54 protein-coding genes (2 of these 54 running past the window's edge) are annotated in these 54,817 nt (G+C 71.6%); 26 read left to right on the top strand and 28 right to left on the bottom strand.

Annotation, left to right across the window (positions count from 1 at the left end):
• The 5 genes from MKK53_RS17880 to MKK53_RS17860 all read left to right on the top strand — a co-directional run.
• Positions 1–946: the 3' portion of an MFS transporter gene (locus tag MKK53_RS17880; protein ID WP_243930061.1), read on the top strand. It extends 221 nt beyond the left edge of the window; the window shows 946 of its 1,167 coding nt (coding positions 222–1,167); the start codon falls outside the window, past its left edge; its stop codon occupies positions 944–946.
• Between the two features lie 199 nt (positions 947–1,145).
• Positions 1,146–2,222 carry an ABC transporter permease gene (locus MKK53_RS17875; protein ID WP_243930082.1) on the top strand — a complete coding sequence of 359 codons (1,077 nt, stop codon included), beginning with the start codon at positions 1,146–1,148 and terminating at the stop codon, positions 2,220–2,222.
• 138 nt (positions 2,223–2,360) lie between these two features.
• Positions 2,361–3,185, top strand: a complete 825-nt coding sequence (locus tag MKK53_RS17870) for an ABC transporter ATP-binding protein (protein WP_409564357.1) — start codon at positions 2,361–2,363, stop codon at positions 3,183–3,185.
• Positions 3,186–3,189: 4 nt separating this feature from the next.
• Complete coding sequence (locus MKK53_RS17865; RefSeq protein WP_243930059.1) at positions 3,190–4,272, top strand: MlaD family protein; 1,083 nt, start codon at positions 3,190–3,192, stop codon at positions 4,270–4,272.
• Positions 4,273–4,392: 120 nt separating this feature from the next.
• Positions 4,393–4,971, top strand: coding sequence for an ABC-type transport auxiliary lipoprotein family protein (locus MKK53_RS17860; protein ID WP_243930058.1), 579 nt, complete (start codon positions 4,393–4,395; stop codon positions 4,969–4,971).
• Between the two features lie 133 nt (positions 4,972–5,104).
• Here MKK53_RS17860 and MKK53_RS17855 read toward each other — a convergent pair whose 3' ends face one another.
• From MKK53_RS17855 to thiE, 3 genes are all read right to left on the bottom strand, one after another.
• Complete coding sequence (locus MKK53_RS17855; protein WP_243930057.1) at positions 5,105–5,734, bottom strand: helix-turn-helix domain-containing protein; 630 nt, start codon at positions 5,732–5,734, stop codon at positions 5,105–5,107.
• Positions 5,735–5,914: 180 nt separating this feature from the next.
• Positions 5,915–6,721, bottom strand: coding sequence for a bifunctional hydroxymethylpyrimidine kinase/phosphomethylpyrimidine kinase (thiD, locus tag MKK53_RS17850; RefSeq protein WP_243930056.1), 807 nt, complete (start codon positions 6,719–6,721; stop codon positions 5,915–5,917).
• Positions 6,718–7,434 (bottom strand): thiamine phosphate synthase, encoded by a 717-nt coding sequence (gene thiE / locus MKK53_RS17845; protein WP_243930055.1) that lies wholly within the window; start codon positions 7,432–7,434, stop codon positions 6,718–6,720. Before thiE ends, thiD begins: the two co-directional genes overlap by 4 nt.
• 172 nt (positions 7,435–7,606) lie before the next feature.
• On the opposite strand from thiE, the gene MKK53_RS17840 reads away from it, so the two are divergent.
• Complete coding sequence (locus MKK53_RS17840; protein WP_243930054.1) at positions 7,607–7,903, top strand: succinate dehydrogenase assembly factor 2; 297 nt, start codon at positions 7,607–7,609, stop codon at positions 7,901–7,903.
• Between the two features lie 13 nt (positions 7,904–7,916).
• A complete protein-coding gene (locus MKK53_RS17835; RefSeq protein WP_243930053.1) occupies positions 7,917–8,162 on the top strand; it encodes a hypothetical protein in 246 nt (81 codons plus the stop codon).
• 25 nt (positions 8,163–8,187) lie between these two features.
• On the opposite strand, the gene MKK53_RS17830 is transcribed toward MKK53_RS17835, so the two are convergent.
• The gene (locus MKK53_RS17830; RefSeq protein WP_243930052.1) at positions 8,188–8,535 is read right to left on the bottom strand and encodes a BrnA antitoxin family protein; all 348 of its coding nucleotides are present in this window, start codon (positions 8,533–8,535) and stop codon (positions 8,188–8,190) included.
• A 290-nt stretch (positions 8,536–8,825) separates the two neighbouring features.
• Here MKK53_RS17830 and mfd point away from each other — a divergent pair, with 290 nt between their 5' ends.
• From mfd to MKK53_RS17775, 11 genes are all read left to right on the top strand, one after another.
• Positions 8,826–12,422 (top strand): transcription-repair coupling factor, encoded by a 3,597-nt coding sequence (mfd, locus tag MKK53_RS17825; RefSeq protein ID WP_243930051.1) that lies wholly within the window; start codon positions 8,826–8,828, stop codon positions 12,420–12,422.
• 397 nt (positions 12,423–12,819) lie between these two features.
• Positions 12,820–13,674, top strand: a complete 855-nt coding sequence (locus MKK53_RS17820) for a manganese catalase family protein (protein ID WP_243930050.1) — start codon at positions 12,820–12,822, stop codon at positions 13,672–13,674.
• 101 nt (positions 13,675–13,775) lie between these two features.
• Positions 13,776–14,114, top strand: a complete 339-nt coding sequence (locus MKK53_RS17815) for a metal-sensitive transcriptional regulator (protein WP_409564355.1) — start codon at positions 13,776–13,778, stop codon at positions 14,112–14,114.
• 62 nt (positions 14,115–14,176) lie between these two features.
• Positions 14,177–15,511, top strand: coding sequence for an AmpG family muropeptide MFS transporter (locus MKK53_RS17810; protein ID WP_243930049.1), 1,335 nt, complete (start codon positions 14,177–14,179; stop codon positions 15,509–15,511).
• 143 nt (positions 15,512–15,654) lie between these two features.
• Positions 15,655–16,758 carry a DUF2778 domain-containing protein gene (locus tag MKK53_RS17805; protein ID WP_243930048.1) on the top strand — a complete coding sequence of 368 codons (1,104 nt, stop codon included), beginning with the start codon at positions 15,655–15,657 and terminating at the stop codon, positions 16,756–16,758.
• 184 nt (positions 16,759–16,942) lie between these two features.
• Positions 16,943–17,440, top strand: a complete 498-nt coding sequence (locus MKK53_RS17800; RefSeq protein WP_243930047.1) for a cupin domain-containing protein — start codon at positions 16,943–16,945, stop codon at positions 17,438–17,440.
• Positions 17,441–17,727: 287 nt separating this feature from the next.
• The gene (gene yajC / locus MKK53_RS17795) at positions 17,728–18,063 is read left to right on the top strand and encodes a preprotein translocase subunit YajC (RefSeq protein ID WP_243930046.1); all 336 of its coding nucleotides are present in this window, start codon (positions 17,728–17,730) and stop codon (positions 18,061–18,063) included.
• A gap of 82 nt (positions 18,064–18,145) precedes the next feature.
• A complete protein-coding gene (gene secD, locus MKK53_RS17790; RefSeq protein WP_243930045.1) occupies positions 18,146–19,750 on the top strand; it encodes a protein translocase subunit SecD in 1,605 nt (534 codons plus the stop codon).
• A gap of 231 nt (positions 19,751–19,981) precedes the next feature.
• The gene (gene secF / locus MKK53_RS17785) at positions 19,982–20,923 is read left to right on the top strand and encodes a protein translocase subunit SecF (protein ID WP_243930044.1); all 942 of its coding nucleotides are present in this window, start codon (positions 19,982–19,984) and stop codon (positions 20,921–20,923) included.
• 12 nt (positions 20,924–20,935) lie between these two features.
• Positions 20,936–21,334: an Mth938-like domain-containing protein gene (locus tag MKK53_RS17780; protein WP_243930043.1), complete on the top strand. Its 399-nt coding sequence runs from the start codon at positions 20,936–20,938 to the stop codon at positions 21,332–21,334.
• On the top strand, positions 21,334–22,221 hold the full coding sequence (locus MKK53_RS17775; RefSeq protein WP_243930042.1) for a phytoene/squalene synthase family protein: 888 nt from the start codon (positions 21,334–21,336) through the stop codon (positions 22,219–22,221). Before MKK53_RS17780 ends, MKK53_RS17775 begins: the two co-directional genes overlap by 1 nt.
• On the opposite strand, the gene MKK53_RS17770 is transcribed toward MKK53_RS17775, so the two are convergent.
• The 4 genes from MKK53_RS17770 to serS all read right to left on the bottom strand — a co-directional run bounded on the left by MKK53_RS17770 (position 22,218) and on the right by serS (position 25,375).
• Positions 22,218–22,550: a DUF4926 domain-containing protein gene (locus tag MKK53_RS17770; protein WP_243930041.1), complete on the bottom strand. Its 333-nt coding sequence runs from the start codon at positions 22,548–22,550 to the stop codon at positions 22,218–22,220. The two genes, MKK53_RS17775 and MKK53_RS17770, sit on opposite strands and share 4 nt — an antisense overlap.
• A gap of 84 nt (positions 22,551–22,634) precedes the next feature.
• Entirely contained in the window at positions 22,635–23,279 is a 645-nt protein-coding gene (locus tag MKK53_RS17765) for a protein-L-isoaspartate O-methyltransferase family protein (RefSeq protein ID WP_243930040.1), read from the bottom strand.
• Positions 23,276–24,040: a 5'/3'-nucleotidase SurE gene (gene surE, locus MKK53_RS17760; RefSeq protein WP_243930039.1), complete on the bottom strand. Its 765-nt coding sequence runs from the start codon at positions 24,038–24,040 to the stop codon at positions 23,276–23,278. Before surE ends, MKK53_RS17765 begins: the two co-directional genes overlap by 4 nt.
• Positions 24,041–25,375 carry a serine--tRNA ligase gene (gene serS, locus MKK53_RS17755; protein WP_243930038.1) on the bottom strand — a complete coding sequence of 445 codons (1,335 nt, stop codon included), beginning with the start codon at positions 25,373–25,375 and terminating at the stop codon, positions 24,041–24,043. It abuts the gene before it with no gap.
• 322 nt (positions 25,376–25,697) lie between these two features.
• On the opposite strand from serS, the gene MKK53_RS17750 reads away from it, so the two are divergent.
• Positions 25,698–26,573 carry an ATP-binding protein gene (locus MKK53_RS17750; protein WP_243930037.1) on the top strand — a complete coding sequence of 292 codons (876 nt, stop codon included), beginning with the start codon at positions 25,698–25,700 and terminating at the stop codon, positions 26,571–26,573.
• A gap of 54 nt (positions 26,574–26,627) precedes the next feature.
• Here MKK53_RS17750 and MKK53_RS17745 read toward each other — a convergent pair whose 3' ends face one another.
• The 3 genes from MKK53_RS17745 to MKK53_RS17735 all read right to left on the bottom strand — a co-directional run bounded on the left by MKK53_RS17745 (position 26,628) and on the right by MKK53_RS17735 (position 30,549).
• Positions 26,628–28,817 (bottom strand): TonB-dependent receptor, encoded by a 2,190-nt coding sequence (locus MKK53_RS17745; RefSeq protein ID WP_243930036.1) that lies wholly within the window; start codon positions 28,815–28,817, stop codon positions 26,628–26,630.
• A gap of 378 nt (positions 28,818–29,195) precedes the next feature.
• Positions 29,196–29,663, bottom strand: a complete 468-nt coding sequence (gene dut / locus MKK53_RS17740; RefSeq protein ID WP_243930035.1) for a dUTP diphosphatase — start codon at positions 29,661–29,663, stop codon at positions 29,196–29,198.
• Between the two features lie 4 nt (positions 29,664–29,667).
• Entirely contained in the window at positions 29,668–30,549 is an 882-nt protein-coding gene (locus tag MKK53_RS17735; RefSeq protein WP_243930034.1) for an HpcH/HpaI aldolase/citrate lyase family protein, read from the bottom strand.
• 196 nt (positions 30,550–30,745) lie between these two features.
• Between MKK53_RS17735 and MKK53_RS17730 the strand changes: the two genes are divergently transcribed.
• Together MKK53_RS17730 and MKK53_RS17725 are read left to right on the top strand one after the other, a co-directional pair.
• Positions 30,746–31,249 (top strand): NUDIX hydrolase, encoded by a 504-nt coding sequence (locus MKK53_RS17730; protein ID WP_243930033.1) that lies wholly within the window; start codon positions 30,746–30,748, stop codon positions 31,247–31,249.
• A gap of 43 nt (positions 31,250–31,292) precedes the next feature.
• Positions 31,293–31,958, top strand: a complete 666-nt coding sequence (locus MKK53_RS17725; protein ID WP_243930032.1) for a carbonic anhydrase — start codon at positions 31,293–31,295, stop codon at positions 31,956–31,958.
• 89 nt (positions 31,959–32,047) lie between these two features.
• Here the strand turns inward: MKK53_RS17725 and MKK53_RS17720 are convergent, their stop codons facing one another.
• Positions 32,048–32,752: a DUF4142 domain-containing protein gene (locus MKK53_RS17720; RefSeq protein ID WP_243930031.1), complete on the bottom strand. Its 705-nt coding sequence runs from the start codon at positions 32,750–32,752 to the stop codon at positions 32,048–32,050.
• 203 nt (positions 32,753–32,955) lie between these two features.
• Between MKK53_RS17720 and MKK53_RS17715 the strand changes: the two genes are divergently transcribed.
• The 5 genes from MKK53_RS17715 to nudC all read left to right on the top strand — a co-directional run bounded on the left by MKK53_RS17715 (position 32,956) and on the right by nudC (position 37,047).
• The gene (locus tag MKK53_RS17715) at positions 32,956–34,095 is read left to right on the top strand and encodes an acyltransferase family protein (RefSeq protein ID WP_243930030.1); all 1,140 of its coding nucleotides are present in this window, start codon (positions 32,956–32,958) and stop codon (positions 34,093–34,095) included.
• Between the two features lie 45 nt (positions 34,096–34,140).
• Positions 34,141–35,004, top strand: a complete 864-nt coding sequence (locus MKK53_RS17710; protein WP_243930029.1) for a universal stress protein — start codon at positions 34,141–34,143, stop codon at positions 35,002–35,004.
• 74 nt (positions 35,005–35,078) lie between these two features.
• A complete protein-coding gene (locus MKK53_RS17705; RefSeq protein ID WP_243930028.1) occupies positions 35,079–35,678 on the top strand; it encodes a hypothetical protein in 600 nt (199 codons plus the stop codon).
• Between the two features lie 42 nt (positions 35,679–35,720).
• Positions 35,721–36,140, top strand: a complete 420-nt coding sequence (locus tag MKK53_RS17700) for an HIT domain-containing protein (RefSeq protein WP_243930027.1) — start codon at positions 35,721–35,723, stop codon at positions 36,138–36,140.
• 4 nt (positions 36,141–36,144) lie between these two features.
• Positions 36,145–37,047, top strand: coding sequence for an NAD(+) diphosphatase (nudC, locus tag MKK53_RS17695; protein ID WP_243930026.1), 903 nt, complete (start codon positions 36,145–36,147; stop codon positions 37,045–37,047).
• A gap of 28 nt (positions 37,048–37,075) precedes the next feature.
• Here nudC and MKK53_RS17690 read toward each other — a convergent pair whose 3' ends face one another.
• The 16 genes from MKK53_RS17690 to MKK53_RS17615 all read right to left on the bottom strand — a co-directional run.
• Positions 37,076–38,299, bottom strand: coding sequence for a sugar MFS transporter (locus MKK53_RS17690; RefSeq protein WP_243930025.1), 1,224 nt, complete (start codon positions 38,297–38,299; stop codon positions 37,076–37,078).
• 188 nt (positions 38,300–38,487) lie between these two features.
• Complete coding sequence (locus MKK53_RS17685; RefSeq protein WP_243930024.1) at positions 38,488–38,823, bottom strand: DUF1467 family protein; 336 nt, start codon at positions 38,821–38,823, stop codon at positions 38,488–38,490.
• A gap of 64 nt (positions 38,824–38,887) precedes the next feature.
• On the bottom strand, positions 38,888–39,292 hold the full coding sequence (gene mce / locus MKK53_RS17680) for a methylmalonyl-CoA epimerase (RefSeq protein ID WP_243930023.1): 405 nt from the start codon (positions 39,290–39,292) through the stop codon (positions 38,888–38,890).
• A 206-nt stretch (positions 39,293–39,498) separates the two neighbouring features.
• A complete protein-coding gene (locus MKK53_RS17675; protein WP_243930022.1) occupies positions 39,499–41,172 on the bottom strand; it encodes a ribonuclease J in 1,674 nt (557 codons plus the stop codon).
• Positions 41,173–41,188: 16 nt separating this feature from the next.
• Positions 41,189–41,992 carry a biotin--[acetyl-CoA-carboxylase] ligase gene (locus MKK53_RS17670; RefSeq protein ID WP_243930021.1) on the bottom strand — a complete coding sequence of 268 codons (804 nt, stop codon included), beginning with the start codon at positions 41,990–41,992 and terminating at the stop codon, positions 41,189–41,191.
• A 2-nt stretch (positions 41,993–41,994) separates the two neighbouring features.
• Entirely contained in the window at positions 41,995–43,440 is a 1,446-nt protein-coding gene (gene nuoN, locus MKK53_RS17665; RefSeq protein ID WP_243930020.1) for an NADH-quinone oxidoreductase subunit NuoN, read from the bottom strand.
• Between the two features lie 10 nt (positions 43,441–43,450).
• Positions 43,451–44,971, bottom strand: a complete 1,521-nt coding sequence (locus tag MKK53_RS17660) for an NADH-quinone oxidoreductase subunit M (protein ID WP_243930019.1) — start codon at positions 44,969–44,971, stop codon at positions 43,451–43,453.
• A 211-nt stretch (positions 44,972–45,182) separates the two neighbouring features.
• Positions 45,183–47,285, bottom strand: coding sequence for an NADH-quinone oxidoreductase subunit L (gene nuoL, locus MKK53_RS17655; protein ID WP_243930018.1), 2,103 nt, complete (start codon positions 47,283–47,285; stop codon positions 45,183–45,185).
• A gap of 61 nt (positions 47,286–47,346) precedes the next feature.
• A complete protein-coding gene (nuoK, locus tag MKK53_RS17650; protein ID WP_010686008.1) occupies positions 47,347–47,652 on the bottom strand; it encodes an NADH-quinone oxidoreductase subunit NuoK in 306 nt (101 codons plus the stop codon).
• Between the two features lie 22 nt (positions 47,653–47,674).
• Positions 47,675–48,295 carry an NADH-quinone oxidoreductase subunit J gene (locus MKK53_RS17645; RefSeq protein ID WP_243930017.1) on the bottom strand — a complete coding sequence of 207 codons (621 nt, stop codon included), beginning with the start codon at positions 48,293–48,295 and terminating at the stop codon, positions 47,675–47,677.
• Between the two features lie 142 nt (positions 48,296–48,437).
• Positions 48,438–48,926: an NADH-quinone oxidoreductase subunit NuoI gene (nuoI, locus tag MKK53_RS17640; RefSeq protein WP_243930016.1), complete on the bottom strand. Its 489-nt coding sequence runs from the start codon at positions 48,924–48,926 to the stop codon at positions 48,438–48,440.
• 25 nt (positions 48,927–48,951) lie between these two features.
• On the bottom strand, positions 48,952–49,974 hold the full coding sequence (gene nuoH / locus MKK53_RS17635) for an NADH-quinone oxidoreductase subunit NuoH (protein WP_243930015.1): 1,023 nt from the start codon (positions 49,972–49,974) through the stop codon (positions 48,952–48,954).
• A 9-nt stretch (positions 49,975–49,983) separates the two neighbouring features.
• Positions 49,984–52,065, bottom strand: coding sequence for an NADH-quinone oxidoreductase subunit NuoG (nuoG, locus tag MKK53_RS17630; protein WP_243930014.1), 2,082 nt, complete (start codon positions 52,063–52,065; stop codon positions 49,984–49,986).
• 220 nt (positions 52,066–52,285) lie between these two features.
• Positions 52,286–53,587, bottom strand: a complete 1,302-nt coding sequence (gene nuoF, locus MKK53_RS17625; RefSeq protein WP_243930013.1) for an NADH-quinone oxidoreductase subunit NuoF — start codon at positions 53,585–53,587, stop codon at positions 52,286–52,288.
• Positions 53,588–53,596: 9 nt separating this feature from the next.
• Positions 53,597–54,649, bottom strand: a complete 1,053-nt coding sequence (gene nuoE, locus MKK53_RS17620; RefSeq protein WP_243930012.1) for an NADH-quinone oxidoreductase subunit NuoE — start codon at positions 54,647–54,649, stop codon at positions 53,597–53,599.
• 13 nt (positions 54,650–54,662) lie between these two features.
• Positions 54,663–54,817 carry the 3' end of an NADH-quinone oxidoreductase subunit D gene (locus MKK53_RS17615; RefSeq protein WP_243930011.1) on the bottom strand. The gene runs 1,036 nt beyond the window's last position, so only the last 155 of its 1,191 coding nucleotides appear in the window; its start codon lies beyond the right edge, outside the window — the gene reads right to left on this strand; the stop codon is at positions 54,663–54,665.

Here is a 54,817-nt window from a genome sequence, read left to right as displayed (position 1 = left end):
CGTGGCCGGCAGCGCCTGCGTGGCCGCCACCTACGCCGCCATGGCCCCCGCCTCCGCCCTCGGCTGGCCGGCGCTGGCCGTGCTCACCGTGCTGAACGCGGTGGCCGCCGCGCCCCTCGTCCCCTCCATCGACTACCTGACCCTCGCCGCCGTGCGCCGGGAGCCGCGCCTCTCCTATGCGCGCATCCGCCTGGCGGGCTCGGTGGCCTTCCTCGCCGCCAACCTCGTGGGCGGGGCGCTGCTCGCCGCCCTCGGCGGGCGGCTGGCGGTGCCGATCCTGCTCACCGGCCTCGCCCTCGTCGCCTGCCTCACGGCGAGCCTCGACCGCACGCAGGCCGAGCCGCGGCGGCCCCCCGCCCCCGGCCCCGCCCCGCGCCTGCCCCGGCGGCTCTGGCTGTGCATCGCCGCGGGCGCGGCGATCCAGGCGAGCCACGCGGCGATCTACGGCTTCGGCAGCATCCACTGGACCGCCCACGGCATCGGGCCGGCGGCCGTCGGCGCCCTGTGGGCGACGGGGGTGCTGGCCGAGATCGCCCTGTTCGCGGCGGCCCCCCTCCTCCCGGCGGCGTGGCGCGGGCCGGTGCCCCTGTTGGCCGTGGGGGCGACGGCGGGGATCGTGCGGGCGGCCGGGCTGTTCCTGGTGGGCGACCGGCTGGAGACCCTGGTGCCCCTGCAGGCCCTGCACGGCCTGACCTTCGGCGCGACGCAGCTCGGGACGATGGAGGCGGTCTCCTCCCTCTCGCCGGAGGGCGCGAGGGGGCGGGCGCAGGGCACCCTCTCGGCGGTGAATGCGGGCGTGTCGGTGACGGCGACCCTGGCGAGCGGGCTGATCTACCGGGAGGCGGGGGCCGCCGTGTTCCTCGCCATGGCGCCGCTGGCCGCCTGCGGGCTCGCCCTCGCCCTGGCGGCGGGACGATGGGGCCGAGAGAGGAATCCTCAACCCTAATCTCGTCATATCCCTGGCGCACCATGCACCGTGACCGCGGCGTGTCCGCCCGCACGGACGGCGTGCGGCAAGCTCTGCCCTACGGTCCGCTCCCGATGCCCGGCGCGGCGGACGCGCGTGTAATGAAGGAGATCCGCTCGTGCTGACCGATGGGCTCGCGCCCGGCACGGCATCGCTGACGGAGGCGGCTGACGGGCGGATGCGCCTCGGCGGACGCTGGACCGCCGACCAAGCGCCGGCCGTGGAGGCCGCGGCCGCCCGGATCGCGGCGGGCGGGCATGCGCGCCTGGTCGTCGACCTCGGCGGGATCGAACGCCTGGACACCCTCGGCGCCTGGGTGCTGGAGCGGACCCGCGCCGAGGTCGAGGCCGCGGGCGGCGCGCTGGGCTATCTCGGCACGCGCCCCGAGCACCGGACCCTGCTCGGCGAGGTGGCGATCCGCGGGGAGGCCCCCGTGCCCCCCAAGCCGCTCGGGTTCGCCCTCGGCCTCCTCGACGGCCTCGGCCGGCAGGTGGCGAGCGGCGGGCGGCAGATGGTCGTCGGGACCGGCTTCCTCGGGGAGGTGATGGCCGCCTGCGGCCGGGTCGCCCTGCGGCCCCGGAGCTTCCGCGGGACGGCCCTGGTCAACCAGCTGCAGCAGATGGCGCTGAACGGCGCGCCGATCATCATCCTGATCTCGTTCCTCGTGGGCGGGATCATCGCGCAGCAGGGCATCTTCCAGCTCCAGCGGTTCGGCGCGCAGACCTTCGTCGTCAACCTGATCGGCCTCCTGATCCTGCGCGAGATGGGCGTGCTGCTCACGGCGATCATGGTGGCGGGCCGCTCCGGCTCGGCGATCACCGCCGAGATCGGCTCCATGCGGATGCGCGAGGAGGTGGATGCCCTGCGGGTGATGGGGCTCGACGCCACCGAGATCCTGATCGTCCCGCGCATCCTCGCGCTGATGGTCAGCCTGCCGATGCTGACGCTGATCGGCGACCTCGCGGCGCTGGCCGGCGGCGGGCTGACGGCGATGGTCTACGGCGGCCTCACCCTGGACCAGTTCCTGGCCCGCCTCCAGGCGGCGGTGGGGGTGCACCACGTCACGGTGGGGCTGATCAAGGCGCCGTTCATGGCGCTCACCATCGGCCTCATCGCCACCATCGAGGGCTTCGCCGTGGAGGGCTCGGCGGAATCGCTCGGGCGCCACGTCACGGCCTCGGTGGTGAAGTCCATCTTCATGGTCATCGTCCTCGATGGCCTGTTCGCGGTGTTCTTCGCCGCCATCGACTTCTGAGACCGCCTCGTATGACCTCACCCGCACCGTCATTGCGAGCGCCGCGAAGCGCTCCAGCGGCGCCACGCCAGGCGATGGCCCGCTGCCCTGGATCGCTTCGCGACGCTCGCGATGACGGGTGGCGCAGGGGGGCGGCCGGTGAGTGAGTCCCAGGACCCCATCATCCGCGTGCGCGACCTCGTCGTCGGCTTTCGCGACAAGACCATCCTCAAGGGCCTGAACCTCGACATCCGCCGGGGCGAGATCCTGGGGTTCGTCGGCCCGTCGGGGCAGGGCAAGTCGGTGCTGACCCGCACCATCCTCGGCCTCGTGCCCAAGCGCTCCGGCACCATCGAGGTGTTCGGCCGGGATGTGGACGGGCTGAGCTACGCCGAGCGGCGGCGGATGGAGACCCGCTGGGGCGTGCTGTTCCAGCAGGGCGCCCTGTTCTCCTCGCTGACCGTGAAGCAGAACATCCAGGTGCCGATGCGCGAGCACCTGAAGCTCTCCGGCCGGCTGCTCGACGAGTTCGCCCGCCTCAAGATCGAGATGGTCGGCCTGAAGCCGGACGCCGCCGACAAGCTGCCCTCCGAACTCTCCGGCGGCATGATCAAGCGCGCGGCGCTGGCGCGCTCCCTGGCGCTCGACCCCGAGATCCTGTTCCTCGACGAGCCGACCTCGGGCCTCGACCCGATCGGCGCCGGGGAGTTCGACGACCTCGTCTCCACCCTCAAGGAGACGCTGGGGCTGACCGTATTCATGGTCACCCACGACCTCGACAGCCTGTACACCGCCTGCGACCGCATCGCGGCGCTGGGCGACGGCCAGATCATCGCCGCCGGCACGGTGGAGGAGATGCTGGAAAACCCCCATCCCTGGCTGCGCTCGTACTTCCACGGCAAGCGGGCCCGCGCCGTCGCGGGCGGCCCCTCCGCCCTGAAGGCGCAAAGCCAGGATCCCCTCGCCGCAGCGACCGGAGGCTGACCTCATGGAAACCCGCGCGAACTACGCCCTCATCGGCGCCTTCACCCTGGCCGTCATCCTGGCGGGCTTCGGCTTCACCCTCTGGCTGGCGGGGGGCTCGTCCCGGCAGGTCAGCGAGAGCGTCCGGATCGTCTTCTCCGGCTCGGTCGGCGGCCTGTCGCGGGGCTCGGGGGTGACCTTCAACGGCATCAAGGTCGGCGAGGTCACCGACATCCACCTCGCCCCGCAGGATCCGCGGCGGGTGCTGGCCATGGTCAAGGTCGAGCCCTCGACGCCCCTGAAGGCGGACACCCGCGCCCGGCTCGATTCGGCGATGCTGACCGGCGTCTCGGTGATCGCGCTGACCGGCGGCGACGCGGACGCGCCGCCCCTCAAGCCCGGCGCCAACGGCGAGCCGGCGACGATCTTCGCCCAGACCTCCGACATCCAGGACATGATGGCGCTCGCCCGCCAGGTCGCCCAGCGGGCCGACGAGATGCTCTCCCGCCTCGACCGGGTGGTGGCCGGCAACGAGGGCGCCATCAACCGCTCCCTCTCCAACGTCGAGACCTTCTCGAAGACCCTCGCCGACGCCGCTCCCTCCATGGCGGCCCTGGTGAAGGCGGTGGACGGCAACCGCCTCGGCCGGGTGGTCGAGAACGCCGACAAGTTCTCCTCGGCCCTGGCCGGCGCCGGCCCCGACATCCAGGCGGGCGTGCACGACGCCCGCTCCCTGGCGGCCAAGCTCGACGCCTCCGCCGACAGGATCGACGCGGTGCTGAAGGGCGCCGAGGGCTTCCTCGGCTCCGCCTCCGGCAAGGAGGGGGCGAGCACCTTCACCGAGATCCGCGAGGCGGCGATCTCCGTGCGCGACGCGGGCCGCGCCTTCCGCACCATGTCGGAGAACCTCGACAAGCGCACCGCCAGCATCACCACGAGCGTCGGCCGCCTCTCCGGCAGCGGACGGCGCGAGGTGGAGGCCCTGTCCGGCGACGGGCAGCGCACCCTCGGCACCCTCAACCGCACCGTGCGCAGCCTGGAGCGGGATCCGTCGCAGGTCATCTTCGGGGGCAAGCCGTCGTTGCCCGAATACAACGGTGGCCGCTGAATCCGGCCGTCGTCGGGTGATTGTGCCGGGGCGCACTGCAGCGATTCCGCGACGGCATAGTTTCGCCTGCATAGCTTTGGTGTCCTGCCGGCCTGCGGCAGGATCTGACAGGTTGTGCGTATGACCCGACCGCGACTCCTGCCGGCGACCCTGCTGCTCGCCGCCGCCCTCGGCGGCTGCGGCGGCGCGGCGCCGCTGACCTTCGACCTCGCCGCCCTGCCCGTGGGCGGGCGCCCCACCGCGGCGGGACGGGCGATCGTGGTCTCGGAACCGGTCGGCATCCAGCCCTTCGAGGCGGACCGGATCATCGTGCGCGAGGGCGGCGGCTCGCTCTCCTTCCTCGGCGGCGGCCAGTGGGCCGACCGGCTCCCCCGCCTGATCCAGACCCGGATCATCCAGAGCCTGGAGAATTCCGGACGCCTGCGCTCGGTGAGCCGGCCGGGCGACAAGGTGGCGGCGGACTACCAGCTGATCAGCGAGATCCGGGCCTTCGACATCCAGACCGCCACGGGCGAGGCGGTGGTGGACCTGTCGCTCAAGCTCGTGGCCGACGGCACCGGCCGGGTGGCGGCGGCGCGGATCTTCACGGCGCGCGTGCCCGTGGCCTCGGTGGATGCCGGCTCCGGCGCCCGCGCCCTCGACCAAGCCCTCGTCACCGTGCTCGGCGACATCGTGCGCTGGGTGAACACCGGGCGGTAGGTCCCCGCCACCACGCGTCTTTGCGAGCGTAGCGAAGCAACCCAGGGATGCGGGCCGCCTCCGAACGTGGCGCTGCCCCCGGGTTGCTTCGCTTCGCTCGCAATGACGGTGGGGGTGGGAGGAGGGTTACCCCTCACTCCATCACGGCGGCCTTCATGATGACCACCATGGTGGCCCGGCCCGGCCCTTCGGCGCAGCGCACGAGGTGGGGCCGGTCGCAGCGGTAGCGCAGGGTCTCGCCGGGCCGGGCCCGCTGGAGCGCGCCGCCGACCTCGACCTCGAACACCCCCTCCGTCACCGACAGGGATTCCACCGAGCCGCGCTGGTGCGGATCGGAATCGAGCACCCCGCCGGGGTCGGCGCTGACCTCGTACCATTGCAGCCACTCGACGGTCTTGATCCAGCCGACGATGGCGAGCCGCACCTTGCCATCGTCGGAGACGAGGATCGGCGTGTCGGCGCGGGAGGTCTTCTCGATGAACGGCTCCTCGTCCCCCGCCGCCAGGACGCGCTCGATCGAGACGTCCAGGGCCTGGGACAGGCGCCAGATCGTGGCGAGCGTCGGGTTGGTCTCGTTGCGCTCGATCTGGCTGATGATCGACTTGGCGACGCCGGATTGCTCGGCGAGGTCCGACAATGACAGGTTGTAGGCCTTGCGCAGGCGCTGGATCGTCTTGCCGAGCTGCCCCGACAGGACCTGCGCCCCCGTCAGCAGGTCCCGCGTCCTGCCGGGCCGCTCCGTCCGCTCCGCCTGATCCCGCATGGCCCTTCGATCCGCCCGGCCCGTTCCGTTCATCGAACGATCGTACGCTTCTTCAAACGCAAACGGATGACGGGCGCAAGGTTTCGCGGGGTGCCTCCGTGCTACGGCCGCGCCCTCTTTCCCCCTCTGCGCAGCGGGGGGAGGGAAACCCGCCCCGCCTTCGCGAGGCGCGGCAGCCGCTTACGGGCCTTCGCTCCACCAGGCATGGAAGTGGTGCACCGGCCCGTGGCCGCCGCCGATGGCGAGCCGGTCGGCGGCGGCGAGGGCGGCGGTGAGGTAGTCCTTGGCAGCGGGGACCGCCTCCGGCAGGGGCATCCCCCGGGCGAGGAAGGCGGCGATGGCGGCCGAGAGGGTGCAGCCGGTGCCGTGGGTGTTGCGGGTCGCCACCCGGGGGGCGGCCAGGCGCAGGGTGAACCCGTCCCCCATGGCGAGGTGATCGACGCTCTCGGGGCCGGTGCCGTGGCCGCCCTTCACCAGCGCCGCCCGGGCGCCGAGCGCCAGGAGGCGGCTTGCCTGCCCGGCGCCGTCGTCCCCGTCCGGCTCGTCCAGCAGCACCGCCGCCTCGGGCCTGTTGGGGGTGATGAGGTCCACCCGCGGCAGCAGCCGCGCCCGCAGCACCGCCACCGCCTCCCCGGCGATGAGCCGGTCGCCGCTGGTGGCGACCATCACGGGGTCGAGCACCACCGGGATGCCCCCCGCGTGCCGGGCGAGCCCGTCGGCCACGGCGGCGATGACGTCGGGCCGGGACAGCATCCCGATCTTCACCGCGCCGACCGTCAGGTCGGAGAACACGCTGTCGATCTGGCGGGCGACGAACTCGGCCGGCACGTCGTGGATGCCCTGGACGCCACGGGTGTTCTGCGCCGTCAGCGCGGTGATCACGCTGGCGCCGTAGACGCCGAGCGCCGAGAAGGTCTTGAGGTCGGCCTGGATCCCCGCGCCGCCGCCGGAATCCGAGCCGGCGATGGTGACCGCGATCGGCGTCATCGCCCCGCCCCCCGCTGCGCCAGGGCGGCGTCGATCCGGGCGCGCAGCGCGCGGGCTCTCTCGCGCACGGGCTCGGCCCCGAACAGGGCCGAGATCACCGCCACCCCGTCCGCCCCGGCGGCGATGACCTCGCCCGCGTTGTCGAGGCCGATCCCGGCGATGGCCCCCACCGGCAGGCCCGGCCCCCGCGCCAGCCGCGCCCGGAACAGGATGCGCGACAGCCCGTCGAGGCCCACCGGCGGGTCCGGGTTGTCCTTGCTCGTGGTGGCGAAGACCCCGCCGATGCAGGCGTAGTCGATGGGCAGCCGGTACAGCTCGTCCGCCTGGGCCGCCGACTTCACGGTGAGGCCGATGATCGCCCCCGGCCCGAGCAGCCGGCGGGCATCGGCGGGGTGCATGTCCGACTGGCCGAGGTGCACGCCGTCTGCCCCCGCCGCCAGGGCGAGGTCGACCCGGTCGTTGACGAGGAGTGGCACGCGCCCGCCCAGCGCCGCCCCGATCGCCCGCAGGCGCTCCAGGGTGGCGCGGGCGTCGGCGATGTCCTTCTCCCGGTACTGGAGCAGGGTGCAGCCCCCCGCCGCCGCCTCGGCGCCGAGGCGGCCCAGGGCCTCGCCGTCGCCGCCGCACACGCCGGTATCGAGCAGGCCGTAGAGTCGCAGGTCCACCGCCCGCGCCCCCGCCTCCGCCCTGTCGGCCATCGCACCCGCCGCCATCGTCGCCCTCCGGCCCGGACACGCCCGCCCCTGCCGGCGCCGTCCGCGATGGCTATTGTTTGGGTGGCGCGGGCCGGGTTGGCAAGCGACGGGCACCGCGGGCGCCCCTGGATACGGGCCCCCGGCAGGCGTATCTCACCCTCATCCCCCCGACGGAAAGGCTCGGAGAGCAATGTCCGGAACGACCCGTTCGAGCGCCGACCTCGACCCCCGCCGCCGCCGCACCCTGTTCCGGGCCTGGCACCGGGGCATCCGCGAGATGGACCTGATCATGGGCCGCTTCGCCGACGCGCAGATCGGCACCCTGTCCGATGCGGAGCTCGACCTGTTCGAGGCGCTGATCGAGGTGCCCGACCGCGACCTGTTCAAGTGGCTGACCGGCGAGGCCGAGACGCCCTCGAACTACGACACCCCCGTGTGGCGCCGCCTGCGCGACTTCCACCGGCACGACGCACCGATCCATTCCTGACGAGGACCCACCCATGAGCGAGCCGGATTCCGCCGACGCGCGACCGCCCTACGACCACCCGGCCCGCTCCATCGCCACCGAACTGGTGGTCCGGGTGATGCTCGAGATGCTGGAGCGCGCCGACCCGACGCTGCGCGCCGAGATCCTCCGGCAGGCGGGCGAGCGCGCCGCCGCCATGACCGCGGGCATGCCCAACGCGGAGTTCTTCCGCGGCCGGGTGGAGACGGCGCTGGACGAGATCGTCGGGGCCAAGGGCTGAGGGGGGACTGAGGAGGGGCGAGCGGTCAGCCCGTCTTGTCGCTCGCCTGCATGTAATGACGCAGGATCGCGTTGATGCGGGTCTGGTAGCCGCGCCCGTCCTTGCGGAAGAACTGCAGCACGTCGCTGTCGAGCTTGATCGAGATCGCTTCCTTGGCGGGGGGCGCGGCGGGCACGCCCTCCCAGAACGCGTCGTCGAGGCCGGGATGGTCCGGGTCGGTGGCCGCCAGGGTCTCGATGTCCGCCTCGGTGAGCGCGGCGAGCTTGGCCCGGTCGCTCTGCGAGGCGACGGGCCGGTAGGAGCCGTCCGGCTGGCGGCCGAGCAAAGTCCCGTCCGACAGGCGGGTGAAGACGATCTCAGAGGCGTTCGCCATAGCGGGCCCGCTCCTTCCGGTTCGCCGGCCAGGCCGTGACAAGCGACGTCACGGGGCCGCGCAGGGTGTAGACGACCGTAAAGACGCTCCCCGCGCGGCGCCGACGGTGACGCGCCGGACCTCTCCATAGTCCCACCGGGCGTCGATGACATCGAGACCGGCGCCAGTCCGCGAGCGATGCGGGGTTGCGGCGCAGCGGGAACCCTGGATCGCCGCGGCGCGATGGGCTAACGCCCGGTCCATCCGTGGACGCCGCCCCCGGCGGACGAACATCCCGCGAACGAGCCCCGATGGCCAAGCCTCAACCGAAGCCCCAGCCGGCTGCCCCCAAACCGCAGACCGCCCGCTTCGCCCTGCCGAAGTCCTCCGCCCTCGCCAAGGCGATGGACGCCCTCAGGCGCGGCGACAGCCCCATCCTCGCGGGGGTGCCGGAGGGGTTCGACGCGGTGGTGGCCGCCGACCTCGCCCGGGCCCTGGCCCCCGAGGCCAAGGGCCCGGCGGTGCTGGTCCACGTGGCGCGCGATTCGGGGCGTTCGGCCTCGTTCCAGGCGGCGCTCGGCTTCGCCGCCCCCGAGCTCGACATCATGTCCCTGCCGGCCTGGGACTGCCAGCCCTACGACCGGGTCTCGCCCACCACCGCGGTGGCCGCCCAGCGGGTGACGGCGCTGGCCCGCCTCGCCCGGACGCGCTCGTCGGAGGAGCGCCCGCGCATCCTCTGCACCACCATCAACGCCCTGGTGCAGCGGGTGCCGCCGAAGGCGCACATCGCCCGGGAGACCTTCTCGGCCGCCATCGGCAACGTCGTGAAGATGGACGACATCGTCGCCTGGGTGGAGGCCAACGGCTTCCTGCGCACCGGCACCGTGCGCGACACCGGGGAGTACGCCGTCCGCGGCGGCATCCTCGACCTGTCGCCCCCGGGGCTGGCCGCGCCGATCCGCCTCGACTTCTTCGGCGACACCCTCGAATCGATCCGCGCCTTCGACCCCGAGACCCAGCGCACCACCGGGCAGCTGCGCTCCCTCGACCTCGTGCCGATGAGCGAGGTGCAGCTCACCACCGAGACGATCCGGCGCTTCCGCCAGGGCTACGTCCAGAGCTTCGGCGCCCCGACCCGGGACGACCGCCTCTACGAGACGGTGAGCGAGGGCCGGCGCTATGCCGGCCTCGAACACTGGATGCCCCTGTTCCACGGCGAGCTCGACACCCTGTTCGACTACCTCGCGGGGGTGCCCCTGCTGTTCGACCCGCAGGTGGAGGAGGCGGCGGGCGAGCGCCTCGCCCTGGTGCAGGACTATTTCCACGCCCGCGAGACCGCCCTCAAGGCCCCGCAGGCGGGGGTGGCGCCCTACAGGCCGCTGCCGCCCCGGGCGCTCTACCTCACCCAGAACGAGGTGAAGGAGCGCATCGCCACGGTGACGGTCGCCCGGCTGACCCCCTTCGACCAGCCGGAGACGGCCGAGCGCGCCGTCATCGATTGCGGCGCCAAGCCCGGCCGCACCTTCGCCGCCGAGCGGGCGGACGAGCAGGCCAGCGTGTTCGACGCGGCGGTGGCCCATATCCGCGACCTCATGGGATCCGGTCATCACGTGATCCTGGGATCCTGGTCCGACGGGTCCCGGGACCGGCTCTGCGGCGTGCTGGCCGACCACGGCCTGAAGAAGCCGGTGGCGATCACCCGGCTGTCGGACGTCTACGCCCTCAAGCGCGGCGCCGACGCGGCGGTGGCGGTGTGGGGGCTGGAGGCCGGCTTCACCGTCGGCGAGCTGGCGGTGGTGTCGGAGGGGGACATCCTGGGCGACCGGCTGGTGCGCCAGAAGCGCAAGGCCAAGCGCCCGCAGGACGTGATCCTGGAGGTCCAGGCCCTCCAGCCCGGGGATCTCGTGGTCCATGCCGACCACGGCATCGGCCGGTTCATCGGCCTCAGGACGATCCACGCGGCGGGCGCCCCGCACGATTGCCTCGAGCTGCAGTACAACGGCGGCCAACTGCTGCTGCCGGTGGAGAACATCGAGCTGCTCACCCGCTACGGCTCGGAGGATTCCGAGGTCGCCCTGGACCGGCTCGGCGGCGGCGCGTGGCAGGCCCGCAAGGCCAAGATGAAGCGCCGCATCCTCGAGATGGCGGGGGAGCTCATCAAGATCGCCGCCCAGCGCTTCGTGAAGAAGGCCCCCGCCCTCAAGGCGCCGGACGGGCTCTACGGCGAGTTCGCCGCCCGCTTCCCCTTCGAGGAGACCGAGGACCAGGCCGGCGCCATCGACGCGGTGCTGGACGACCTCAATGCCGGCCGCCCCATGGACCGGCTGGTCTGCGGCGATGTCGGCTTCGGCAAGACCGAGGTGGCGCTGCGCGGCGCCTTCGCGGCGGCGATCTCGGGCAAGCAGGTGGCGGTGATCGTGCCCACCACCCTGCTGGCCCGCCAGCACTACCGGACCTTCGCCGAGCGCTTCAAGGGGCTGCCGATCCAGGTGGCGCAGCTCTCGCGCTTCGTCTCGGCGGCGGACATGAAGCAGACCCGGGCTGGGCTCGCGGCGGGCACCGTCGACATCGTGGTCGGCACCCACGCCCTGCTCGCCAAGAACATCGCGTTCAAGGATCTCGGCCTGCTGATCGTGGACGAGGAGCAGCATTTCGGCGTCTCCCACAAGGAGCGGCTGAAGGCGCTCCAGGCGGACGTGCACGTCCTCACCCTCTCCGCGACGCCGATCCCGCGCACCCTGCAGCTCGCCATGACCGGGGTGCGGGAACTGTCGATCATCGCCACGCCCCCGGTGGACCGGCTGGTGGTGCGGACCTTCATCACGCCCTTCGACCCGCTCACCATCCGCGAGGCGCTGCTGCGCGAGCGCTACCGCGGCGGCCAGTCGTTCTACGTGGTGCCGCGCATCGAGGACCTCGCGGAGGTCAAGAAATTCCTCGATGCGGAGATGCCGGAGATCAAGGTCGCGGTGGCCCACGGCCAGATGGCGGCGGGGCAGCTGGAAGACGTGATGACCGCCTTCTACGAGGGCAAGTTCGACGTGCTGCTCTCGACCACGATCGTGGAATCGGGCCTCGACATCCCCACCGCCAACACCCTCATCGTCCACCGGGCGGACATGTTCGGGCTGGCGCAGCTCTACCAGCTGCGCGGCCGGGTCGGCCGCTCGAAGGCCCGGGCCTACGCCCTGTTCACCACCCCGGCCGGGCGCCAGCTCACCCCGCAGGCCGAGCAGCGGCTCAAGGTGCTCCAGGGGCTCGACACCCTGGGCGCGGGCTTCCAGCTCGCCTCCCACGACCTCGACATCCGCGGCGCCGGCAACCTGCTCGGCGACGCCCAGTCCGGCCACATCAAGGAGGTCGGCTACGAGCTCTACCAGCAGATGCTGGAGGATGCGGTCACCGCCCTCAAGGCCGGCATCGAGGACGTGCCGGAGGAGGCGTGGTCCCCCACCATCGCGCTCGGCGCCCCCGTCACCATCCCGGAGGAGTATGTGGAGGACCTGGGCGTGCGCCTCGCCCTCTACCGGCGGCTGGCCACCATCCAGGACGACGCCGAGATGGAGAGCTTCGGCGCCGAGATGATCGACCGCTTCGGGCCGCTGCCGCCGGAGGTGGAGCAGCTCCTGAAGATCGGCACGATCAAGATCCTGTGCCTGCGGGCCAACATCGAGAAGGTCGAGGCCGGGCCGAAGGGCGTGGTCGTCCACTTCCGCGACCGGTCCTACGCCAACCCGACGGGCCTCGTGGCCTTCGTCGCGGAGCAGGCCTCCTTCGCGAAGGTGCGCCCGGACATGAGCGTGGTGTTCGTGCGCGAGCTGCCCTCCATCCCGGCGCGGCTCAAGACCGCCACCGACGTGCTCAGGAGCCTCGTGAAGATCGCCGAGCGGGGGAAGAAGGCGGCCTAGGGGACAGGCGACGCGACGTTGCCCTCCCCCCACCCATTCCCCTCATCCTGAGAGTCTGGCCGGAAAGGCGAAGACCACCCCCCCGTCTTTGCGAGCGCAGCGAAGCAATCCAGGGTTCCGCCACCGTCTTGAGGCGTCCCGCTGCCCTGGATTGCTTCGCTGACGCTCGCAAAGACGAGGCGGGAGGGAGGGGCCGCTCAAGCTTCTCGGCCAGACACCGAGGCGCTGCGCAACAGTCTCAGGGGGCCGGGATGAGGGAAGCATAAGACGATCCGACCGCTTTTCTGCCCGGCGCGACCGAACCTTCCCGGATTCGCGAGGTTCAACCCCTGAGACCGGCAGATACTCCACCTGAGTATCAATCGGGTCCGCTGCGCTTCCGCAGGGAGGAACCTCCATGTTCTACGTCGACAAGCGCCTTCAGTATCCCGTCAAGGTCGAGAACCCCGATCCGATCTACGCCCGCATGCTCCAGCAGGCGATCGGCGGCATCGAGGGCGAGATCCGGGTCTGCATGCAGTACTTCTTCCAGGGCTGGGGCGCCCGGGGGCCGACGACGAAGTACCGCGACATGCTCCTCAACACCGCCACCGAGGAGATGGGCCATATCGAGATGCTGGCCACGGCGGTGGCGCTGAACCTCGAGAAGGCCCCGACCACCCTTCAGGAGGAGGGCGCGGCCGACGGCATCGTCGGCACGGTGATGGGCGGCGGCAACGCCCGGCACACCATCGAGGGCATGCTCCACCGGCACATCCTCTCCACCGGCTTGGCGGCCTTCCCCGCCAATTGCGAAGGCGTGCCCTTCGACATGAGCCACATCTACGCCAGCGGGAACCTCGCCGCCGACATGTACTGCAACGTCGCCGCCGAGACGACGGGCCGGGTGCTGGCGGTCCGCCTCTACAACGCCGCCCACGATGCCGGCATGAAGGACATGCTGCACTTCATGATCGCCCGCGACACGATGCACCAGCAGCAGTGGCTGGCGGTGATCGAGGAGCTCGGCGGCCAGCAGGGCAACCTGCCGATCCCGAACTCTTTCCCCCAGGAGAAGGAGGACGGCGCGAACGCCTACAACTTCTACGTCAACTCCGTCGACGGCACCGCGCCGGAGGGACGCTGGACGCAGGGGCCGTCGCTGGACGGCAAGGGCACCTACAGCATGTTCAAGAACAAGCCGATGGGCGAGGAGCCCGTCCTCGGCCCGGCCCGGCCCGACAGCGGGGCGCAGACCGAGCAGATGGCCTAAGGCTCCGGGGCCCGCGGCGGTCGCCCGACCGCCGCGGGCTTCCCTCACCGCACGCTATCCTATGATAAGAGGGGGCGGTTTTCGCGAACGGAGCAGCCCCCTTGACCGGGTCCGAGGAACAGATCGAGGGCGAGCTCGTCGCCGACCGGATCCAATTGAAGCGGAGCGAGGCGGTCAAGCGCCCCCTGGTGCAGCGGTTGAACCGGATCGAAGGGCAGGTCCGCGGCCTGCGCAAGATGGTCGAGGAAGACCGCTACTGCCTCGACGAACTGCAGCAGATCAACGCCATGAGCGCGGCCCTGCGGGAGGTGGCCCTGGCGATCATCGCCGAGCACGTGGCCGTGGGCGTGAGGCTCTCCGCCCGGCCCGACGTGCCCGAGGCCGTGGCCATCGAGGACGTGATGCGCGTCCTGCGCGCGGCCATGCGCCGGGACGGGTGAGCCCGCCGTTGCCACGGGGCGGCGGAACTGGCTCTCTCGGGCCGGCGGGCGGGGGCGAAGCGATGGCGGGTTCGGCGGGAACCGGGGCGACGGCGGGGGCGGGATCGTCGGACAGGCCGGGCCTGTTCGCGCCGCTCTTCACCGACATCCGCGTCGCGGCGGTGCTGGGCCTCGGCTTCGCCCAGGGGATGCCGTTCCTGCTCGTCTACGCCACCCAGTCGGCATGGCTCAGCGAGGCCAAGGTGCCCCTGGCGACCATCGGCCTGATGAGCGAACTCACGGTCGCCTACAAGTTCAAGTTCCTCTGGGCGCCCTTCCTCGACCGCTACGACCCGCCCCTCCTCGGCCGCCTCCTCGGCCGGCGCCGGGGCTGGATCGTGGCCGCGCAGGCCGCGGTGGCGGCGGCGCTGGCCGGCGTCGCCTTCGGGGACCCCGCCCACTGGCTCGCCTGGACCATCGCCTTCTCCCTGGCGCTGGGCGTGGCGGGGGCGACCCAGGACATCGTGGTCGATGGCTGGCGCATCGCCGTGGCCCCCGTGGAACGGCAGGCGCTGATGTCCTCCTGGGCGGAGATCGGCTACCGCTGCGGCAACCTCGCGGCGGGGGCCGGGGCGCTCTACCTCGCGGACGCCTACGGCTGGCGCGCGGCCTACCTCTGCATGGCCGCCCTGATGGCGCCGGGCACCGTCGCCGCGCTGATGGCCCCCGAGCCGTCCACGGAGGGGCAGCCGACCCGGGCCGGGCTGGTGGAGACGATCTGGGCGCCGATCCGCGACCTGATCGGCCGGCTCGGGCCCCTGGCCGTGCCGGTGCTGCTGCTGGTGGCGGGTTTCCGGATGCCGGGATACGTCTCGAACGCCATGGCGATCCCGCTGTTCAAGCAGCTCGGCTACTCGAACACCGACATCGCCACCGTCACCAAGCTGTTCGGCTTCTGGATCGCCCTGGGCGGCACCTTCCTGGCGAGCGCCATCATCCCCCGGATCGGCATGATGGCGAGCCTGCTGTTCGGCACGGTGGCGGCCTCGGCCTCCCATCTCGCCCTGGCCTACCTCGCGTGGCACGGGGGGCACGGGGGCGCCGCCTTCTGGACCTTCGCGGCCAGCGTCGGGATCGACGGCTTCGCCTATGCCTTCGCCTCGATCGTGCTGATCACCTACATGTCGCGGCTGGCCGATTCGCAGCACGCGGCCAGCCAGTACGCCCTGCTGACCTCCCTCTGCGCCCTGCCCGGCAGCGTGCTCGCCGGGTTCTCGGGCTTCGTCATCGAGGCCACCGGCTTCCCCGCCTTCTTCGTCGGCACCGCGCTGATCGGCCTGCCCGTGGCCGCGCTCTGCCTCTTCGTCGCCCACCGCCACGGGATGATGGACCGTCGCGGCGAAGTGCGGCCGCTTTAGCCGGAGATTAACCCTGACACCCCCTTAATGGGCTCGGTTGATTTTCCCCAGTCGGGACATCCGGCCCGCCCGGCCGACGACCGCGGACCCGTCCGCGGCGGTGGGCGGCGGCTGCCCGACGGGGCGTGCAGGGCTCAGTGGTCATGTCCAGCATCGCGTATGCCCGCCGTCCCCGTCAGCGGCGCTCGCCCCTGCCGGCGCTCGCCTGCCTGACCGCCCTCGCGGCGGCGGGCTGGACGGTCCTGAACCGCCCGCACGGGGAGGGCCTGCGCGCCACCCCCCCGGTGCTGGAGGCCGGGGCCCGGTTGCGCGGGCCGCTCCCCGACGTCGCCTGGGTGTTCGATCCGGCGCCGGTCCTCGGGAGCGCCGCGGCGGGCGGCTTCCTGCGCGACCTGCCCGTCCTGGCCCTGAACGCCGCCCTCCCCCCGGCGGCGCCCGTGGCCGTGCTCGCCGAGGCCGCCCCGGCCGTCCCGGCCACTTCCGCCGCCCTGGCCCCGCCCCGCCGCGTCGCCGCGGCCGAGCCGACCCTGGTGCCCCTGCCCGTCCCCCGCCCGGCCGGCCTCGCAGCCCCCGCGCGGGCCGTGCCCCCGGGGGCCGTCGCCGCCGCCGCCCCTGCCCCCGCCCCCGCCCCGGTGCGGGTCGCCACCCGGCGCGCCGGGCCCGCCACCCGCGACGTGTTCCGCGCCGCCATCGCCGAGGAGCCCTCGTTCCTCGAGCGCCTGTTCGGGGGCGGCAGCGCCCCGGCGGGGGCGGGCCAAGCCCTCGCCTATGCCGGCCCCGACGCGATCGCCACGCCCCGGGGGCGCCTCGTCCCGGCCCCCTCGTCCGACACCTCGGCCGGGGTCGCGGTCTACGACATCAGCGCCAGCACCGTGACCCTCCCGAGCGGCGAGGTGCTGGAGGCCCATTCCGGCTACGGCGACCTGATGGACGACCCGCGCTACGTGCATGTGCGCATGCGCGGGGCCACGCCCCCCGGCACCTACGAGATGACCGAGCGCGGGGCGCTGTTCCACGGCGTCCGGGCGATCCGCCTCACGCCCCAGGGCGGCAGCGGCGCGATCCACGGCCGCGACGGCATCCTGGCCCACACCTACATGCTGCGGGCGCAGCCCGGCGCGTCGAACGGCTGCGTCGTGTTCCGCGATTACGACCGCTTCCTGCGGGCCTTCCTGCGCGGTGAGGTGCGCCGGATGGTCGTGGTGGCCGGGAACCGCTCCGCCCGGATCGACCTCGCCCGGCGCTGACCCGCGCCGGCCCCCTTTGAATTGCGCGCAATTCTCGAGTTGACCGACCGAACTTGGTAAAAATTCACGATATGCTTGAGATGCGTGGGATTGCGTGTCTCGAGCCGCGGTTCGAGGGGAAAAACACTGGCCAATTCTGCTGGAATCGTTGCAGAAACGTTTCAGACAAACATCGGAACTGGCCGTGAAGAAGATCCTCGCCGTCGCATCGCTGTCGATGGCCGCCGTGGGCGCCTATGCGGAGATCGCCCTGCATGAGGATGGCCGCTCGCTGGCGAGCACCGCCGTCGCGACCAAGGCGGCGCTGTTCCAGCCCTCGCCGATCCCGGCGCACTGGGTCGTGGCGGGCAACCCGGTGGCCGAGGCCGTGGAGGTCTCCCGGACCCAGGACGACGGCGCCCAGGTCTTCCTGTGGCGGACCACGGCGGGGACCTTCCGCTGGACCCACATGTCCGACGAGATCGTCACCATCCTCCGGGGTGAGGTGTTCGTCACCGACGCCGACGGCACGCGGCACCACCTGACGGTGGGCGACGTGGCGCATTTCCCGGCGGGCGCCATCCAGACCTGGGAGGTGCCGAAGGAGCTGCTGAAGTCGGCGATCCTCAAGCACCGGAGCCCGGCTTCGGTGGAGGCGCCCATGCGCTGGCTGCGCCAGATGCGCGCGATGGTCTCCGGCTGAGCCGCGCCGGCCGCCGCCGCCTTCCTGCCCCGTCCCCTTCCCCTTTCCCCCGCCCCTCCCCCGCCCCTTCCGCCTCCCGCGCGTGACGTTTTGTATCGTCGCACGGGGCCCTCCCCCCGCGGGGCCGCACGCAAAAGCGCCGTCCCGGGGGCGGATGCCGTTGCTTTCGGGAGGTCGCTGGCTATAGTCCGCGCGCTTTTCGCCGAGCCTTTCCGCCGCCCGGACGACGCCGAATCCGGCCTCGTCGGCCGGCGGTGGGCCGGCTTTCCGATCGCAGGAGATGCACGTTGATCACCCCCGCCTTCGCGCAAGGGGCCGGCGCGACCGCCGGTGGAGCGGAGATCGCCTTCCAGGTGATCCCCTTCGTCTTGATCTTCGTGATCATGTACTTCCTGATCCTTCGGCCGCAGCAGAAGCGGGTCAAGGATCATCAGGCGCTGATCAAGGCCGTCCGCCGGGACGACACCGTCGTCACCAACGGCGGCCTCGTCGGCCGGGTGGTGAAGTCCCAGGACGACCAGCCCGAGATCGAGGTCGAGATCGCCCCGAACGTCCGCGTCCGGGTCGTGCGCTCGATGATCTCCGAGGTCCGCGCCAAGGGCGGCCCGGCGAAGGCCGCCTGAGGCCGCGGCCGGTCACCGTCTTCGGGCATCACGTGAGAGTGTCGGCGCAAGTCACCGGCCGATCGAGAGAAACAATCCGCCGATGTTGCGCTTCTCCCGTGCGAAGATCATCGCGACGCTCGCGGTCATCCTGGTGGGGCTGGCGCTCGCCATCCCGAGCTTCTTCTCGCCCGAGCAGCGGAAGGGCTTCGTGGCGAGCCTTCCGCCCTGGTTCCCCCACTGGATCGTCCCGACCCGGGCGATCGTGCTCGGCCTCGACCTCCAGGGGGGCTCCCAGCTCCTCCTCGAGGTCGATCAGAACGACCTGATCGCCTCGCAGGCCAAGTCGCTGCGCGACGACGTCCGCCGCACGCTCCAGCAGGAGAGTGTCCGCGCCGACGGGGGCATCCAGCTCCTGCAGCGCGGGGTGCAGGTGAAGATCAGCGACGATGCGGCGAGGGCCAAGGCCCTGCCGAAGCTGCGCGACCTCGCCGCGCCCATCGCCACCTCCATCGGCCAGACCGGCGCCCGCACCCTCGACGTCACCGAGCAGCCCGGCGGCATCGTCCGCCTGACCCTCACCGATGCCGGCGTCACCGACCGCACCCGCCGGGCGGTGAGCCAGGGCATCGAGGTCATCCGCCGCCGCCTCGATTCGACCGGCACGACCGAGCCGTCGATCCAGCAGCAGGGCGCCGACCGCATCCTGATCCAGGTGCCGGGCGAGCAGAACCCGGAGCGGCTGGAGAAGCTCCTCGGCTCCACCGCCAAGCTCGAGTTCCGCATGCTGGCCGACAGCCCGACCGGGGACGTCGATCTGCTCCCCTCGAAGGACAGCAAGGGCGCCAAGGTGCCGGTGGAGCGCCGGGTGATGGCCGACGGCAGCGAGCTGACGGACGCGCAGCCCGCCTTCGACCAGCAGAGCCACGAGCCGATGGTGAGCTTCAAGTTCAACCTGCGCGGCGCCCAGCGCTTCGGGCAGGCCACGAGCGAGAACATCGGCCGCCCCATGGCGATCGTGCTCGACAACGAGGTGGTCTCGGCCCCGGTCATCCGCTCGGCGATCACCGGCGGCTCCGGCCAGATCACCGGCAACTTCACCGTCCAGCAGGCCAACGACCTCGCCGTGCTGCTCCGGGCCGGCGCCCTGCCGGCCAAGTTCACCGTGGTCGAGCGCCGGGTCGTCGGGCCGGGCCTCGGGCGCGATTCCATCGAGGCGGGCAAGCTCGCGACGCTGGTCGCCGCCGGCCTCGTCGTCTGCTTCATGTTCGCGACCTACGGCACCTTCGGCTTCATCGCCAACATCGCCCTCATGGTCCATGTCGGGCTGATCCTCGGCCTGATGTCGGTGCTGGAGGCGACGATGACCCTGCCCGGCATCGCCGGCATCGTGCTCACCATCGGCACGGCGGTCGATTCGAACGTGCTGATCTACGAGCGCATGCGCGAGGAGAGCCGCGCCGGCCGCTCGCTGATCTCGGCGCTCCAGGCCGGGTTCGACCGGGCCTTCGCGACGATCATCGACTCGAACTCGACCATGGCCATCGCCGCCCTGATCCTGTTCTTCATGGGCTCCGGCCCGGTGAAGGGCTTCGCCGTGGTGTTCATCCTCGGCATCCTCACCACCGTCATCACCGCCGTGACGCTGACGCGGATGATGATCGCGGTATGGTACAAGTCCTTCCGGCCCAAGGCCCTGCCGTTCTGATCAATAGAGATTTCGTCGAAGAGGTCCGCGACCCGCCTTCCGTTCGAACCCGGATCGAAGCGCAGACCCCGTCATCCCGGGGCTGCGCAGCAGAACCCGGGATCCAGACACGCCGACGGTGCCGGATCCGGCATGGCCGGGGGTCTGGCTTCCGGGCTCGCCCTCCGGGCGCCCCGGAATGACGGCGATCGGTCGAAAGGCCCGTCGCGCACCCAGGAACCGAGACTGACCATGCGCCTGCTACGCCTCTGGCCCGATGAATCGCATTTCGACTTCATGCGGTTCCGGCGCTTCACCTTCCCGCTCTCGGCGGTGCTGTCGCTCGCCACCGTGGTGCTGTTCCTGACGGTGGGGCTGAACTTCGGTATCGACTTCAAGGGCGGCACCCTGGTCGAGCTGCAGGCGAAGTCGGGCACGGCGGACGTCGCCGCGATCCGCCACACGGCGGCGGGCTTCGGCTTCGGCGAGCCGGAGGTGCAGGAACTCGGCAACCAGGGCACCGTGCTGGTGCGCCTGCCGCTGCAGCAGGGCGAGCAGGGCCAGACCGCGGTGATGCAGAAGGCGCACGACGCCTTCGACAAGGAGTACGACTTCCGCCGCACCGAGACGGTCGGCCCCCGCGTCTCGGGCGAGCTGGTCCAGTCGGGCACGATCGGCGTCGTGCTCTCGGTGATCGCGGTGCTGCTCTACCTGTGGTTCCGGTTCGAGCGGGAATTGGCGCTCGGCGCCATCGTCGGCACCCTGCACGACATCGTGCTGACGGTGGGCGTGTTCATCATCACCCGCATCGAGTTCAACATGACCTCGATCGCGGCGATCCTCACCATCGTCGGCTACTCGCTGAACGAGACGGTGGTGGTGTTCGACCGGACCCGCGAGCTGATGCGCCGGTACAAGACCATCCCCACGGTGGAGCTGCTCAACCTGTCGATCAACTCCACCATGTCGCGCACGGTGATGACCTCGATCTCCTCAGCCCTGTCGCTGCTGGCGCTGGTGCTGTTCGGCGGCGAGGCGATCAACGGCTTCGCCGTGGTGATGCTGTGCGGCGTCCTGATCTGCACCTACTCGGCGATCTTCGTCTCGACTCCGGTGTTGATCTATCTCGGGCTGATGCTCTCGGGGGCGCGCGCCGCCTCCGAGCGGTCCGGCCTCCCGCAACCGGCGGAGTAGTCGTTTCCGGACATGGCAGAGCAGGAGACGTCGAAGGGCTTCGAATCCGGCTTCGTGCCGGGGCGCCACATCATCGACACCTACGGCAACGGCGGCTTCCGCTTCGCCGGGATGTCGCACCGGGGCTCGATCCTGCTGCTGCCCTCGGGGGTGTCCGCATGGCCCGTCGCCGGGCCGCGGGAGATCGACCGCTCGGCCCTGCGCCCGGTCCAGGCCGAGGCGGCGGGGATCGAGCTGCTGCTCATCGGCACGGGGCTGGACATCGTGGCCATCGACCCCGCCCTGCGCGGCTGGCTGAAGGAGGCCGGCGTCGGCCTCGACGTGATGCAGACGGGGGCGGCGGCGCGGACCTACAACATCCTAGTGGGCGAGAACCGCAAGGTCGCCGCCGCCCTGATCGCGGTCGCGTGATGGCCGAGGCGGCGCGGGACCAGGACGCTCCGGCCGAGACCGGCCTGCCCTTCGCGCAGGCCCATTGCGAGGCGCTGGTCCGCGAGGGCGACCCGGACCGCTACCTCGCCACCCTGTTCGCCCCGGCCGCGGCCCGGCCGCACCTCTTCGCCCTCTACGCCTTCAGCCTCACGGTGGCGCGGGTGCGCGAGGCCGCCTCGAACCCCATGGCCGGGGAGATCCGCCTGCAATGGTGGCGCGACGCCCTCCAGGGCGAGGCGCGGGGCGACGTGAAGGCCAACCCCGTGGCGGCGGCCCTGGAGGAGGCGATCCGGGCCGGCCGCCTGAGCCGCCAGCCCTTCGTGGACCTGATCGATGCCCGCGTCTTCGACCTCTACGAGGATCCGATGCCGCGGGTGAACGACCTGGAGGGCTATTGTGGCGAGACCGCCTCGGCCCTGTTCCGGATCGCGAGCCTGATCATCGGCGGCGGCGCCGAGCCCGGCGGCGCGGCGGCGGCCGGGCATGCGGGCGTCGCCTACGGGATCACCGGCCTGCTGCGCGCCCTGCCCTGGCATTCCCGCGCGGGCCAGGTCTACCTGCCCCACGACATCCTCGCCCGTTACGGGGTCACCCGCGAGGACATCGTCACCGGCCGGGGCGGCCCCGGCCTGCGCGGGGTCTGCGCGGACCTCCGCGGCCTCGCGCGGCAGCACCTCGCCGCCTACGAGGCCGGGCGCGCGACCATCGCCCCCGCCGCCCGCACCGCCTTCCTGCCCGTCGCCCTGGTGGAGCCCCACCTGACGGCGATGGACCGGACCTCCTACGATCCCCTCAACACCACCATCGACCTGCCCCGCTGGCGCCGGGTGTGGCGCCTGTGGCGGGCCTCGAGGAATATCGGCTAGGGGTCAGCAGGGCGCCGCCCTGCACCCGCCAAAGGGCGCGGCCCTTTGGGAACCCCGACAAGGCTTACCGCGTGAGGGTGATGGACGACCTTGCGCGGGTCGAGCGAGAAGCGCGACGGCCAGGGCAGGTCGCTCAAGCGGGTCCGTGCTCCACGAGCCGCAAGTGTGGCCGCCGTCGCCGACGCGCCGGGCGGGTCGGCGAATTCGACCTCGTAGGTGGCGCCCTCGCGCCAGACCCCCACGATGGTGCCCTGCCGCCCGGCCTCGATCCGGTCGCCGTCATCCGTGACGGCCGCAGCCGTCAGCGCGACGCGGTCGAGGTCGCGCAAGGGAAGGTCAGGCTCGGCCTGCATATCCACCGGCATGGGGAATAAGATGCCGCCAAGCCCCTGTCCGCGCGAGGGCTTTTGCCGTCACAACACCCGTGCCAGCCCCGGTACCAGGGCGGCGAGGCGGATCGCTGGGCCGGTGTCCCGCGTGCCGTCCGCCCCGACGGAGGCGAGGCGGCAGAGGCCGTCCACGGTGAGGCCGGTGACGAGGCGGCCGCCCGGTTCCAGGGCCGCGAGCCAGTGCTCCGGCACCGCCTCCACGCAGCCGTTCACGAGGATGCGGTCGAACCCGCCATCCGGCAGGGACGGCGCCAGGGCGTCGGCCTGGACCACATGCACCCCGGGCAGGTCCGCGAGGCGCGCGGCGGCGTCCTCCGCGAGGGTGCGGTAGCGTTCGAGGCTCAGCACCGCCCCCGCCCCGAGGCGGTCGAGCAGGGCCGTGACGTAGCCGGAGCCCGCGCCGATCTCCATCACCCGCTGGCCGGGTTCGAGCTTGAGCCGCGTCAGCATCGCCGCCACCGACGAGGGGGCCGTCATGGTGGCGCCGCAGGGCAGCGGCAGGGCGATGTCCCACCGCGCCTGCTCCCGGTGCGCCTCCGGGGCGAAGGTCCCGCGGGGCACCCGCTCCATCGCCCGCAGCACGGCAATGTCCCGTAGGCCCTTCTCGCGCAGCGCGAGGACGAAGGCGGCGTCGTCGATGGAGCCCGCCTCGTCCCGCGCGGTGGTCATTCCGCGAAGGCCTGGGCGAAGCGGGTGAGCGTCGGCTCGTCGGTGAGGTCGAGGCGCAGCGGCGTCACCGAGATGCGCTTGTCGGCGATGGCCTTCAGGTCGGAGCCGTGGCCCGGCTCGAACCGGGCCTTGGCGAAGGCGAGCCAGAAATACGGGTTGCCGCGCCCGTCGACCCGGGCGTCGATCGACAGCAGCGCCTGGTTGCGGAACCCCTGCGCCGCCACCGCGATGCCCTGGACCTCCTCCGGCGCGCAATCGGGGAAGTTCACGTTGACCAGGATGCCCGGCTCGATGCCCGTGTCGAGGATCTTGCGGATCACCGAAGGCCCGTGGGTGCGGGCGCAATCCCACTTGAGCGCCTGCCGCCCGCCGGCCCCGTAGGCCTGGCTCAGGGCGATGGAGCGCACGCCGAGGATCGTCCCCTCCATCGCCGCGGCGATGGTGCCCGAATAGGTCACGTCCTCGGCGACGTTCTGGCCGCGGTTGACGCCGGACAGCACGAGGTCCGGCCCCTTCTCCGCCAGGATGTGGCGGATGCCGAGGATCACGCAATCGGAGGGCGTGCCCTTCACGGCGAAGCGCGTCTCCCCGGCCTGCCGCAGGCGCAGGGGATCGTTGAGGGAGAGCGAGTGCGACACGCCCGACTGGTCGCTCTCGGGGGCCACCACCCAGACGTCGTCCGACAGTTCGCGGGCGATCTCTTCCAGGGTGGCGAGGCCCGGCGCGTGAATGCCGTCGTCGTTGGTGACGAGGATGCGCATCTAGCGGGGTCCTTCGATCCGGTGGAGGCCGCCCATATAGGGCGCGAGGGCGGACGGGACCGTGATGCTCCCGTCGGGATTCTGATAGTTCTCGAGGACGGCGATCAGGGCGCGGCCCACCGCCACCCCCGAGCCGTTGAGGGTGTGGACGAAGGCCGGCTTCCCGTCCTTGCCCCGGTAGCGGGCCTGCATCCGCCGGGCCTGGAAATCGCCGCAGACCGAGCAGGAGGAGATCTCCCGGTAGGTCCGCTGGCCCGGCACCCAGACCTCGATGTCGTAGGTCTTCTGGCTGGCGAAGCCCATGTCGCCGGTGCAGAGGGTCATCACCCGGTAGGGCAGGTCGAGTTTTTTGAGGACCGCCTCGGCGCAGGTGAGCATCCGCTCGTGCTCGTCGGCCGACGCCTCGGGCGTGGTGATCGAGACCAGCTCGACCTTGTGGAACTGGTGCTGGCGCAGCATTCCGCGCGTGTCGCGCCCCGCCGCCCCGGCCTCGGCCCGGAAGCAGGGGGTGAGCGCGGTGAAGCGCAGGGGCAGCTCCTCCTCGCGGAGAATCGATTCGCGGACGAGGTTCGTCAGCGGCACCTCGGCGGTGGGGACGAGCCAGCGGCGCGGCTGCGCCGCGAAGCCCTGCGGGTCGTCCTGCGCCGTCCGCAAACTCTGCCCATCGACCACGGCGAACTGGTCGTCCTCGAACTTCGGCAACTGCGCCGTGCCGAACATCGCCTCGTCGCGGACCAGGACCGGCGGGGCGACCTCCAGGTATCCGTGCTCCTGCGTGTGCAGGTCGAGCATGAACTGGCCGAGCGCCCGCTCCAGCCGGGCGAGCTGGCCCTTCAGCACCACGAAGCGCGAGCCGGAGAGCTTGGCGGCGGTCTCGAAATCCATGAGGCCCATGGCCTCACCGAGCTCGAAATGCTCCTTGCCCTCGCTCAGCCGTTCGCGGGTGGAGGCGTGGCTGCGGTAGACGACGTTGCCGTGCTCGTCGGCACCCTCCGGCACGTCGGCCTTGGGGCGGTTGGGGATGGCGGCGAGCCGCGCGTCGAGGACCTTGCCGGCCTCGCCCTGCGCGGCCTCCAGGCCGGGCCCGGCCTCCTTCAGGGCGGCGACCTCGGCCATCAGCGCGGCGGCGCGGTCCTCGTCCTTGGCCTTCTTGGCGCCGCCGATCTCCTTGGCCAGCGCGTTGCGGCGCTCCTGGTTGGCCTGGGCGGCCGAGACCGCACCCTTGCGCGCCTCGTCGAGGGCGATCAGCTCGGCCGAGAGGGGGGGCAGGCCCCGGCGCTGGAGATCGCGGTCGAAGGCGTCCGGGTTCTCCCGGATGGCGCGGATGTCGTGCATCGGATCGGCTCGGGTCGGGCCACAGGGGCGTGGCCCGCGCTGGCCCCGCTTTGCCGCATCGCGCCGGGCGGGACAAGCGGGCGTGCCGCTCAGTGACCCTCCCCCCTCTGCGGGGAAGGGGGCTCTGCGAAGGCAGGGCGGGAGGGGGGCCGCGCGACGGGTCAGGATGTGAGGCCCATCGCGACCTGTCCGGATGCGTCGCTCCCCTCTCCCGACCCCCTGCCGGGGGCCACCCTCCCCCCGCAGAGGGGGGAGGGAGAACCTGCGTGCACTCACGGCCGGCTCGCCTTATGTGGCAAGGCCCGATTCAGTGACACGCCCCATGACAAGCCCCGCCACCCTCGACGCCCTGATGCCCCTGCTGGAGCGCATCGCCACCGCCCTGGAGCGGGCGGCGCCCCCTGCCCCGCCGGCCTTCGACCCCGGCGCGGCGGACGCCTTCCTCTGGGGGCCGGAGCGGCGGCTGGTGCCGGTGCCGGCGGTGGCCCACGTGGACATGGCCCTGCTCACCGGCATCGACCGGGCCCGGGAGATCCTGGTCGAGAACACCGAGCGATTCGCCCGGGGCCTGCCGGCCAACAACGCCCTCCTCTGGGGGGCGCGGGGCATGGGCAAGTCGTCCCTGGTGAAGGCGGCCCATGCGGACATCAACGCCCGGCGCCCCGCGGGCAGCCGGCCGATGAAGCTCGTGGAGATCCACCGGGAGGACATCGAGGCCCTGCCCGACCTGATGGCCCTGCTCCGGCCCGATCCGCACCGCTGGTTGGTCTATTGCGACGACCTGTCGTTCGATGCCGATGACACGTCCTACAAGTCCCTCAAGACGGCGCTCGACGGCGGCATCGAGGGCCGCCCGGCGAACGTGCTGTTCTACGCCACCTCGAACCGCCGCCACCTGCTCGCCCGCGACATGATGGAGAACGAGCGGTCCACGGCGATCAACCCCGGCGAGGCGGTGGAGGAGAAGGTCTCCCTCTCCGACCGGTTCGGCCTCTGGCTCGGCTTCCACAAGTGCAGCCAGGACGACTACCTCGCGATGATCGACGCCTACGCCCGGCGCTACGGCCTGGAGATCGCCCCCGAGCGCCTGCGCGCCGAGGCCCTGGAATGGGCCACCACGCGGGGCCACCGCTCCGGCCGCACGGCGTTCCAGTACATCCAGGACCTCGCCGGGCGGATGGGGAAGACCCTGGAGTGACATCGATCGCCGCGTCGGCCCCGGGCGAAGCCCTGCGCGCCTGAGGCCGACGCCTCAGTAATCCAGCGAGGCCGACAGCCAGACCGTCCGGGGCGCCCCGAGGATCAGGGCGCCGTTCGGGTTGGCGATCCAGAAGTGCCGGTCGGCGGCGTTCGTCACCGTGGCGCGCAGCGTCACCGGCTTGTCCCCCACCCGCGTCGTGTAGCGCAGGCCGAGATCCACGCTCGTCCAGTCGGGGATCTTCGAGAACGGCAGCCTGGTGAAGGTCGTGCCGGCATAGGACGAGCCCGTGTAGACCACGGTGGCGAGGGCGGTGAGGCCGCGCAGGAACGGCGTGTCCCATTCGAGGCCGGTGGTGGCCTGGACGCGCGGCGCCCCGGTGGCGGGGTTGCCGTCGTAGAGCCCGCCCCGGGTCCGCTGCCAGCGGGCGTCGAGCAGGGTCGCGCCGGCGATGACCCGCAGGTCCGGCGCCACCTCGCCGAACAGCGTGGCCTCGAAGCCGCGGTTCCGCTGGGTGCCGCCCACGCCGTAGATCTGGCTCAGCGGATCGACGTTGCCCGCCGGGTTGGTGATCTGGAAGGCCGAGAGGGTGGCGCCGAAGGTCGTGAAGTCGAGCTTCGCGCCGACCTCGTATTGCCGCGACCGGGCCGGGGCGAAGGCCTGCCCGGAATTTACCGCCGTGCCCGGAGCCCGCAGGGCGGTGAGGCCCTGGACGGTGTTGGCGTAGAGGGAGAGGGCCTCGGTCGGCCGCAGGACGAGGCCCAGAGCCGGGGTCGTCGCGGACCTGTCGTAGGCGCTGGTGACGAGGCCGGTGACCGGGGCGTTGTTGCCGGTGTCGATCTCCTGCCGCCGCGCCCCCACCAGCAGCTCCACCAGTCCGTCGGCGAAGGTCATGGTGTCGGAGACGCCGTAGCTCGTCATCCGGTTGTAGCTCGACCGGCCGAGGGGGAAGGTGCCCGCCGCGAGCGGCCGCCCCGGCGAGGCGAGGCGGACCGGCGCGTAGAGGTTCGAGAGGTAGTTCGCGTAAGTGGTCTGCCCCAGCGTCAGGTCCTGGTCGAGGCGCGTGGCGGTGAAGGCCACCTCGTGCCGGATCCCGCCCGTCGCGAAGCGCCCCCGCACCCCCGCCTCGCCCGAGAGCGTGGCGGTGTCGCCGGTCTGGAAGACGGAGTTCACCCGCGTCCGCCCCGTGGCGTCGAGGAGGGTGAAGGCGGGGTTCTCCTGCTTGTCGTAGGCGAAGCGGTTGGCGCCCAATGCCCCGAACAGGGTGATGTCCGGGGTGAGGTCGTATTCCGCCCGGCCGAGCCCGGTGAGGCTGTCGGCGCGGGAGAAATCGAAGTCCTGAGACATGTTCCGGCGCGGATCGGGGGCGCGGGGGATGCGCAGATCCGGCACGGGGTTCCCGCCCCGCGTCTGGCTGTCGTAGGCGTCGTGCTGGTAGATCACGTCGGCGAAGAGCCGGAGGCGCTCGCCGGCATAGTCGAGGCCGAGGGAGCCGACGCCGTTGCGCTGGCCGGTGCGGTCGATGGGCGTGTCGCCCCCGAACCCCGCGCCGTTGATGCGCACGCCCACCTGCTTTGCGTCGCCGTAGCGCCGGGCCAGATCGACCTGCGCCCCGCCCCGGGCGGGCGAGGCGTAATCGACCGTCACCCGGTTCAGCGGCTCCTCCCCCGCCCGCTTGGTGACGACGTTCACGGTGCCGGCGACGCTGCCGTAGATCGGCGCGCCGAAGAGGAAGGCCGCCGGGCCTTTCAGCACCTCGACCCGTTCGAGGGGCGCCGGATTGATCCGGTAATCCGGCACGAGGCCGTAGAGGCCGTTCAGGGCGAACTCGCGGTTGTCGACCCGGAAGCCGCGGATCGTCAGCGCGTCGTAGCGGTTGCCGCTGCCGATGGAGGCCCGCACCGACGGGTCCGTCCGCGTCAGGAGATCGCCGACGCTCACCGCCTGCGTGTCGCGGATCGTCCGCTCGGTGTAGCTCGCCGCGCTGAACGGCGTCTCCATGAAGTCCCGGTTGCCGAGGAGCCCGAGCCGGGTGCCCCGGGCGACCTGCCCGCCCGCGAAGGCCGGGGGCAGGCCACCCGCCTCCCCCGTGCCGGCCTGCCGCGCCGGGCCGCGGGCCTCCACCGAGAGCGCATCCAGCGTGACCGCGGCGTCGGCCTCCCCCTGCCGAGGCCCGGCCCGGCCGGGGCTGGGATTGATCATCGGGACGGTGGCGGCAAGTATTGCGGTGACCGAGCGTGCCATTTTGGGCCGCAGGCCGCCGTAAATTCTGCATTGTACACGGGTATTCCGACGGTCTTGTTGTCTATGTGTCCGTTCCATCGAAGCGCCCTGCGACGTTGTGTCAGTCGTGAGTCGCCCGATAGCATGTGATAAAGCCTTCAGAAACAACGATGATTTCGAAGTATTCCATCTTCAATGTGCGAATGCTTCGCGGGCGGGCTGCCTTTGCGGGCGCGCCGACGCCACCCAGGGCCGCGGGGCATCGCCGGAGCACTCCGCGCGGCCGGCCCTCCCCAGGCGAGGGGAGCGGGCAGCCGCGCGCGATGTCCGAGCCCCCCCGGGCCGGGGAGGCCGGGCATCCCGTGCCGCGATGGGTCTGCCTTGAGGTGGGAGGTGGGCCTACCGCCCGCTCGACCCGAAGCCGCCGCCGCCGCGGGCGGAGGGCGGTGTGTCGTCGGCGTCGAGGAGGGTCAGCTCCGGCCGGGCGATGCGGGTGAAGACGAGCTGGGCGATGCGTTCGCCGGGCTCGATCCGCACGGGGACGGCCCCGCGGTTCCAGGCCGAGATCATCAGCGGCCCCTCGTAGTCGGCGTCGATCACGCCGGTGCCGTTGCCGAGCACGAGGCCGTCCCGGTGGCCCCGCCCCGAGCGGGGGAAGACGAGGCCGCACCAGCCGGGGTCGCGGATCAGCAGGCTGAATCCCGCGGGGATCAGGAGGGCGGCGGCCTGCGGGGCGAGGTCCAGGGGCGCGTCGAGGCAGGCATGGAGGTCGAGCCCGGCGGCGGCGGCCGAGCCCCAGCGGGGGAAGCCCCAGCCGGGCAGCCGGGGGTCGTGCAGGCGCAGGCCGACCGCGGGGAGGTCGCCCATCCCCTCAGCCTTCGCGCCGCGCGATCGCCTCGGCCAGCGTCAGGATGCGCCGCGCCGCCTCGGCATGCAGCCGCTCGACCATCCGGCCTTCGACGCCGACCACGCCGAGCCCCTGGTTCTCGGGGGCGTCGAACACGGTCGCGATCCTCCGGGCCAGGGCGACCTCCTCCGCGTCCGGGGCGAAGGCGGCGTTGGCCGGGCCGATCTGGCTCGGGTGGATCAGCATCTTGCCGTCGAAGCCGAGTTCGCGCCCCTGGCGGCACTCCGCCTCGAAGCCGGCCGCGTCGGCGAAGTTCGTGAACACCCCGTCGATGGCCTCGATCTCGTAGGCCCGGGCGGCGGCGAGGACCTGCATCAGCCACGGCACCAGGGCGGCGCGGCCGGGGGGCGGGATGCGCCCGGCCTTGAGGAGGTCGTTCGGCCCGACGATCAGCGCGGAGAGGCGGGCATCCACGTCCCGGGCGGCGCTGGCGATCTCGGCGGCGTTCACCACCGCCATCGGCGTCTCGATCATCGCCCAGATGCGGGTGGCGGCCGGCGCCCCCAGCCGGCGCAGGCGCGAGCCGACGGCGATCAGCGTCTCGGAGCTGCGCACCTTGGGCACCAGCACCGCATCGGGCGCCGCCGGGGCGAGGGCCGCGAGGTCGGCCTCCCCGTCCTCCGTCTCGGGCGGGTTGATCCGCACCACCACCTCCCGGGGGCCGAAGCCGCGGGCGGCGACGGCGGCGGCCACGGCCTCCCGGGCGGCGGCCTTCGCGGCGGGGGCGGTGCCGTCCTCAAGGTCGATCAGCACCACGTCGACGGGAAGGGTGCGGGCCTTCTCGATGGCCCGGGCATTGGAGCCCGGCATGGCGAGGACGCTGCGGCGCGGACGAATCTCGCTCATCACGTGTCTCCCCAGACGGACAGGCCCCGTCCTGCCGGGCGCATAGCGGGCGCGTCCCGTCCCGGCAAGGAGGGAGGGGCGGGAATGGTGCCCGCGCCATGGGAGGCGGGGCCCGCAGGGGGCCTGCGGCCGACCCGCCATCCTCCGCGCGCAGGGTCCGATGACCTCCCGCCCCCATTGCCCTAGATCGGAGGGCATGAGCTTGCCCATCCGCCACGTCGCCCGCGCCATCGTCCTCGACCCCGCCGACCGGGTGCTGCTGATCGAGTACACCTCGGTCCACGCCACGGGGCCGGGGGGCGGGCCCCTGCACTTCTGGTTCATGCCCGGCGGCGGGCTGGAGCCCGGCGAGGACCACGTCACCGCCTGCGCCCGGGAACTCGGCGAGGAGATCGGCCGCGGCGACGCGACGATCGGGCCGCAGGTCGCGTCCTGTGACGGGCCGTTCCACCTGTTCCGCCAGCCCCGCGACGCCCGGGAGCGGTACTTCCTCGTGCGCCTGCCCGACGACCGGATCGACACGAGCCGCCTCGCCGAAACGGAGGACAACCCCCTCGTCGGCACCCGGTGGTGGACCCTTTCGGAGCTGGCGGCGACGGAGGCGCGGATCGAGCCGGCGGGCCTCGCCGGTGTCATCGCGCACCTCGTGGCCGGGACTATGCCGGCGGCCCCGGCCGTTCTGCACTGGCACAACCCCTGATTTCGCAGATGCGGCACCCGTCGCATCCCCAGAAGGAGAGACCATGTTCCCGACGAACCTCACCGACGGATACCGCTCGTTCCTGTCCGGCCGCTTCCCCGAGGAGCGGCGCCGGTTCAAGGAGCTGGCCACGAGCCAGGCCCCGGAGGTGCTGGTGATCAGCTGCTGCGACAGCCGCGTGGCGCCGGAGGCGATCTTCGACGCGGGGCCGGGCGAGCTGTTCGTGATCCGCAACGTGGCCAACATCGTGCCCGTCTACGAGACCGACGGCGACTACCACGGCACCTCGGCGGCCATCGAGTTCGCGGTGCAGGCCCTGGAGGTGAAGCACGTCGTGGTGCTGGGCCACGCCACCTGCGGTGGCATCAAGGCCTACGCCAACAAGGCCCAGCCGCTCTCGCCGGGCAACTTCATCGGCAAGTGGGTGTCGCTCGTGGCGCCCGCCGAGGCCAAGGCCGGCGATTCGAGCGCCCCCGACTACCTGACCCGCATGGAGCACGCGATGGTCAGCCAGAGCATGGAGAACCTGCTCAGCTTCCCCTTCGTGAAGGAGCGGGTGGAGGCCGGCAGCCTGAAGATCCACGGGGCGCATTTCGGCGTGGCCAACGGCATCCTGCTGGTGCGCGACCCCAAGACCGGTGACTTCACCCCGGCGGCCGACGGCCAGGGCCGGGCGATCCGCCCCTCCGATTCCCTCGTCTGCAACTGACCACGGGCCGCCCTCCGGGGCGGCCATGAAAAAGGGGTGGCGGGTCCCTCCGGACCCGCCACCCCTCATCCGTCAGCCTTGCGGCTAGATCACATCGCGCCGGGCATCCGCTGGAGCATGCCGTAATGCTCCTGGAGCGAGGGCAGCACCTGCTGGGCGTAGGTGCGCAGGGCCGGATTCGGGCCGCCCTGGGCATAGGCCTGGGTCATGCCGATGGCCATCTGGTGCGACTGCACCTGCTGCTGCACGTAGAGCCGGTCGAACCGCGGGCCGGCCGGGGTGGAGGAGAGCTCGGCGAGCATCGCCTGCTGCTGCGGGTTCGGCGGGACCAGCGTCGTGCCGCCGGTGTCCTCGACCATCCCGCCGCCGAGGCGGCTGCCCGTCGCCGCGCCCTGCGCCGCGCCGTTGCCGACACCCTGCAGGCCGCCGACCGGACCGCCCGACAGGGTACCGCCCACGGCGCCCGTCGCGGCACCCAGGCCCGCGCCGACCGCGCCGCCGGCCACGGCCAGCGGGGCGCCGATCAGGCCGCCGATGGGGCCGCCGTCCTGGGCCGCCATGGCACCGTTGGCGCCGCCGGCCAAGGCGACGTTCGCGGCCCGGTGGTCACGCAGGGCATCCTTGGCGTAGGAGCGGACCTGACCGTTGCGGGACTTTTGGAGGGCGATCTGCGCCGACTGCACCTCGAAGGCGTTCGACTGCATCGACTCCATCCGGAAGTCGTTCATCTGCGCGAAGGCCGGCGTGGACAGGGCCAGCACCATCGCGGAGGCGGCAACGTAATTCTTCAGCATCGAGAAACCTCGTCGAGTGGGAACACTGACGCGACAGGTGTCGCCCGCGCCGGATCTCGCGATCCCACGGCACTTGGCGACGCCAGCCGGCGTCGGATTCGTGAGGTCAACGGGGCTTTTCGGAGATAGTTCCTGATGCCGCCGAACAGAATCGCCCATAAGCCGGCAGATTGGAGAACGTTTACGCGGGATAGACTGGCCTGATGCTGGTCTTCATCCAAATCCTGCGTGCCGTCGCGGCGGCGATGGTGGTGTTGCACCACGGCCGGCACGAGGTCGGCCTGCTGGCCGACCGGGGCGCCGGGGCCGTCCTGCCGCCCGGGACGCTCCTGCCCTGGTGGGCGGGGGTCGACCTGTTCTTCGTGATCTCCGGCTTCGTCATCGTGCAGGCGAGCCGCCCCCTCGCCGGGGTGCCGGGGGGGCGGGGGCGCTTCCTCGCCCACCGGATCGCCCGGGTGGTGCCGCTCTACTGGCTCACGAGCTTCGCCTACCTCGCCCTGGCCCTCGCCGCGCCGGGGCTGCTCGGCGAGGCGGGGGCGCTCGCCCGGGAGCCCGGCTACCTCGCCGCCTCGTTCCTGTTCTGGCCGGCGGCCCGGCCGGACGGCAGCGTCCAGCCCCTCTACGGGCTCGGCTGGACGCTGAACTACGAGATGGCCTTCTACGCCGTCTTCGCCCTGGGGCTCGGCTTCGGGCTCCGCCGTGCGGTGGCGGGGCTCTGGGCCGGGCTCGGCGGCCTCGTCGCCCTGGGCGCCGTCCTCGGCCTGCCCCTGCCCCTCGCCTTCTGGGCGGATCCCATCGTCCTCGAATTCGCCCTCGGCGCGGGCCTGGGCCTCGCCCGGACGGCGGGCCTGCGCCTGCCCGCGCCCGCCCGGCTCGCCCTGGCCGGGCTCGGCTTCGCCGGGCTGCTGCTCGCCGCCCGGCACCTCGGGGGTGGGGGCGAGGTGCCGGGATTCGCCCGTCCGCTCCTCGTCGGGCTCCCGGCGCTGCTCCTCGTCGCCGGGGCGGCCCTGGGGCCGGGCCTCGGCCCGGCGGGGCTCGCGGCCTGCCCGGCGCCCCTGCGCGCCCTCGCCCGCCTGGGGGACGCGTCCTACGCCCTCTACCTCGTCCACCCCTTCGCCCTGCGGGCCGGGCGGGAGGCGCTGGCCCGCGCGGGCCTCGCCGGGCCGCTCCACCCCTGGGGCAGCCTCCTCGCCCTGACCCTCCTGTCCATCGCCGCGGCGTTCGCGGTCCACCGCGCCGTGGAACGGCCCCTGACCCGGCGCCTGCGGGCGTGGCTGGGCCCCCGCGAAAACCGTGTGGGGGGGCAAGCCCGCCCGGTTTCCACGGGGGGCGAGGACGGCTAGCCTCCGGCCCGACCTGACCCGAGAGGCGGCCCGGAGGCCGGCGCGATGAAGACCCTGCTCGTACCCGTGGCGATGCATGACGGCCTGCCCTCCGTCTTCGAGACGACCCGCCTCGCCGCGACGCGGTTCGGCAGCTTGATCGAGGGCGTGTCCCTGCGCCCCGCGCTTGCCGAGTACGTGCCCGTCGACATGGTGGGCGGCATGACGTGGCTGCGCGACGAGGAGGCCGACATCGCCGAGGCCGAGGAGGCGGGCTCGCGCTTCGTCGCCGCCATGGACGCGGCCGGCGTCCCCCGCCACCCGCGCGACGGCCTGTGCAACCCCGAGCGGGTGATGGAGGCCGGGCCGCGCTACCGATGGCGGCAGGACGTGCCCACCGGGGACGCCTTCCTCGGCCAGTATGCCCGCCTGTTCTCGGCCACGGTGGTCGGGCGCCCGGGGACCGGGGACAACGCCCCGCGGATGACCACCTTCGAGACGGCCCTGTTCGAGAGCGGGCGGCCGATCCTCCTCGCCCCGCCCTCGCCCCCCACCAGCCTCGGCGAGGCCGTGCTGGTGGCCTGGAACGGCTCCACCGAGACGGCCCGGGCGGTGGCCTTCGCCATGCCCTTCCTGCGCCGGGCCTCGCGGGTGCTGGTGCTGAGCGTCGAGGGCGGCATGGTGCCGGGGCCGAGCGCGCAGGACCTCGCCCAGGCCCTCGCCTGCGAGGGCGTGTCCGCCTCGCACCGGGCCCTGCCCGCGGGCCGCCGGGCGCCGGGCGAGACCTTCCTGGCCGAGGCCAAGGAGTTCGGCTGCGACCTGCTCATCAAGGGCGCCTACACCCAGAGCCGCCTGCGCCAGATGATCTTCGGCGGCGTCACCAGCCACGTCCTGGCCCAGGCCGACATGCCCGTGCTGATGGCCCACTGAAACCCCCGTCGCGGGAACCCCCGCACCACGGCCACGTTCGGCCAGGACCCCCCCTATCCGGCCGGAGGAACCCCGTGATCCGCACGCTGCCCGTCCTCGTCGCCCTCCTCGCCGCGGCCCCCGCCCTGGCGCAGCCGGCCAAGCCCGACCCTGCGACGCACCGGTTCCGCGGCACGGTGGAATCCCGCGACGGGGACGACCTGAGGATCGTCCGCCCCGGCGGCAGCACGGTGACGGTGCACATGGGCCCCAAGACCCAGGTCTACGCCGCCCTCGGCGCCCGCCTGCGCGACATCAAGCCGGAGAGCTACCTCACCGTCATCGACGTGCCCGGTGCCGCGCGGGTGGAGAGCGTCACGCTCTATTCCCCCTCCGAGCGCGGCTTCGCGGCGGGCCGCCAGCCCTGGGACACGGAGCCCGGCGCCACCCTCACCGGCGGCTGGGTCGCCGACCTCACCGGCACCGGGACCCGGCAGGTCACCCTGACCTACGGCGACCAGCGCAGCGCCTTCGCGATCACCCCCGACACCCCCGTGACGCAGGTCGCGCCGGGCGAGAAGGCCCTGCTCGTGCCGGGTGCCGCCGTGACGGTGTTCACCAACGCCGACCCGGACGGGGCGCACGATGCCGGCACCGTCATCGTCGGCCGCCAGGGGACCGTGCCGACCCTGTGAGGGTGCCCTGTCGCCTCCGCCGGGCCGCGCTATAGAGACGGGATGACCGCTCCCGAATTCGACCTCGACCCGCGGCTGGCCGCCGACACCGTGCATCTGGGCGACCTCGCCCTGTCGCGGGTGCTGCTGATGGACGACGCGCGCTTTCCCTGGTTGATCCTCGTGCCCCGCCTGCCCGGCGTGAGCGAGATCACCGACCTCCCCGAACCCGAGGCGGCGATGCTCTGGCAGGAGACCCGCCTCGCCTCGGGCGTGATGCAGGCGCTGGCCAAGCCCGACAAGGTCAACGTCGCGGCGCTGGGCAACGTCGTCAGCCAGCTCCACGTCCACGTCGTCGGGCGGTTCCGCTCGGATCCGGCCTGGCCCGGTCCGGTCTGGGGCTTCGGCACCCGCACCCCCTACCCGCTCCACGCCCGCGCCCAGCTCGCCGAGCGGGCCGGCTCCCTCTTCGCGGCGGCCTGATTCGATGACCGACCCCCTCGCCACCCTGGGCTTTTCCCGCAACCGTCTCGACCGGCACTCGGCCGAGCAGCCGGAGGAGGCGGTGCCGCCCCTCGACGCGGCGGGGGCGCGCCTGCTCCTCCTCGGCGGCGACCGCTTCGTGCTGCGGGGCGGGACCGCCCTCCTCGACGCAGCCGCCGCGCTGCCCCTCGCCGTGGGGCGGACCGAGACGGTGTTCCTCGGCCGGTGGGACGGAAGGCCCACCTTCGCCGCCACGGTGCCGGCCGACGAGCTGCCGACCCTGGAGACCGCCGGAGACCGCAGCCTCGACCTGCGCAGCATCGCCACCGAATCGGCCGTCGAGGCGGAGGAGCTGGGCCTGCTGGCGGTGGCGAAGTCGATGCTCGATTGGCACGGCCGCCACCGCTTCTGCGCCAATTGCGGCGCACCGACCTTCACGGCGGCGGGGGGCTTCCGGCGGGAATGCAAGGCCTGCAACGCCCACCACTTCCCGCGGGTCGATCCGGTGGTGATCATGCTGGTGCGCCGGGGCGACACCTGCCTGCTCGGCCGCGGCCCGCATTTCCGGCCGCACATGTACTCCTGCCTCGCGGGCTTTCTCGAGCCCGGCGAGACCATGGAGGACGCCGTGCGCCGGGAGGTGTTCGAGGAGACGCGGATCCGCGTCGGGGCGGTGTCCTACCGGGCCTCGCAGCCCTGGCCGTTCCCCTCCTCGCTGATGCTCGGCTGCGTCGCCGAGGCCCTCGACGGGGAGATCGTCACCGACCCGAGCGAGCTGGAGGATGCCCGCTGGTTCGACCGGGCGGCGGTGGCGGCGATGATCGAGGGGACCCATCCGGACGGCATCCTCTCGCCCCCGCCCATGGCGATCGCGCACGTGCTGATGCGGCAATTCGTGGAGGGGTGACGCCCGTCCCGCCCCCGCCGCCGGCTCCTCAGGCCGCCGCCCCGACCGCCTTCGGACCCCGCAGGGACGCCAGCCCGAAGGCGGCCACGCAGGCGTAGCAGGCGATGGGGGCGATCAGGGCGGGCTGGAGGCCGATCCGGTCCGCCAGCGCCCCGGTGATCACCGGAACCACCGCCCCGCCGACGATGGCGACGCAGACGATCCCCGCCCCCTGCGCCATGCGGGGCCCCAGGCCTTCGATCGCCATGGCGAAGATCGTCGGGAACATGATCGAGTTGGCGAGGCCCACCGCCAGGAGGCTCCAGCCGGAGATCGTCCCCCCGGTCAGCGCGGAGAGGGCGGCGAGGAGGCCGGCCGCCAGTGCGCAGGCGGCGAGCGCCGCCCCGCCCCTCACCCGGCGCAGGGCGACGCTGCCGACGATCCGCCCCGCCAGGGCGCCGCCCCAGTAGACGCTCAGCAGATGCCCGGCGGTCTCGGGGCTCGCCGCCAGGACCTGCCTCTGCGCGAGGTAGCTCACCATCAGCGTGCCGATGGACACCTCCGCGCCGACATAGAGGAAGATCGCCAGGGCCCCGAGGGCCAGCCGCGGCCGGGCCAGAAGGTCGAGCCCGATCCCCTTGGCCTCGGCCGATCCGCCATCCTCCGGGAGCCAGCGGCGCAGGCACCAGAACAGGGCCGCGAGCCCGGCGAGCCCGCCCGCGATGACGAGGAACGGCGTCTGCAGCACCGCGGCCTGCGCCTGCCGGATGGCGGCCAGGGCCTCCGGGGAGAGGCTGGCGGGATCGGCCGGGACCTCCGGCCCCCGGGACAGGATCGCCCAGGCCCCCACCGCCGGCCCGACCGTGGTGCCGAGGGAGTTGAAGGTCTGGGCCAGGGTCAGCCGGCTCGGCGCGCTCTCCGGCGGCCCGAGGCCGGTGACCAGCGGGTTGGCGGCCACCTGCAGCACGGCGATGCCCGAAGCCATCACGAAAAGCGCCGCCAGGAACAGGGGATAGAGGCCGATCTTCGCGGCCGGGGTGAACAGCACGCCGCCGAGCGCCATGACCAGCAGCCCGAGCACCAACCCGCGGATGTAGCCGATCCGCGCCACCACCGCCCCGGCCGGCAGGGAGATCACCGCATAGGCGAGGAAGAAGCAGAACTGGGTGAGCGTCGCCTCGGCGTAGCTCAGGGAGAACAGGCTCTTCAGCTTGGGCGTGATGATGTCGACGAGGACGGTCGCGAGGCCCCAGGTGAAGAACAAGGCCAGCATGAAGGGCAGGATCCAGCCCGCCCCGGAAGCCGTCGCCGAGGCCGGGCCCCCTGCGCGCCGCGTGGCACCGTCAGCCGGCGTGCCCCCGAGAGCGACCATCCGTTGCCTCCCCCACCCCCGGCTTCCCGGGGTGCGCGACCGATCCGAGCGTTGTCGACGCCCGGAGAAGCGGTGTCAAAGCGGCGCGGTCACAGCCCCGCCAGGGGGAAGACCGCGAGGGCGCCGAGGAAGACGAAGCCCGTGAGCAGGGTCGTCCAGATCGCCTTCTCCCGCAGCCGCGGGGCGGCGGGCGCCCCGAGATCCTGCCCCGGCACGATGTGCTCGGGCCGGGTCTCCGCCTGGTTGCGGATCGGCAGGATCGCGAAGAGCAGCGTCCACCAGATGACGAAGTAGAGGGCGACCCCGCCGCCGACGCTCAGCCGGAACAGGCTCACCCCCGCCGCGACGAAGACCGCGACGAGGAGCACGACGGCCGCGAGGGTGGCGGGCGTCGAGCGCCCGAACACCCGCATCAGGCGGGTCATCTCACACCGTCGTCGTTTGGGCGCACCCGCGACGACGGCAGGGGAGCCCCGACCCGCACCGGCATCATACCTGCTCCAGCTCCACCAGCGTGCCCAGGAAGTCCTTGGGGTGCAGGAACAGCACCGGCTTGCCGTGGGCGCCGATCTTCGGCTCGCCCGTGCCGAGCACCCGGGCGCCCTGCGCCTTCAGCTTGTCCCGGGCGGCGAGGATGTCGTCCACCTCGTAGCAGACGTGGTGGACGCCGCCGTTGGGGTTGCGCTCCACGAAGGCCTCGATCGGCGAGCCCTCTCCGAGGGGCGCCATCAGCTCGACCTTGCTGTTGGGCAGTTCCACGAACACGACGGTGACGCCGTGCTCCGGCTGCGGCAGCGCCTCGGACACCTTGGCGCCCAGCGTGTCCCGGTAGACCGCGCAGGCGGCATCGAGATCGCGCACCGCGATGGCCACATGGTTGAGCCGGCCGATCATTCTTCTCGTCCTCCCTGTGTCAGACCTTCGCGGGCTCAGGTGTCCCATCCGGCGCCCCCATCCTGAGGTGCGGCGCGAGCCGCCTCGGAGGAGACCTCCGGTGGCCGCGCGGACCCCGGAGCCCTCCTTCGTGGCCCGCAGGGGCGGGCACCTCAGGATGAGGGGACGGAGGGGATGAGCCCTGCCCGCCCGTGGCGGACCGTAGCTTACACCTCCACCACCTGCACGTGGCAGGCGGGCTTCTTCCCCCAGACCTCGTTGACCGCCTGCCGCACGGCCCGGTCCACGCTCTTCTCGACGCCCTCGGAATCCTTGAGCTTGCCGCGGGACAGGCCCGCCAGGGTCGTCGAGACGGCATCGACCACGGTGTCGATCAGCGCCTCGCCGCCCCGGCCGCGGTTGGGCAGGCCGATGATGTCCACCGCCGGCTCGCCCAGCACCACGCCGTCCTCGTCGATGGCGATGGCCACCGAGACGAGCCCGGCCTGCATCAGCTTCCGGCGCTCGGGGATCGCCCGGTCCTTGTCGTCGATCAGGACGTGGCCGTCCTTGTACAGGCGCCCGGCCTTGACGTGCTCGATCACCGCCGGCGTGCCGGGGGACAGGCGCACCAGGGTGCCGTTGCGCGCCTTGACCACGTTGCCGACGCCCTGGGCGCGGGCGAAGCGGGCGTGCTCGTCGAGGTGGAGCGGCTCGCCGTGGACGGGGATCGCCGTCTGCGGCCGGGTCCACTTGTACATCTCGACCATCTCGTCCCGGCGGGGGTGGCCGGAGACGTGGACCAGCTCGGTCCGGTCGGTGATGACCTGGACGCCCTGATCGATCAGGTCGTTGATGATGGCGCCGACGTCCCGCTCGTTGCCGGGGATCGCCCGCGAGGAGAAGATCACCCGGTCGCCCTCGGCCAGGCTGATATCGGGATGGTCGCGGCGGGAGACCCGCGACATGGCCGCCCGCGGCTCGCCCTGCGACCCGGTGAGAAGGGCCACCACCTTGTCGCGGGGGATGCTCTTCCACGAATCCGACCGGCGGAACTCCGGCAGGCCGTCGAGGTAGCCGCATTCCCGGGCGACATCGATCACCCGGTCCATGGCCCGGCCGACGGCGATGACCTCCCGGCCGCAGGCCTGGGCCGCCTCGGCCACGGCGCGGATGCGGGCCACGTTGGAGGCGAAGGTCGTCACGGCCACCCGGTGGGGCGCCTCGGCGATCAGCGTCTTGAGGGTGGCGGCGACCTCGGTCTCGCTCGGCGAGAAGCCCTCGCGCACCACGTTGGTGGAATCGCAGACGAGGGCGAGGATGCCCTCGTCACCCAGCGCCATGAACGCCTCCGGCGAGGTGACGTTGCCGGCCACCGGCGTCGGGTCGAGCTTCCAGTCGCCGGTATGGACCACGAGGCCCGCCGCCGTGCGGATCGCCACCGCGTTCGATTCGGGGATCGAGTGGGCCACCGGCACGAACTCGATCTCGAACGGACCGATCGTCTGCCGCCGGCCGGGCTTGACCTCGCGCAGCTCCACCTTCGGGGCGCCCGGCTCCGAGAGGCGCCGGGTCTCCAGCAGGTTCTTGGCGAACCGTGTGGCGTAGACCGGCACGCGCAGGCGCGTCCACAGCTCCGAGATCGCGCCGATGTGGTCCTCGTGCGCGTGGGTGATGAAGATGCCGAGAAGGTCCTTCCGGCGTTCCTCGATGAAGGAGAGGTCCGGGAACATGAGGTCGATGCCGGGCATCGCCTCCTCCCCCGCGAAGCCCATCCCGCAATCGACCATGATCCATTTGCGGCCCTTCACCGGCCCGAAGCCGTACAGGGCCGCATTCATCCCGATCTCGCCCACGCCGCCGAGCGGCAGGAAGACGAGCTCCTCCTGTCCCATTGCCATCTGTCGTCGTCCAAACTCAGGCCGCCGTCGCGGCCGTTCCAAAATGCACCTCCCCGGCAGTCACGACATGCCGGGCATCGTCGGGGCCGAGGATCACGAGCCGCCCCCCCTCGTCGATCGTGTCGAACCGGCCCCGGAGGACCCGTTCCCCGCTCGCCACCGCGATCTCGGAGCCGAGACCGGCGGCCCGCGCGAGCCACAGCGCGCGGATGCGGGCAAATTCCGTTCCTCCGCCCCAGGTGCGCCCCTGCGCCGCCAGATGGTCGGAGAGATGCTCCAGTAACGCTTCCGGGCCGCCGACGTAACCCGCCGCGGCGAGGCTCGTCGCCCTCAGGCCCTCCGGCGCCGCCGCGACGTTGACCCCGAAGCCGATCACCACCGCCCGCCGGCCCCCAGGCAGCGTCTCGGCCTCGAGCAGCAGCCCCGCGAGCTTGGCCCCGCCGAGCAACAGGTCGTTCGGCCATTTCAGCCGAACAGATCGGGCCGGATCGGCCCGATCCCAGCCCGGCAGGGTGCCGCAGGCCGCCTCCACCGCCCCCGCCAGCGCCACCCCCGCCACGAAGCCGAGTTCGGCCAGATGCTCCGGCGCCACCCCGGCGACCGGCCAGAGGACGCTGGCCGTCAGGTTGCCGGGGAGCGAGGCCCAGGCGTTGCCCCGGCGGCCGCGCCCCGCCTCCTGCCGGTGCGCCACGACCCAGAGCGGCCCGCCCTCGCCGGCCCGCGCCCGCTCCAGGGCTTCGGTGTTGGTGGATCCGAGGCGGTCGTGGACGTGGAGCCGATGCCCCGCCATCCGCGCCGCCTGACCGAGACGGTAGGCCAATCCTAGAAGAGCGACTTGGCCGCGTTCGCGGCGGCGACCCGGAGGGGGTCCGGCATCACGACGAACAGGATCACGACGATGCTCGACAGGGCGAGCACCACCCGCAGCCCCGGCGCCATGGCGTCGTAGCGCTCCTTCGGCTCGTCGAAATACATGATCCGCACGACGCGCAGGTAGTAGTAGGCGCCGACCACGCTGGTCACCACGCCGATCACCGCGAGCGTCACGAGGCCCGCCTTGATCGCCGCCGCGAACACGTAGAACTTCGCGAAGAACCCGGCCAGCGGCGGGATGCCGGCGAGCGAGAACATCATCGCCGCGAGGCAGAAGGCCAGCCACGGGTGGGTCCGCGACAGGCCCGAGAGGTCCTCGATCGACTCGAACATCACGTCCCGGCGGCGCAGGCTGAGGATGATCGCGAAGGTGCCGAGCGTCATCGCGAGGTAGATGATCATGTAGAGCACGAGGCCCTCGATCCCCTCCTGCGAGCCCGAGGCGAGGCCGATCAGCGCGTAGCCGATGTTGGCGATCGAGGAATAGGCCATCAGGCGCTTGATCGAGCGCTGGCCGATGGCGGCGAAGGAGCCGAGCGCCATCGAGACGATGGAGACGAACACGAAGATCTGCTGCCAGATCGCCGTCACGTCCGGCAGGGCGCCGATGAACACCCGCACCGTCATCGACACCGCCGCCATCTTCGGCGCCGCGGCGAAGAAGGCCGTCACCGGGGTGGGCGAGCCCTCGTACACGTCGGGCGTCCACATGTGGAACGGCACCGCCGACATCTTGAAGCACACGCCCGCCGCCACGAACACGATGCCGAGCACGATGCCCGCCCCGGCCTGGTCGTTCAGGGCGGTGACGATCCCCGGGAACGAGACCGTGCCGGTGAAGCCGTAGATCAACGACGCGCCGTAGAGCAGCATGCCGGAGGAGAGGGCGCCGAGCACGAAGTACTTCAGGCCGGCCTCGGTGGAGCGCGCGTCGTCCCGGTGGAAGGCGGCGATCACGTAGGCGGCCAGGGACTGGAGCTCCAGGCCGAGATACAGGGCGATGAGGTCGTTGGCCGACACCATCACCATCATGCCGATCGTGCACAGCACGATGAGCACCGGGTACTCGAACCGGTCGATCTTCTCCCGCTTGAAGAAGTCGTGGGAGAGGAGGATCGCCGCCGCGGAGCCGAGCAGCACCAGGGACTTCATCACCTTCGAGAAGGAATCCGACACGAAGGCGCCCGACAGGGTGGTGACCCGGCCGTGGGCCGGCTGCGACAGCACCGCGAAGAGGGCGACGAGCAGCAGCACCAGGGCGCCGAGGCTCACGGTCTCGGTGGAGCGTTCGCCCAGCCATGCGCCGTAGAGGATCAGCACCAGCACGCCGATGCTGAGGATCAGCTCCGGCAGGAGCGGCGCGAGGGACGGGAGGGCGGCGTGGACGGGCGGCATCGGGACGGCCTCAGCGCGGGACCGGCAGCGCAGCCGCCGCGGTCTGGGTGTTGGCGAGCGCGGCCTTCATGCCCGTCATCAGCGCCTCGGTGGAGGGCGCGAACACGTCGAGCACGGGTGCGGGATGCACGCCGTAATAGATCGTCAGGGCGACGAGGGGGGCGAGGATGAGCTTCTCGCGGGTGTCGAGGTCGAGGATGCCCTGGAGCTTGGGCTTCTCCAGCTTCCCGTAGATCACCCGGGCGTAGAGCCACAGGGCGTAGCCGGCCGAGAGGATGATGCCGAAGGTCGAGAAGAAGGCCACCATCGGGTTGGCCCGGAAGGCCCCCATCATCGACAGGAACTCGCCGACGAAGCCTGACGTGCCCGGCAGGCCGACATTGGCCATGGTGAACACCATCATCGCCGCCGCGTAGAGCGGCATGCGCTTCACGAGGCCGCCATAGGCCGCGATCTCGCGGGTGTGGATCCGGTCGTAGACCACGCCGACGCAGAGGAACAGCGCGCTCGCCACGATGCCGTGCGAGATCATCAGGAACAGGGCGCCCTGGATGCCCTGCTCGTTCAGGGTGAACAGGCCGAGCGTCACGAAGCCCATATGCGCCACCGACGAGTAGGCGATGAGCTTCTTGATGTCGGTCTGCATCATCGCCGTCAGCGACGTGAAGATGATCGCCACCACCGAGAGGGCGAAGACCAGCGGGGCGAATTCCTGGCTCGCCACCGGCAGCATCGGCAGGGAGATCCGGATGAGGCCGTAGCCGCCCATCTTCAGGAGGATGCCCGCCAGGATCACCGAGCCGGCGGTGGGCGCCTCCACGTGCGCGTCGGGCAGCCACGTGTGGACCGGCCACATCGGCATCTTCACCGCGAACGAGGCGAAGAAGGCGAGCCACAGCCACCATTGCATCTCCGCCGGGAAGCGGTGCTGCAGCAGGGTCGGGATGTCGGTGGTGCCGGCCTCCCAGTACATCGCCATCACGGCGAGCAGCATCAGCACCGAGCCGAGCAGGGTGTAGAGGAAGAACTTGAAGCTGGCGTAGACCCGGCGCTGGCCGCCCCAGATCCCGATGATCAGGAACATCGGGATCAGGCCTGCCTCGAAGAACAGGTAGAACAGCACGAGGTCGAGCGCCTGGAACACGCCGATCATCGTGGTCTCGAGGACCAGGAAGGCGACGAAGTATTCCTTCACGCGGAAGCGGATCGAGTTCCACGAGGCGCCGATGCAGAACGGCATCAGGAAGGTGGTCAGCAGCACCAGCGGCATCGAGAAGCCATCGACGCCGAGCTTGAAGCGGATGGTCTCGGCGAGCCACCCGTGGCTCTCCACGAGCTGGAAGCTCGACGAGGTGGCATCGTAGCGCGACCACGCCACCAGGGAGAGCACGAAGGTGACGATCGTGGTCGCCAGCGCCGCCCAGCGGCTGTTGCGCGCGACCGCCGCCTCATCGCCGTTCAGCGTGAGGATGAAGGCCGCCCCGCACAGGGGCACGATCAGCAGACCGGAGAGGATGCCGAGGCCGAGCATCAATGAACGTTCCTGTCTACGGTCTGCGACCCGGCATACGCCGCACCTCCCTCCCCCCTCTGCGGGGGAGGGTGGCCCTCGCGTGAGCGAGGGTCGGGAGAGGGGAGCCCGGTGGCCGGAAAGGTCGCGCCGACAGCCCCGTCAGGACGCGTCGGGCCGCCCCTCCCCCGCAGGGGGGCGAGGGAGAAGGCCGTGGTGCTGACCGCGCCCATCAGTGGCCGCCCTTCGGAAAGCCGGTCATCAGGTACCAGCTGATCAGGCCGGCGACGCCGATGAGCATGACGAAGGCGTAGTGGTAGAGGTAGCCCGTCTGGAGGCGGACCACGCCGCGGGTCACGTCGACCACCCGGGCGGCGATGCCGTTCGGGCCCATCCCGTCGATGATCCGGCCGTCACCCTCCTTCCAGAGGAACAGGCCGAACTTCTTGGCCGGACGCACGAAGATCGCGTCGTAGATCTCGTCGAAGTACCACTTGTTCAGCAGGAAGCGGTACAGGCCCGGCTGCTGGGCGGCCAGGGCGCCGGGCAGCTTCGGCTGCTTGATGTACATGCAGAAGGCGACGACGAAGCCCAGCACCAGCATGATGAAGGGCGACAGGGACACCAGCGCCGGGACCTCGTGGATCTCGTGCATGATGTGGTTGTCCGGGCCATGCGCCAGGGCTTGGCCCCAGAAGGCGTCCATGCCCTCGCCGATGAAGCGGTTCTTGAAGATCAGGCCGGCGAACAGGGCGCCGAAGGCGAGGATCGCCAGCGGCACCGTCATCACCAGCGGGCTCTCGTGCGGGTGCAGGTCGTGCCCATGGCCGTGGTGGTCGTCGGCCACGAGGTCGCTGCGGTGGGCCGGCTCGGCATCGTGGCCCTTGTCGTCGTGGGCCGCGCCCTCGGTATGGCCCGGCGCGCCGTCCGCCTCGTGGGCCATCGCCGAGTGGGCGACGGCGGGGGCCGCGGGGTGGTCGTGCGCCGCGTGGGCACCCCAGCGGGCCGGCCCCTCGAAGGTCATGAAGAACAGGCGCCAGGAATAGAACGAGGTGAAGAAGGCGGCGATCACCGTGGACAGGAAGGCCAGGGTGTGGCCCGGCCGGCTGGAGGCGTAGGCCGCCTCGATGATCGCGTCCTTCGAGTAGTAGCCGGCGGTGAACGGGAAGCCGATCAGCGCGAGGGAGCCGATCGCCATCATCGCGCAGGTGAAGGGAATGTAGCGGCGCAGGGCCCCCATGTTCCGCATGTCCTGCTCGTGGTGCATCGCGTGGATGACCGAGCCGGCCCCGAGGAACAGCAGCGCCTTGAAGAAGGCGTGGGTGAACAGGTGGAACACGGCGGCCGAATAGGCGCCGACGCCGAGGGCGACGAACATGTAGCCGAGCTGCGAGCAGGTCGAGTAGGCGATCACCCGCTTGATGTCGTTCTGCACGAGGCCGACGGTGGCCGCGAAGAAGGCGGTGATGCCGCCGATCACGGTCACGACGATCAGCGCGTCGGGCGCGACCTCGAACAGGGGCGACAGCCGGGCGACCATGAACACGCCCGCCGTCACCATCGTCGCCGCGTGGATCAGCGCCGAGACCGGGGTCGGGCCCTCCATGGCGTCCGGCAGCCACGTGTGGAGCAGGAACTGCGCCGACTTGCCCATGGCCCCCATGAACAGGAGCAGGCAGGCCAGCGTCAGGGCGTTCCAGTCATGGCCGAGGAAATGGAACGAGGCCTCCTTCACCGTGTCGATCTTCGGGAAGATCCCGTCGAACGCCACCGAGCCGAACAGCACGAAGACGAGGAAGATACCCAGCGAGAAGCCGAAATCGCCGACGCGGTTGACGATGAACGCCTTCATCGCCGCGGCGTTGGCCGAGGGCTTCTCGTACCAGAAGCCGATCAGCAGGTAGGAGGCGAGGCCGACGCCCTCCCAGCCGAAGAACATCTGCACCAGGTTGTCCGCCGTCACCAGCATCAGCATGGCGAAGGTGAACAGCGACAGGTACGCGAAGAAGCGCGGCCGGTGCGGATCCTCGTGCATGTAGCCGATGGAGTAGAGGTGCACGAGGGTCGAGACCGAGGTCACCACCACCAGCATCACCCGCGTCAGCGTGTCGATGCGGAAGGCCCAATCCACCGTCAGGTCGCCGGCGGTGAACCACGAGGCCACCTGCACCCGCACCTCCGGGCCGCCGTCGAGGAACACCCCCCAGGACAGCAGGGCGGTGAAGGCGAGGAACGCCGTGGTGACGTACTCGCAGGCCCGCGCGCCGAGGAAGCGCCCGAACAGGCCGGCGACCAGGGCGCCGATGAGCGGGAAGAAGACGATCGCGTGGTACATCGGGGGAAGGCTGTCCGTCTTCGCGTCGGGCGGGGCGGGTTGGGAGACGACGGAGGGCCGGTCAGCCCTTCATCATGCTCACGTCCTCGACCGCGATCGATCCGCGGTTGCGGAAGAACACCACCAGGATGGCGAGGCCGATGGCCGATTCGGCCGCCGCGACCGTCAGCACGAACAGGGCGAAAACCTGGCCGGTGATGTCGTTCAGCTGCGTCGAGAAGGCCACGAGGTTGATGTTGACCGAGAGCAGGATCAGCTCGACCGACATCAGGATGACGATGATGTTCTTGCGGTTGATGAAGATGCCGAGCACGCCGAGCGTGAACAGGATCGCCGCGACGGTGAGATAGTGGCTCAGGCCGATCATCGTGTCACACCTCCGGCGGGCATCAGACTTCCACGCCCTGCCGGGAGGGCACCTTGCGGGTCTCCACGGCGGTGGCCTGGGTGCGGGCGTTCTGCACCGCGATGTTCTGGCGCTTGACGCCGGGCCGGTCCCGCAGCGTCAGCACGATCGCGCCGATCATCGCCACGAGGAGGATGAGGCCGGCGATCTGGAAGAAGTACGCGTAGTCCGTATAGATCACCCGGCCCAGCGCCTGGGCGTTGGTGACGTTCTCGGCGCTCGCCACGTTGCCCAGCGGCGCCTGCACGAGGCCCGGATCGATCGTCCAGGAGCCGACCACCAGCAGCAACTCGATCAGGAAGATCGCGCCGATCAGCGCGCCGATCGGCAGATATTGCTGGAAGCCCTGGCGCAGCTCGGCGAAGTCCACGTCGAGCATCATCACGACGAACAGGAACAGCACGGCGACGGCGCCGACGTAGACGACCACGAGGATCATCGCCAGGAACTCGGCGCCCATCAGGACGAAGAGCCCCGCCGCGTTCACGAAGGCGAGAATCAGGAACAGCACCGAGGCCACGGGATTGCGGGAGGCGATCACCATGAAGCCCGACGCGACGGCGATGCTCGCGAACAGGTAGAAGAAGGCGGCGGCTGCGGTCATGCGCTTCGTGCGTCCGGCCGCTCGCGCGGCCCCTTCTGCCTCGGTGGCGTCAAGCCGCCACAGGCGGCCCGTCTATAGAACCCGGCCAGGGCCGGCACAACGGTGTTGCCGCGATGCGGCAACCGAGCGGCGTGCATGCCTCTCAGCGGTAGGGCGCATCCATGGCGATGTTGCGGGCGATCTCCCGTTCCCACCGGTCGCCGTTCAGCAGCAGCTTCTGCTTGTCGTACAGAAGCTCCTCCCGGGTCTCGGTCGAGAACTCGAAGTTCGGCCCCTCGACGATGGCATCCACCGGGCAGGCCTCCTGGCACATGCCGCAATAGATGCACTTCACCATGTCGATGTCGTAGCGCGTGGTGCGGCGCGTGCCGTCGTTGCGGCGCGGGCCCGCCTCGATGGTGATGGCCTGGGCCGGGCAGATCGCTTCGCAGAGCTTGCAGGCGATGCAGCGCTCCTCGCCGTTGGGGTAGCGCCGCAGGGCATGCTCCCCCCGGAAGCGCGGCCCGCGATGGCCCATCTCGAAGGGATAGTTGATCGTCGCCTTCGGCTTGAAGAAGTAGCGCATGCCGAGGATCATCCCGGACACGAACTCCTTCAGGAGAAGGCTTCTGGCGATGTGATCGAGCTTCATGCCCGGATCTCCGAATGTCGTGGGATCACGCGCCAGGGGCCAGGCCGGTGAGCTTCAACACGAAGGCCACGACCACCACCGAGACGAGTGAAATGGGCAGAAAGACTTTCCAGCCGAGACGCATGAGCTGGTCGTAGCGGTAGCGCGGCACGATGGATTTCACCATCGCGAACAGGAAGAACAGGAAGCTCGCCTTCAGGATGAACCAGATCACCCCCGGCACCCAGGTGAAGGGCGCGAACGGGATCGGCGAGAGCCAGCCGCCCAGGAACAGCACGGTGCCGAGCGCGCACATGCTCATGATGGCGACGTACTCGCCGAGCATGAACAGCAGGTAGGGCGTCGAGGAGTACTCGACCATGTATCCCGCCACGAGCTCCGATTCGGCCTCCGGCAGGTCGAAAGGCGGGCGGTTCGTCTCGGCCAGCGCCGAAATGAAGAACACCACGAACATCGGGAACAGCCACAGCCAGTACCAGCCCAGCAGGCCGAGGCTGGTATCCTGCGCCGCCACGATCCGCGTGAGGTTGAGCGAGCCTGCGCACATCAGCACGCAGATGATCACGAAGCCCAGGGACACCTCGTAGGAGATCATCTGCGCCGCCGAGCGCAGGGCCCCGAGGAAGGCGTATTTCGAGTTCGACGCCCAGCCGCCCATGATGACGCCGTAGACGCCGAGCGACGAGATCGCGAAGATGTAGGTGATGCCGACGTTGATGTCGGCGATCGCCCAGCCGTCGGCGATCGGCATCACCGCCCAGCTCGACAGGGCGAGCATGGCGAAGACCAGCGGCGCCAGCAGGAAGATCACCTTGTTGGCGCCCGCCGGGATCACCGGCTCCTTGAGCACGAACTTCAGAAGGTCGGCGAAGGACTGAAACAGCCCGTAGGGGCCGACCACGTTCGGCCCCCGGCGCAGCTGCACCGCCGCCCAGATCTTCCGGTCGGCCAGCAGGGCGTAGGCGATGAACACGAGGAGCGCGGCCAGGAGCACGAAGCTCTTGAGCGCGATCAGGAGCACGGTCCCAAGCATTTCCAGGGGCGTCATCGGGCTCTCCTACTCGGCCGCCGCGAGGGGCTGAGGCTCGGCGGCGCGCGCACGGGCGAGCCGCGAGCACTCCGCCAGCACCCGCGAGGCGCGGGCGATCGGGTTCGTGAGGTAGAAATCGCCGACGGGCGAGACGAATCCGCCGCCCCCAGTCTCGCCGCCGCGCCCGATGAGCGCCGCGACGGCGCCGGCCACGTCGCCGGTCTCCACCGAATCGACGCCCGCGAAATGCGGGTGCGCGGCGTAGAGCGCCTTGCGGAGCGCGATCAGCGAATCGAACGGCAGGCGCTTGCCGAGCCCATCCGACAGGGCGCGCAGGATCGCCCAATCCTCGCGGGCGTCGCCCGGCGGGAAGCCCGCCCGGTTGGCCACCTGCACCCGGCCCTCCAGGTTCACGTAGGTGGCGTTCTTCTCGGTGTAGGCGGCGCCCGGCAGGATCACGTCCGCCCGGGACGCGCCCTTGTCGCCGTGGGTGCCCTGGTAAACCACGAAGGCGCCCGGCGCGACGTCACACTCGTCCGCCCCGAGGTTGAACAGCACGTCCACCCCGCCCGCGGCGATCATCTGCCCGAAGGTCAGGCCGCCCTCCCCCGGCACGAAGCCGAGATCCAGGGCGCCGACGCGGCCCGCCGCATGGTGCAGCACGCCGAAGCCCGGGCGGCCCCCGTCGAGGGCGCCGATCTCCTGCGCCAGCTTGGCCGCCGCCGCCAGCACCCCCGGCTCGACATGCGCCCCGACGATGACGAGGGGCGCCTGCGCCGCCTTCAGGGTCTCCAGGAAGCTGTGCTCGCCCCGGGCCAGCGCCGCCAGCGATTCGAAGCCGGCGCCGAGGTTGTGGCTCGGGTAGGTCAGGTCGATGGCCTCGCCGATCACGCCCACCGCCAGCGGCGCCATCCGCCAGCGCTTGCGGATGCGGACGTTCAACAGCGACGCCTCGGTGCGCGGGTTGGCGCCCACGATCAGGATCGCGTCCGCCGCCTCGATGCCCGCGACGGTGGGGTTGAACAGGTAGCTCGCCCGGCCGAGCGCCGGATCGAGCCCCGCGCCGGTCTGGCGGCAATCGAGGTTGGGCGAGCCGAGGCTGCGGATGAGTTCACGCAGCGCGAAGGTCTCCTCCACCGCGGCGAGGTCGCCGACGATGGCGCCGATGCGCTTCGGGTCGGTGCCCTTCACCCGGGCGGCGATGGCCTGGAACGCCTCACCCCAGGAGGCCGGGCGCAGGCGGCCGTTCTCGCGCAGGTACGGCCGGTCGAGGCGCTGCATCCGCAGCCCGTCCACGACGTGGCGGGTCTTGTCGGAGATCCACTCCTCGTTGATGTCCTCGTTGACCCGCGGCTCGATCTGCATGACCTCGCGGCCCCGGGTGTCGATGCGGATCGCCGAGCCCACGGCGTCCATCACGTCGACCGATTCGGTCTTGGACAGCTCCCACGGGCGGACGTTGTAGCTCTGCGGCTTGTGGACCAGGGCGCCCACCGGGCACAGGTCGGCCACGTTGCCCTGAAGCTCCGAGGCCATCGACTGTTCGAGGTAGCTCGTGATCTCCATGTCCTCGCCGCGGCCGATGGCGCCGAGGTCCGGCACGCCGGCCACCTCCGCCAGGAAGCGCACGCAGCGGGTGCAGTGGATGCAGCGGTTCATCGCCGTCCGCACCAGCGGGCCGATATGCTTCTCCTCGACCGCGCGCTTGTTCTCCTGGTACCGGGTCGAATCGACCCCGTAGGCCATCGCCTGGTCCTGCAGGTCGCAATGGCCGCCCTGGTCGCAGATCGGGCAATCGAGCGGGTGGTTGATGAGGAGGAACTCCATCACCCCCTCGCGGGCCTTCTTGGTCAGCCCCGAGCGCGTCAGCACCTCCGGCGGCTCGCCGTTCGGGCCGGGCCGGCAATCCTTCACCGCGTAGGCGCAGCTCGCCACCGGCTTCGGGGCGCCCTTCAGCTCCACGAGGCACATGCGGCAGTTGCCGGCGATCGACAGCCGCTCGTGGAAGCAGAAGCGCGGGATCTCGGCCCCCGCGATCTCGCACGCCTGGAGCAGGGTGTAGTCGGCCGGGACATCGACCTCGGTGCCGTCGACGAGGATTTTGGTCATCGGAACGTCTCGAAATCTGGCACGAACGCGGAAAGACCGGAAAGTCCCTGAAACCCGCTATCGTCATTGCGAGCGCAGCGAAGCAACCCAGGGCTGCGCCGCATTCTGGAACGGCCCGCATCCCTGGATTGCTTCGCTCCGCTCGCAAAGACGGAGATGCCCGCGACCTGTCCGGTCAGGCTCTCGGCAGGGGAGTGCGGGTAGGACGGTCCCATCATCATTACTCCGCTGCCATCGGCACCGGATCGGAATGGGGGTTGGCCGAGTAGCGGTCGATCCGCTTCTCGATCTCGGGGCGGAAGTGGCGGATGAGGCCCTGGATCGGCCAGGCCGCCGCGTCGCCCAGCGCGCAGATCGTGTGGCCCTCGATCTGCTTCGTCACCTCGAACAGCATGTCGATCTCGCGCTTCTGCGCCCGGCCCTCGGCCATGCGCGTCAGCACCCGCCACATCCAGCCGGTCCCCTCCCGGCAGGGCGTGCACTGGCCGCAGGATTCGTGCTTGTAGAAGTACGAGATGCGGGCGATGGCGCCGACGATGTCGGTGGACTTGTCGAGCACGATCACCGCCGCCGTGCCGAGGCCCGAGCCGAGGTTGCGCAGGGTGTCGAAGTCCATCTTCGCGTCGATGATCTGCTCGGCCGGCACCAGCGGCACCGACGATCCGCCGGGGATCGAGCACAGCAGGTTGTCCCAGCCGCCGCGCATGCCGCCGCAGTAGCGGTCGATCAGCTCGCGGAAGGTGATGCCCAGCTCCTCCTCGACGTTGCAGGGCTGGTTGACGTGCCCCGAGACGCAGAACAGCTTGGTGCCGGTGTTGTTCTTGCCGCCGAGGCCGGCGAACCACGCCGCGCCCCGCCGCAGGATCGTGCCCGCCACCGCGATGGACTCGACGTTGTTCACCGTCGTCGGGCAGCCGTAGAGGCCCATGTTGGCCGGGAATGGCGGCTTCAGCCGCGGCATCCCCTTCTTGCCCTCCAGGCTCTCGATGAGGGCCGTCTCCTCACCGCAGATATACGCGCCGGCGCCGTGGTGGACGTAGATGTCGAACGGGTAGTCGTGGACGTTGGACTGCCCGACGAGGCGCGCCTCGTAGGCCTCGTCCACCGCCTTCTGCAGGGCGTGCTTCTCGGCCACGTACTCGCCGCGGATGTAGACGTAGCAGGCATGCGCGCCCATGGCGAAGCAGGCCAGCATGCAGCCTTCGATCAGGAGATGCGGATCGTGCCGCATGATCTCCCGGTCCTTGCAGGTGCCGGGCTCCGACTCGTCGGCGTTGACCACGAGGTAGTGCGGCCGCCCGTCCGACTTCTTGGGCATGAACGACCATTTCAGCCCGGTCGGGAAGCCGGCGCCGCCGCGGCCGCGCAGGCCAGAGGCCTTCATCTCCTCGATGATCCAGTCCCGGCCCTGCTGGAGCAGGAACTGCGTCCCGTCCCAGGCGCCCCGCTTCTTGGCGGCGTCGAGCCCCGGCGAGTGGAGGCCGTAGAGGTTGGTGAAGATGCGATCCTGATCGGCGAGCATGTCAGGTCCTCACTGCTCTGTCCGCGGGGGGGCGGCCGGCGCGGACGTTCCGCCCTCGACCGCCGCCTCGCTCTCGCCGGAGGCATCCGGCTGCTGCGGGGGCACGTCGCGGGCCGGCGCCGTCTGGTGGCCGTGCTCCCCCGCCGCCTTCTCCCCGGCCGTGGCCCCCTCGGGGGCCGGCGCCGGGGTCTCGTGGGCGGTGGAATGGCCCGGATCGGCGGCCCCCGCCCGGTCGGACGGCTTCACCGGCTCCTCGCCGCCCGCGGCGCGCTGGGCCGGGGCATCGGAGGCCTTCCGCTCCACCGGGCGCCCGGCGTCGGGCTTGGCCGGCTTCGGGGTGGTGGCCGCCTGCCGGCCGGCGGAGGCGGCCTCGCCCGTGTCGGCGGGCGGTGTCCCGCCCTGCTCCCCGGTCTGCTCGAAGCGCTTGCGCCACGCGCCCACCCGCGACCCGTCGAACAGGGTCTCGTCCGTCAGCGTGGTCGCGCCGCCCTGCGGCTCCGAGGAGGTGCGCCCCTTCTGCGAGCCGACCTTCACCGGCCGTCCGGCGGCGAGGTCGTCCATCAGCTGCGACAGGGATTCGGGCGTCAGGTCCTCGTAGTAGTCCTGGTTGATCTGCACCATCGGCGCGTTGCAGCAGGCGCCGAGGCACTCGACCTCCAGCCAGGAGAAGTTGCCGTCCGCCGAGACGTGGCCGGACGGGCCGAGGCGCTTCTGCAGCATCCCCTTCAGCTCGCGGGCACCGCAGGAATCGCACGGCACCGTGCCGCAGAGCTGGATCCAGAACCGGCCCACCGGCTCCAGGGCGAACATCGTGTAGAAGGTCGCCACCTCCAGCACGCGGATCTTCGGCATGCCGAGTTCGGCCGCCACCGCCTCGATCGCCTTCTGCGGCAGCCAGCCGCCGTTCTGCTCCTGCGCCTTCCACAGCAGCGGGATCACCGCCGAGGCCTGCCGGCCCTCGGGGTACTTGGCGATCTGGTTCTTCGCCCACTCCGCGTTCTCGGGGGTGAAGGCGAAGTCCTGGGGCTGCTCGGAAGCCGGGGCCAGTCTGCGGTTTGCCATCGTGGTTCAGCCCTCAGCGGTCCACTTCGCCGAACACGATGTCGAGCGTGCCGAGCACGCAGGACACGTCGGCCAAGAGGTGCCCGCGGCACATCCAATCCATCGCCTGAAGATGCGCGAAGCCCGGCGCGCGGATCTTGCAGCGGTACGGCTTGTTGCTGCCGTCCG

Origin of the sequence: Methylobacterium sp. J-076 (assembly GCF_022829405.1) — a bacterium.
GTDB lineage: Bacteria > Pseudomonadota > Alphaproteobacteria > Rhizobiales > Beijerinckiaceae > Methylobacterium.
The sequence above is the reverse complement of the archived record's forward strand: the minus strand, read 5'-3'. Positions and strand labels throughout refer to the sequence as shown.

What these genes read in the sequence shown, in the direction of transcription:
- secD (WP_243930045.1), top strand. Translation starts at nt 18,146, where the DNA reads ATGTTGCGCTTCTCCCGTGCGAAGATCATCGCGACGCTCGCGGTCATC.
- MKK53_RS17810 (WP_243930049.1), top strand. Translation starts at nt 14,177, where the DNA reads ATGGCGGGTTCGGCGGGAACCGGGGCGACGGCGGGGGCGGGATCGTCG.
- MKK53_RS17865 (WP_243930059.1), top strand. Translation starts at nt 3,190, where the DNA reads ATGGAAACCCGCGCGAACTACGCCCTCATCGGCGCCTTCACCCTGGCC.
- MKK53_RS17860 (WP_243930058.1), top strand. Translation starts at nt 4,393, where the DNA reads ATGACCCGACCGCGACTCCTGCCGGCGACCCTGCTGCTCGCCGCCGCC.
- thiD (WP_243930056.1), bottom strand. Translation starts at nt 6,721, where the DNA reads ATGACGCCGATCGCGGTCACCATCGCCGGCTCGGATTCCGGCGGCGGC.
- thiE (WP_243930055.1), bottom strand. Translation starts at nt 7,434, where the DNA reads ATGGCGGCGGGTGCGATGGCCGACAGGGCGGAGGCGGGGGCGCGGGCG.
- serS (WP_243930038.1), bottom strand. Translation starts at nt 25,375, where the DNA reads ATGCACGACATCCGCGCCATCCGGGAGAACCCGGACGCCTTCGACCGC.
- MKK53_RS17805 (WP_243930048.1), top strand. Translation starts at nt 15,655, where the DNA reads ATGTCCAGCATCGCGTATGCCCGCCGTCCCCGTCAGCGGCGCTCGCCC.
- MKK53_RS17720 (WP_243930031.1), bottom strand. Translation starts at nt 32,752, where the DNA reads ATGCTGAAGAATTACGTTGCCGCCTCCGCGATGGTGCTGGCCCTGTCC.
- nuoN (WP_243930020.1), bottom strand. Translation starts at nt 43,440, where the DNA reads ATGCCGCCCGTCCACGCCGCCCTCCCGTCCCTCGCGCCGCTCCTGCCG.
- MKK53_RS17725 (WP_243930032.1), top strand. Translation starts at nt 31,293, where the DNA reads ATGTTCCCGACGAACCTCACCGACGGATACCGCTCGTTCCTGTCCGGC.
- MKK53_RS17645 (WP_243930017.1), bottom strand. Translation starts at nt 48,295, where the DNA reads ATGACCGCAGCCGCCGCCTTCTTCTACCTGTTCGCGAGCATCGCCGTC.
- MKK53_RS17745 (WP_243930036.1), bottom strand. Translation starts at nt 28,817, where the DNA reads ATGGCACGCTCGGTCACCGCAATACTTGCCGCCACCGTCCCGATGATC.
- MKK53_RS17700 (WP_243930027.1), top strand. Translation starts at nt 35,721, where the DNA reads ATGACCGCTCCCGAATTCGACCTCGACCCGCGGCTGGCCGCCGACACC.
- MKK53_RS17840 (WP_243930054.1), top strand. Translation starts at nt 7,607, where the DNA reads ATGTCCGGAACGACCCGTTCGAGCGCCGACCTCGACCCCCGCCGCCGC.
- MKK53_RS17750 (WP_243930037.1), top strand. Translation starts at nt 25,698, where the DNA reads ATGACAAGCCCCGCCACCCTCGACGCCCTGATGCCCCTGCTGGAGCGC.
- secF (WP_243930044.1), top strand. Translation starts at nt 19,982, where the DNA reads ATGCGCCTGCTACGCCTCTGGCCCGATGAATCGCATTTCGACTTCATG.
- MKK53_RS17675 (WP_243930022.1), bottom strand. Translation starts at nt 41,172, where the DNA reads ATGGCAATGGGACAGGAGGAGCTCGTCTTCCTGCCGCTCGGCGGCGTG.
- mfd (WP_243930051.1), top strand. Translation starts at nt 8,826, where the DNA reads ATGGCCAAGCCTCAACCGAAGCCCCAGCCGGCTGCCCCCAAACCGCAG.
- nuoG (WP_243930014.1), bottom strand. Translation starts at nt 52,065, where the DNA reads ATGACCAAAATCCTCGTCGACGGCACCGAGGTCGATGTCCCGGCCGAC.
- MKK53_RS17690 (WP_243930025.1), bottom strand. Translation starts at nt 38,299, where the DNA reads ATGCTGGCCTTGTTCTTCACCTGGGGCCTCGCGACCGTCCTCGTCGAC.
- mce (WP_243930023.1), bottom strand. Translation starts at nt 39,292, where the DNA reads ATGATCGGCCGGCTCAACCATGTGGCCATCGCGGTGCGCGATCTCGAT.
- MKK53_RS17765 (WP_243930040.1), bottom strand. Translation starts at nt 23,279, where the DNA reads ATGACCACCGCGCGGGACGAGGCGGGCTCCATCGACGACGCCGCCTTC.
- MKK53_RS17780 (WP_243930043.1), top strand. Translation starts at nt 20,936, where the DNA reads ATGGCAGAGCAGGAGACGTCGAAGGGCTTCGAATCCGGCTTCGTGCCG.
- MKK53_RS17735 (WP_243930034.1), bottom strand. Translation starts at nt 30,549, where the DNA reads ATGAGCGAGATTCGTCCGCGCCGCAGCGTCCTCGCCATGCCGGGCTCC.
- nuoF (WP_243930013.1), bottom strand. Translation starts at nt 53,587, where the DNA reads ATGCTCGCCGATCAGGATCGCATCTTCACCAACCTCTACGGCCTCCAC.
- nuoE (WP_243930012.1), bottom strand. Translation starts at nt 54,649, where the DNA reads ATGGCAAACCGCAGACTGGCCCCGGCTTCCGAGCAGCCCCAGGACTTC.
- MKK53_RS17835 (WP_243930053.1), top strand. Translation starts at nt 7,917, where the DNA reads ATGAGCGAGCCGGATTCCGCCGACGCGCGACCGCCCTACGACCACCCG.
- MKK53_RS17775 (WP_243930042.1), top strand. Translation starts at nt 21,334, where the DNA reads ATGGCCGAGGCGGCGCGGGACCAGGACGCTCCGGCCGAGACCGGCCTG.
- surE (WP_243930039.1), bottom strand. Translation starts at nt 24,040, where the DNA reads ATGCGCATCCTCGTCACCAACGACGACGGCATTCACGCGCCGGGCCTC.
- nuoH (WP_243930015.1), bottom strand. Translation starts at nt 49,974, where the DNA reads ATGACGCCCCTGGAAATGCTTGGGACCGTGCTCCTGATCGCGCTCAAG.
- nuoL (WP_243930018.1), bottom strand. Translation starts at nt 47,285, where the DNA reads ATGTACCACGCGATCGTCTTCTTCCCGCTCATCGGCGCCCTGGTCGCC.
- MKK53_RS17715 (WP_243930030.1), top strand. Translation starts at nt 32,956, where the DNA reads ATGCTGGTCTTCATCCAAATCCTGCGTGCCGTCGCGGCGGCGATGGTG.
- nuoK (WP_010686008.1), bottom strand. Translation starts at nt 47,652, where the DNA reads ATGATCGGCCTGAGCCACTATCTCACCGTCGCGGCGATCCTGTTCACG.
- MKK53_RS17660 (WP_243930019.1), bottom strand. Translation starts at nt 44,971, where the DNA reads ATGCTCGGCCTCGGCATCCTCTCCGGTCTGCTGATCGTGCCCCTGTGC.
- MKK53_RS17830 (WP_243930052.1), bottom strand. Translation starts at nt 8,535, where the DNA reads ATGGCGAACGCCTCTGAGATCGTCTTCACCCGCCTGTCGGACGGGACT.
- dut (WP_243930035.1), bottom strand. Translation starts at nt 29,663, where the DNA reads ATGGGCGACCTCCCCGCGGTCGGCCTGCGCCTGCACGACCCCCGGCTG.
- MKK53_RS17855 (WP_243930057.1), bottom strand. Translation starts at nt 5,734, where the DNA reads ATGCGGGATCAGGCGGAGCGGACGGAGCGGCCCGGCAGGACGCGGGAC.
- MKK53_RS17875 (WP_243930082.1), top strand. Translation starts at nt 1,146, where the DNA reads ATGCGCCTCGGCGGACGCTGGACCGCCGACCAAGCGCCGGCCGTGGAG.
- MKK53_RS17730 (WP_243930033.1), top strand. Translation starts at nt 30,746, where the DNA reads ATGAGCTTGCCCATCCGCCACGTCGCCCGCGCCATCGTCCTCGACCCC.
- MKK53_RS17710 (WP_243930029.1), top strand. Translation starts at nt 34,141, where the DNA reads ATGAAGACCCTGCTCGTACCCGTGGCGATGCATGACGGCCTGCCCTCC.
- nudC (WP_243930026.1), top strand. Translation starts at nt 36,145, where the DNA reads ATGACCGACCCCCTCGCCACCCTGGGCTTTTCCCGCAACCGTCTCGAC.
- nuoI (WP_243930016.1), bottom strand. Translation starts at nt 48,926, where the DNA reads ATGAAGCTCGATCACATCGCCAGAAGCCTTCTCCTGAAGGAGTTCGTG.
- MKK53_RS17820 (WP_243930050.1), top strand. Translation starts at nt 12,820, where the DNA reads ATGTTCTACGTCGACAAGCGCCTTCAGTATCCCGTCAAGGTCGAGAAC.
- MKK53_RS17685 (WP_243930024.1), bottom strand. Translation starts at nt 38,823, where the DNA reads ATGACCCGCCTGATGCGGGTGTTCGGGCGCTCGACGCCCGCCACCCTC.